Genomic DNA, 40,929 nt, shown 5'->3' with positions numbered 1-40,929 from the left:
GATGCGGCGGGAAGACCGAACCGGACCACAGCAGCAAGGCACGCCGCCGATGTCCTGGGATGGCCCCCTTCCCCGAGCGAGGCCCCCGCTGGAAGCGCCGCCGGAGGCGCTTTTGACCTTGACCGTCCCGGTGGATCCATCACCACCTCACGAGACCAGCAACCCCCGAGACAAGCAACCCCCGAGACCAGCCACCCCCGAGGCGGGGCTACCCATCTCACCGACCGGTAGCCGAAGAAGCCCCAGCCGAGCCGGGATCGTGAACACCACAACCGTCAGCCGACGACCACAGCCCGCCCGACCAACCCCGCACCATCAACACCATGCCCGAAGGTCGTAACAAGGCTCTTGATCTTCAACCCACAACCAAACCGCAGCAACCCGCCCCGCGAACCCACCCACAGACCCGGCTGGCTGCGGGCGAGAGCTCGCGGTGGGGGGGAAGGCGCCAGCCGGGCCGGGAAGGCGACAGCGCCGGAACAGCGTCCGACGCGGTGCCCGGAGAGTCTCGTCAGTACCAGCTGTGGTTCTGCCAGAACGTCCACGCGGCGCACGGGGAACCGTAGCGGCCGGTCATGTAGGCCAGGGCCCACTTGATCTGGATGGTCGCGCTGTTGCGCCAGTCGGATCCGTACGGCGCCATCTTGTCGCCGGGCAGCGCCTGGCCGAGGCCGTAGGCGCCGGAGGACGGGTTCGTCGCGTGGACGTTCCAGCTGGACTCGCGGCTGATGATGTTCGCGAAGCAGGCGTACTGGCCGGACGGGACCAGCTGCTTGGCGATCGCCTGGGCCTGCGCCGGGGTGGCGTTGATGCCCATGCCGACCGAGGAGGAGGACGACGAGGACGACGAGGTCGCCGGCGCGGAGGGCGTCGTCGTGGTCTTGGTCGGCGTGACCGTGGGCTTGCTGGTGGTGCTCGGCGCCGTGGTGCTCGTGGAGGTCGGCGCCGAGCTCGACGGTGCCTGGGAGCTGGAGGAGTCCGACGTGGGGGTCGGAGTTCCCGGCTGCGCCGTCGAGGTGGGGCTGCCGGGCGTCGTCACGCCGGGGGTGGCCCCGCCTGCCGCGTTCAGATCCGCCCGCTGCAGGTCCCGGTCCGCCGCGGAGGTGTGACCGGAGCGGGCTGCCAGCGCCGCCCCGGCGGCCGCGGCCGCGTCAGCCTGGTTCGAGTCCTGCGCCGCCGCCTCGGTGCTGTTCCGCAGCCCGTCCTGGTGCAGGTGGAAGGCTGTGGCGACCCCGCCGCTGACCGCCAGCACACTGGTGACCGCGGCAGCAGTCTTGACCTTGCCCTTGGCATTCGTCATCTTGCCGGGCTTGGCGTGGCTGGCGACGTGTCTGCCGGAGCCGGATATGCCGGACAAAAGAGGCCTTCCGCCGTGCTTCGCCCCCTAGGCGCGGGATGTGGGGTGTTCGCATTCGAACGCCCGCGCGAGGCCTGTCGGGAATGAACCCTGCCGGAGCGCGGCCCGCAGACTCAAGAAGAACGAGTCGAAGATGACCCGGACTTTGCCGAGTTTTGGCACTACCCTCCGCACCCGTTTCGCGACCGGGGCGTTACTAAAGCGATACCAACCAGCGACGACGCATGGGGAGTCTGCACGTGCAGAGTGCTCATGCAGCGGCATGAGTGGAGGCGCTAGAGCCCGGCGGGCGGCACGCCGTCATGGAGGTACAGCGCCGTACCGGACACCAGGGCACGACGACAGGCTTCGAGGCGGCGGGCCAGAAGTGGCATGAGTAAAGACCTCCGCACGTCGGCGTCCGCCAGTCGCCACTCGGCGATCTCCTCGGACTGCACCACGACGTGGGCCGCGAGCCAGTCCTCGGTCACGGAGCCGCCGTCGAAGAGGAAGTTCGCCAGCGCCGGCCGACCGTCGGGCAGCGGCGGCACCCAGTCGACCACCAGCAGACGGCCTGGCCGGCGGTCGATCCCGAGCTCCTCGGCGATCTCGCGCCGCGCGGTCTCCCAGGGGTGCTCACCGGGATCCATGGCCCCGCCGGGGATCTCCCAGGTGTCCGTACGGTAGAGCGGCCGTACCAGGAGGAAGCGGCCGGCGTCGTCATGGAAGACGACGCCGGCCCCGGCGATGTGCTTCGGCAAGCGGGCGTAGTGCTCGGCCGGAGGCAGCGGCGGGGTCTTCATCTCAGTACCCTAAGTCCCCGCCCGCCGCCGTCTTCTCACACCAGCGACTCCCGCCACGCCTGGTGCAGCCCCGCGAACCGGCCGTCGCCCGCGGCCAGCAGCGCCGACGGCTCACCGTCCTCGACCACGCGGCCGTGCTCCATCACCAGAACCCGGTCGGCGATCTCGACCGTGGACAGCCGGTGCGCGATGATCAGGGCCGTGCGGTCGGCCAGGATCGTGCGCAGGGCCCGCTGGACCATGCGCTCGCTGGGGACGTCCAGGGACGAGGTGGCCTCGTCCAGGACCAGGACCGCCGGATCGGCGATGAAGGCGCGCGCGAAGGCGACCAGCTGGCGCTGGCCCGCGGACAGGCGGCCGCCGCGCTTCTTCACGTCGGTGTCGTAGCCGTCGGGCAGGGCGGTGATGAAGTCGTGGGCGCCGATCGCCCGGGCGGCGGCCACCACCTCGTCGCGGGTGGCGTCCGGCTTGCCGAAGGCGATGTTGTCCGCGACCGAGCCGGTGAACAGGAAGTTCTCCTGGGTCACCATCACCACCGCGCGCCGGAGGTCGGCGTCGGACAGGTCGCGGACGTCGACGCCGTCCACGCGCACCGCGCCGTCCTGCGGGTCGTAGAACCGGCACAGCAGGCGGGCGAGCGTGGACTTGCCCGCGCCGGTCGCCCCGACCAGGGCCACGGTCTGGCCCGCTGGGACGTCCAGGTCGAGCAAGGGCAGGATCACCTTGCCGCCGGTGCCGACGTCCTCAGCCTCGACGCCGCTCGCCGAGGCGGCGTCCGACTCCCGCTTCGGGTAGGCGAACCGCACGCCCTCGAACGTCACCGCGCCGAGCACCGGCGACGGCAGCGGCTTCGGCTCGGACGGTTCCGGCAGCTCGTTGGCCTCCTCCAGGATCCCGGACAGCTTCTCCAGCGCCGCGGTCCCGCTCTGGAACGAGTTGTAGAACATCGCGATGTCCTCCAGCGGGTGGAAGAACCGCCGCAGGTACAGCACGAAGCCGACGAGCACGCCGACCTGCATGTCCCCGTCCATCACCCGCAGGCCGCCGTAGACCACGACCGAGGCCGTGGTGACCGCCGCGATGGTCTTCATCCCCGGGATGAAGACCGCCAGCAGGTTCATGGCCCGGGCGTTGGCCGCGCGGTAGTCGTCGTTCAGCTGCCCGAAGATCTCCTCGTTGCGCGGCTCGCGGCGGAACGCCTTCACCGCGCGGATCCCGTTGCAGGTCTCGACGAAGTGCACGATCAGCGCCGCGATGGTCTCGCGGGTCCGGCGGTAGGCGACCGCGGAGTGGCGGGAGAACCAGCGCATCAGCAACAGCATCAGCGGGAACGCCAGCGCCACGACCAGGGTCAGGTGCAGGTCCAGGACCGACATCATGATCCCGATCGCGGACACTGTGAGCAGCGCGTCCAGCAGCCCGTCCAGACCGTTGTCGATCAGGTCGTTCAGCGCGTCCGGGTCCGAGGTGAGCCGGCTGATGACGCGGCCCGAGGTGTAGTTCTCGTGGAACGCCAGCGGCAGCGCCTGGAACTTGGAGAACACCATGCGCCGCAGGTTCAGCAGCATCGTCTGGCCGATCCGCCCGACCTTGTTCAGGAAGACCGCGCGCAGCCCGGCGGCCATCACCGCCGAGACGACCATGCCGACGAACACCGCGGTGATCGGGCCCCAGTCCCCGCGCCGCAGCGCCGGGATGCCGCGGTCGATGCCGACGGCGACCAGGTAGGGCCCGGCCATGTTGAACGCGGTCTGCACCAGGACCATGCCGGTGCAGAAGACCAGTTCTCGGCGATGCGGGCGGACCAGTTCGCCGAGCAGCTTGCGACTGCGCGCCCGCAGCCGGATCCCGGCCTTGCCGGGGAGTTCGTCCTTCTTCTCGGCGGCCTGACCCCGCCAGTCGGCGGCGGTGGTGGTCGTCGTCATCGGGTCACCTCCACCAGCTCGCCCTCGGCCGCTTCCGCTTCCGCTTCGTCGGCCGCGTCCACGAGATCAGAGGTCTGCGACAGGATGTCCCGGTACGCCGGGCAGGTCCGCAACAGCTCCTGATGCGTCCCGACGGCCGCGATCGTCGCGCCGTCCGGACCGGCCGGCGACAGCAGCACCACGCGGTCGGCGAGCAGCACCGTGGACGGCCGGTGCGCGACCACCAGGCCGGTGGTCCCGCGCAGCACGCTGTGCAGCGCCTGCTCGACCTTTCCCTCGGTGTGGATGTCCAGCGCCGACAGCGGGTCGTCCAGCACCAGGATCGACGGCCGGCCCAGCACCGCGCGGGCCAGCGCCACCCGCTGCCGCTGCCCGCCGGACAGCGTCAGCCCCTGCTCCCCCACCCGGGTGTCCAGGCCCCAGGGCAGATCGTGCACGAACTCGGCCTGGGCCACCGCCAGCGCCTCGTCGATCTGCTCGCCGGTGGCGTCCGGGACGCCCATCGTGAGGTTCTCGCGCACCGACGCGGAGAACAGCGTCGGGTCCTCGAAGGCGCACGCCACCTTGCGGCGCAGCTCGGTCAGCGGCAGCTCGCGGATGTCGACGCCGTCGACCAGCACCCGGCCCTCGGTCGGGTCGTAGAGCCGGGGCACCAGCGCGGTGAGCGTCGTCTTCCCACAACCAGTGGGCCCGACCAGCGCGACGGTCTCTCCGGGGGCGACGCGCAGGTCGAAGCCGCTGACGATGGGCTTGGCCGAGTTGGGATAGCGGAAACCGACGTTCTCGAAGACGAGCTCGCCGCGCCGGTCGTCGCCGGCGTTCCGGGTGTCCTCGGGGTCCGCGATGGCCGGGACGGTGTCGAGCACCTCCCAGATCCGCTCGGCGGCCGAGTTCGCCTCCTGGCTCTGCGCCATCAGCCACGCCATCGACTCGATCGGCCACAGCAGCGTCAGGTAAAGCGAGATGAAGGCGACGAGGGTGCCCAGCGAGAGGGCGCCGGAGGAGACCGCGTAGGCGCCGATCAGCACGCACAGCGAGAGCACGGTCTGCGGCTGGAGCGCGAACACCGCCCACAGCTCCGACAGGGTCCTGATCTTGCGCAGCTCCAGCGTCCGCAGCTGCCTGGCCCGGTCGTCGAACCGCCCGAACACCAGCCCCTGCCGGCCGAACGCCTTGATCGCGCGGATGCCCAGCGCGGACTCCTCGACCAGGGTGGCGACGTCGCCGGCCTGGTCCTGCGCGGCCCGGGACTGCCGGTGGTAGCGGCGGTCGACGACCCGGCCGTAGACGATCAGCGGGACCGACGCGGCGTAGATGATGAGCCCCATCACCGGGTGGATGACCACCAGCGCGCCGCCGACGAGCAGGAAGGTGGCGCTGTTCACCACCAGGAAGATCAGCGCGAAGCCGAAGAACCGGCGGATGCTGCTGATGTCGCCGGAGACCCGCGAGACCAGCTGACCGGACTGCCAGGAGTCGTGGAACGCCACCGGCAGTTTCTGCAGGTGGCGGTAGAAGGCGTTCCGGATGTCGGTCTCGATGCCGAGGGCGGCGCGCTGCAGGAACCAGCGTCGCAGCCAGAACAACGTCGCCTCGACGATGCCGAACAGCAGCACCAGGCCGCCCAGCGGCCACAGCGCGGCCTTGTCGTGGTGGGCGATGGGCCCGTCGATCAGGTTCTTGGTGAGGAGCGGTACGGCGACGCCCACGAGTGTGGCCCCGAGCGCGGCCAGCGTCATCAGGACCATCTGCCCGCGGTAGGGGCGGATGAAGGGCGTCAAGCGGCGCAGCGAGATGAACGCGCCGCGCCCGGGATCATCGGGGATCTTGGGTTTACTGGGGACCGGAACAGCTGGCGTCGACTCCATGGCTTGGATGGTAGAGAATGCCTATAGCACTTCTCACCTGGTTTTTAGGCGGGAATGTCAGTGGTGGAAAATCGCTTGCCTATTACCGGGGGAGCCTGGGATCCTGAGACTAGGGGACAAGTGTGGTGAGGGCGGTTGAGTAGGGTCACGGCACGGCGGCGCGTGGTGCGGCTGGACGGCACCGGCGACGGTGCGGTGGCCCGGCGTGGCGGCGAGGAACACCTGGCCGCCGAGGAACCCCTGGAGCTCCGCATCGGCGGACGTCCCTTCACCGTGACCATGCGGACCCCGGGCGACGACTTCGACCTCGTGGCCGGCCATCTGGTCTCCGAGGGCGTGCTGGGATCGCCGGCGGACGTCGTCCGCATGAAGTTCTGCTCGGCCGACAACGGCTGCACCTCGACCGCGTACACCGACGGCGAGCTGTCGCTGGCGTTCGCGGACGGCGACCCGCTGAACATCGTGGACGTGACGCTCGCGCCGGGCGTGGAACTCCCCGAGGAGCGGCTGCGCCGGTCGTCCTATGTGAGCAGCGCCTGCGGAGTCTGCGGGAAGACGTCGATCGACGCGGTGCAGGCCACGGCGCGCTGGGCGGTCGCCGACGACGACGTGAAAGTCTCCGCGGAGACCCTGTTCACGCTGCCGGACCGGATGCGCGAGGCGCAGAAGGTGTTCGCGAAGACCGGGGGCCTGCACGCCGCCGCGCTGTTCACCGCCGAGGGCGAGCTGGTGTGCCTGCGCGAGGACGTCGGCCGGCACAACGCGGTCGACAAGGTGCTGGGCTGGGCGCTGCGCGCCGACCGGCTGCCGTTGCGGGGTCATGTCCTGGCGGTGAGCGGACGGGCTTCCTTCGAGCTGGTGCAGAAGGCGATCGCCGGCGGGATCCCGGTGCTGGCCGCGGTGTCGGCGCCGTCGTCGCTGGCCGTGACGCTGGCCGCGGATTCCGGGCTCACGGTGGTCGGGTTCCTCCGCGGCCGGACCGCGAACGTCTACAGCGGGGCCGAGCGGGTCATCGCTTAGCGTCTGTCACGCCGGATCCGTCTAGCGTCCGTTACGCCGGATCCGTCGCCGATCCCGCGACGAAGCGGACGGCCCGTGGACGGACGCCGCCTCCACCCGCGCCAGATGCCGCGGCCCCGCCACCACCGGTTCCTGGAGGCCCTCGTGCTTCGCCTCGTACTGCGCGGCGTCGGCGAGGCGGAAGAGCAGGTCGCGGTCGGCGACCGGGCCGGCCGGACCGTCGGTGCAGGCGTAGCCGACCGCGGCGCCGTCGATGCCGTCCATCTTGGCGGCGCGGGCCGCGAGCTCCTCGGCGAGGCGGGTCACGGTGCCGGCCGGCTGGCCCACGACCAGGACGCTGAACTCGTCGCCGCCTATGCGGGCGGCCAGCGCGCCGTTGACCGAGCCGGCCGCCGCCGACAGGTGACCGGCCAGCTGCTCCAGGACCGCGTCGCCGGTGTCGTGGCCGGAGGTGTCGTTGACCTGTTTGAGGCCGTTGACGTCGCAGACGATCAGGCCGACCGGCAGGCCGGTGAGGCGGTGCAGCTCCATCGCCTCGTCCAGGCCCACCTCGATGGCGCGGCGGTTGGCCAGGCCGGTGAGCTCGTCGGTGTAGGCCAGCCGCTCCAGGTACTCCTGCCGGTCGGCCTGCGCCAGCCCGGCGCTGACCAGGGCGGCCAGCGTGCCAGCGAAGTCGAGGTCGTCGTCGGTGTAGGGCTCCTGGTCGGCGGTGCGGGCCGCGTACAGCTCGCCCCAGACCTGGCCGGCGAAGAAGATCGGGGCTATCAGGGCGCTGTGGCGCTGACGCAGCTGCAGCGAGGCGGTACGGCGCGGGTCGGCGTCGACGTCGTCGCTGCGCAGCGTCCAGGGCCGCGGGTACTCCTCGGAGACGACGCGGGGGAAGTCGGAGGGCGCGTACCACTCCTCGTCCGGATACCGCTCCTCGAACGGCAACAGGTCGCCGTGGTTGATCAGCACGCGCAGCTGCCCGGTGGCGCGCACATACTCCGAGAGCGACACCACCCGGGCGTCCAGCGCCTTGCGCGACTCCTCGGCCACGACCGTGATGACCTCGGAGAACCCGTGCACCCGCGCCAAGGCCCGGGCCAGGTCGGTGAGCGCGCGGAGGCGGATCGACGCTTGATCAGCCATTTCCGCCTTTCCCGTCGCGACCACGGGACCACGCTAGGTGATCTCCCCCGGCCGTGCCACTTCACCCGTCCGGGCGACGGTCCCCCGGTTCCACGGCCGGTGTCGGTACCGTGGCCCGACGTGACCGGAGCCCCGAACCCCTCGTCCCCGGCCGGCGACGGCCTGGCCGCCGTCCGCGCCCGGGCCGCCGAGGCCGGGGTGTCCGTGTCCGAGTACGTACGCGAGGCGCTGTGGCGCGCTCGCGGCGAGGAGGCGTGGGAGCGCGCCTTGGCACAGGCGAGGGAGGAACGGGTGGAGGAGCCGGAGGGCGAGATCGGCTAGGGCTGCCTGAGCCAGATCCTGCCTGACCTCGGGTTGCTCGGGTTGCTCGGGTTGCTCGGGTTGCTCGGCCTGCGGGGCGAGCGGCCCGGCTCGCTCAGCCGCCCGGTCGGCTACGCCTGCGCCAGCCGCGTCCGCGGTCCGGCCCGCAGCACCTGCGACGGCAGCGTCCGGCCGACGGCGCGCTCGGCGTACGCCGCCGTCTCCAGCAGCGCCTCCAGGTCGACGCCGGTGTCGATGCCCATGTCCTCGACCATGTGCACCAGTTCCTCGGTGGCGATGTTTCCGGAGGCACCGGGCGCGTAGGGGCACCCGCCGAGGCCGCCGACCGAGGCGTCGAAGTCGGTGACGCCGAGTTCCAGCGCGGCCAGGACGTTGGCCAGGCCGGTGCCGCGGGTGTTGTGGAAGTGCAGGTTGAGCGGGAGTTCGGCGTGCGCCGAGCGGGTCTCGCCGATCAGGCGGGTGACGCGCGTCGGGGTGGCCATACCGGTGGTGTCGCCGTAGGACAGGGAGTCCGCGCCGTGCGCGACGGCGGTGCCGGCCACCCAGAGCACGCGCTCGGTGGGGACCTCGCCCTCGTAGGGGCAGCCCCAGGCGGTGGACACGATCACCTGCACGGTGGCGCCGCGGCCGTGGGCCAGGTCGATGATGGCGGCGATGTCGTCGAGCGACTCGGCGGTGCTGCGGTTCAGGTTCTTCTTGTTGTGCGTGTCCGAGGCGGAGACCACGACCTCGATCTCGTTGAACCCGGCGTCCAGGGCCCGTTCGGCGCCCTTCAGGTTCGGGACCAGCGCCGAGTAGCGGACGCCGGAGGCGCGGGTCATCTGCGCGGCGACCTCGGCGGCGTCGGCCATCTGCGGGATCGCGCGCGGGTGCACGAACGACACCGCCTCGATCCGCGACACGCCGGTCCCGGACAGGCGGTCGATCAGTTCGATCTTGGCCTCCGTGGAGACCGGGTCCTCGTTCTGGAGGCCGTCGCGGGGTCCGACTTCTCGAAGCGACAGCGTTGTCGGCAGATCGGTCATGTCTATGACGCTAACAGTGTTGTCTCAAAGCGTGGAATGTGAGCGCTGTCACGGGGCTTGAGCTGGGGTTACGGTCACTCCGCCGCGGTGAGGACCGAGATCTCGATCTCGCCGAGTCCGCGCACCATCCGCCCGCCGACCGGCTCGACGGCGAACGCGGCGTCGTCGGCGAGCGCGTCGGCCAGCTCCGGGTCGATGACGATCTGGTCCGGCTCGGCCATCGCGGTCAGGCGCGCGGCCAGGTTCACGGTGGTGCCGTAGATGTCGCCGTTGCGCTGCACCACGTGGCCGTACGCCACGCCGATGCGCAGCTCGGGGACCGCCTCGGTGCGGCGCATGGCGGCCAGCAGGTCCAGGGCGATGCGGGCGGCGCGGGCCGGGGAGTCGGCGGCGAACATGATCTCGTCGCCGAGGGTCTTGATCAGGCGGCCGCCGCCGTAGGCCACGGTGTCGGCGGCGTTGGCCTCGAACACCGAGACCAGGCCGGCCAGCTCCTCCTCGGACAGCTGGCGGGACAGCCGGGTGAAGGAGACGAGGTCGGCGAAGCCGACGGCCTGCAGGCCCTCGGCGTGCTCCTGCAGCTGCTGGCGGACCCGGCCGGCGGCCGCGGCGAGCTGGCGGCGCCAGACGTAGACCAGCAGCTCCTCCAGCTCGGGCATCACCCGGCGGCCGATGCGGTAGCCGAACTCGGCCATCTGGTCCGGGCCGACGCCGGCCGTGTCGAACGCGTCGAACAGGGCGTCGACCTGCCATTCGGCCAGACGGGCGGTGGTCTGGCCCATGGAGCGGGCGACCTGGGTGGCGAACTCCTCGGTGAACATGCCGCTGCGGGACATGGCGCCGAGGCGGAGCAGGGCGTCGACGTCGGCGTCGGTGAAGGCGCGGGCCTGGCCGACGTCGGCGAAGCCCATGGCGCGCCAGTAGCGGCGGGCTTCGTCGTAGGGGATGCCCGCGGCCTTGCAGACCTCATAGGCGGTGTGGCGGGGGACGCCGCCGAGGAGGAGGGACTCCAGGTCGTCGCCGCCGGGCTTGCGCTTGATGGTGGAGCCGTTCCCAGGTGCGGAGCCGTTCCCGGGGGTGGAGCCGTTCCCGGGGGTGGAGCCGTTCCGGGGAGTGGAGCCGTCTCCCGGCACGGAGCCGTTCTCCGGCGCGGGTGCGGACACGTCGGCGGGCGGCGTGGCGGGGACGGTCGTGGGGACCGTCCCGTCCGTCGCTTCCTTCGCCTCGCCGCCGTTGCCCGGCACCCTGCGCGCCATCCTGTTCCGTGCTCCAGCCCTGGTCGCCGTCGTCGTGGGGGCCACTACTTGCGGCGGCGGTCCCCGGCGTCGGCCTCGTCGTCGTCGGCCGTGCCGTTGGCACCGACGCTGCTGATCAGGTTGGTCAGCTCGCGCTGCGTGGCCTCCACGTGCGGGATGTCCTGCAGCTGCTCCTGGCCGTGCTCGCCGGCCGACTCCACCACCAGGGTGCCACAGCCCAGGATCCGGTCCAGCAGACCGTTGTGCTGGAACGACACGTCGTTGATCTTGATGAGCGGCATGTCGCGGCCGTGCCGCTGGATGAAGCCCTCGCGGATGATCAGGCGCTTGTTGGTGACGATGTAGTTCTTGTTCAGCCAGATGATCCACGGCCGGAGCGTGAGGATCACGATGTCGATCACCGCCAGCGCGCCGACGCCGATCGCCGCGTACTTGCGAGTGTCACCGCTGGTGAACCCGACCGCGGCGCCGAACGCGGCGACCGCGACGATCAGGTTCAGCACCGGAAGGATGAGCGCCTTCCAGTGCGGACGCATGGCGAGATCGATCTGCTCGCCGGGCGCCAGCAAGTGCTTGGGATAACCCATTTCGTCACAACTCCCTCAGCTCCGCGCCTCCCCCCTGTGAGGAAGCGAAGGTCTCTGTCGCCACGCATATTGGCAGACATCGGTGACGGTGTGCAGTGACAGGGTCTTGTCATCTGAGATGGACTACATCGCCCGCCCCGAACGCCCGTTCCCCGTCCGGGGTCCGCACCACCAGCCGCCCGTCCCCATCCAACCCCACCGCCTCCCCCTCCACGGCCGCACCGCCGGGCACCTCCACCCGCACCCGCCGTCCGAGCGTCGCGCAGGAGGCGGCATAAGCGCTGGCCAGACCGGAGGCCAGGGGGTCGCCGGAGACCGCGGTCCAGTCCGTGTACCAGCGGCCCAGCTCCCGCAGCACGGCGCGCAGGACGGTGTCCCGGTCCGCGGCCTCGGCGTGCTCGAGCACGAGCGACGTCGCGTGCGCGGCGGGCAGCTCGTCGACCCGCAATGAGACGTTGAGCCCGACGCCCACCACCGCCGCCGCCCCGTCCGGCGTCTCGACCCGCTCGACGAGGATCCCGCCGAGCTTGCGGGCGGCACCGTAGGACCCGGTCTCGCGCCCCTCCCCCATGGTGTCGTCCGGTACCTCGTCATCCACCACGATCAGATCGTTGGGCCACTTCAGCCGCACCGGCACCCCGGTCACGGCATCCACCGCGGTCCGCACAGCGGTTCCCGCCAACAACGGCAGCCATCCCCACCGCGCCGGCGCGACATCACCCGGCCGGAGCAGTACAGAGAGGAACAACCCCGACCGAGGCGGCGCGGTCCACGCCCGCCCGAGCCGTCCCCGCCCGGCGCTCTGCGCCTCGGCGACCAGCACCAGTCCCTCGGCCGCCCCGCCCCGCGCCGCCTCGACGAGATCCGCGTTGGTCGACCCGGTTTCGGGGACGATGTCGATCCGGCGCCAGAGGCCGCCGGGGCGGACGACTGCCTTGTTGATGGCGAGCTCGCGCAGCGGCGGGCGTTCCAGATCGGTGTAAGGCGAGTCACTGGTCATCCCCCGAGGCTAATCCCCTCCTACGCATTACAGTGACCACGTGACTGACGCCGCAGCCCCCGATATCCACACGACGGCGGGCAAACTCGCCGAACTCCGCAGCCGAGTGGACGAAGCGATCCACGCCGGCAACGAGCGTGCCGTGGAGAAGCAGCACGCCAAGGGGAAGATGACCGCGCGTGAGCGGATCGAGTACCTGTTGGACGACGGCTCCTTCATGGAGCTGGACGAGCTGGCGCGGCATCGGTCGGCGCGGTTCGGGATGGAGCGCAACCGGCCTTACACCGATGGTGTGGTCACCGGGTTCGGGACCGTGGACGGCCGGCAGGTGTGCGTGTTCTCGCAGGACGTCACCATCTTCGGGGGCGCCCTCGGGGAGGTGTACGGGGAGAAGATCGTCAAGGTGCTCGATCTCGCCCTGAAGCTCGGGTGCCCGATCGTGGGCATCAACGAGGGAGGTGGGGCGCGCATCCAGGAAGGTGTCGTCTCGCTCGGCCTCTACGGTGAGATCTTCCGGCGGAACGTGCTCGCCTCGGGGGTCATCCCCCAGATCTCGCTCATCATGGGCGCGGCGGCCGGCGGGCACGTCTACTCCCCCGCGCTGACCGACTTCGTGGTGATGGTCGACCAGACCTCGCAGATGTTCATCACCGGGCCGGATGTCATCAAGACGGTCACCGGCGAGGACGTCTCCATGGAGGACCTCGGCGGCGCGCGGACGCACAACACCAAGTCCGGGAACGCCCATTACATGGGTGCGGACGAGAAGGACGCGATCGACTACGTCAAGACGCTGCTGTCCTTCCTGCCGAGCAACAACCTCGACGAGGTGCCGGTTTACGACACCGAGGCGGAGTCAGAGATCACCGCCGAGGACCGGGAGCTCGACACGCTGGTGCCGGACTCGGCGAACCAGCCCTATGACATCCACACGGTCATCGAGCACGTGCTGGACGACGCCGACTTCCTCGAGGTGCAGGCGCTGTTCGCGCCGAACATCGTGGTCGGCTTCGGGCGGGTGGAGGGCCGCACCGTCGGCATCGTCGCCAACCAGCCGATGCAGCTGGCCGGCTGTCTGGACATCGACGCGTCGGAGAAGGCCGCGCGCTTCGTGCGCACCTGCGACGCCTTCAACGTCCCGGTCCTGACCTTCGTCGACGTCCCCGGCTTCCTGCCGGGCACCGACCAGGAGTGGAACGGCATCATCCGGCGCGGCGCCAAGCTCATCTACGCCTACGCCGAGGCCACCGTGCCGCTGCTGACCATCATCACCCGCAAGGCCTTCGGCGGCGCCTACGACGTCATGGGCTCCAAGCACCTGGGCGCCGACCTGAACGTCGCCTGGCCCACCGCGCAGATCGCGGTGATGGGCGCCCAGGGCGCGGTGAACATCCTGTACCGCAAGGAGCTGGCGGCCGCGGAGGACCCGGCGGCCGAGCGCGCGCGGCTCATCCAGGAGTACGAGGACGAGCTCCTGAACCCCTACCAGGCCAGCGAGCGCGGCTACGTCGACTCCGTGATCCAGCCGTCGCAGACCCGGACGTACGTCGTCAAGGCTCTGCGGGCGCTGCGCTCCAAGCGCGAGACGCTGCCGCCCAAGAAGCATGGGAACATCCCGCTGTGAGCGCCGGGGAAGCGGCCGAGATCCGCGTCGTCCAGGGGAATCCGACCCCTGAGGAGCTCGCCGCCGTGGTCACCGTGCTCGCCGCGGCATCAGTTGCCGCCGCACAGTCACGATCGGATAACGATCGGCGACAGGCTGTGAGCCTCGGCGGCTGGTCCGCGCCCGAGCGGGGGGTGCGCCCGGCGCTCCGTTCCGGCCCTGGCGGCTGGCGTGCTTCGGCTTTGCCGCAAGGCCGTTGAGGGTTCGTAAGCCGTAAGGACTACCCGGCCAAGATCGCGTCATCTGTAGGGGGATTCATAGATTCCCCCCAAAGTCGCATCCGGCGCGACAGTGCGTCCGGGTACAGTTGACACAGTTCGAGGAATAGTCAAAGGCTCCGCTTCAGGGGGGTTCCCAGCAATGCCCGTACAGACGACATCCATACCCGGTAAGCGCCCGGTCCGAGCTCTGACGATGACGATCGCCGTCGGCGCCGTCTCCGGACTCGCGCTGACCGCGTGCTCGTCCTCCGGCTCGACCGGCAGCGGCAGCAGCGGCGGGGGGACCATCAAGACCGACGGCAAGAACCCGACCGAGGCCCTCGCGGCCGCGGTCCACAACATCTCCAGCGGCAAGGCCGAGTCCTTCCAGCTCTCGCTGAAGCCGGACGACGCCATGATCGCGGCGATGAACAAGGACTCCAGCAAGCAGGACGCGGCGATCGCCAAGGCCCTGCTGGGCAACGGCGGCATCGTCGTGAAGTTCACCGTCAGCTCCGACAAGGCGCTGAAGGACCTCAAGGCGGGCGAGACCCCGAACGTCGAGATCGACGTCACCGCGGGCGGCACCGACTTCGTCGACGTGCGCAGCGTGGCCGGCGCCCTGTACCTGAAGGCGAACGTCCCGCAGATCGCCCAGCTGTCCGGCAAGTCGACCAGCGACCTGACCGCCGCCATGGGCCAGGTCCCGCCGGCGTTCCAGGCCCCGGTGCAGGCGCTGATGGGCGGCAAGTGGGTCGGCGTCAGCGCCCAGGACCTCAAGGGCCTGGAGCAGATGGCGAAGAGCATGGGCGGCGGCGACCTCGGCTCGGCCCCCACCGCCTCGCCGAACGCCCAGATGCTCGCGGGCATGGAGGCCTCGCTGCTGAAGGCCCTGACCCAGGACGCCACCGTCACCGACAAGGGCAGCGGCAAGCTCGAGATCTCCGGCAAGGTCAAGGTCATCGGCCAGGACATCCTGCAGGCCCTCAGCCCGGCGCTGACCTCGGTCCCCGGCAAGTCCAAGGCCGACCTGGACAAGCTGAAGGAGAGCCTGAACAGCGTCCCGGACAGCGAGACCGTCACCTTCGACGTGTGGCTGAAGAACAACCAGATCAGCGAGCTGCAGCTGGACCTGGCGCAGTTCGCGCCGAAGGACCAGACCGGCGGCGGCCACCTGCCGCTGGACGCCAAGTTCAGCCAGGACGCGGCCAAGGTGAGCGCGCCCGACGGCGTGACGAACATCGACGTCCAGAAGCTGCTGGGGTCGCTGGGCGGCGCGTGAGCGCGACCGGGTGACCGTGCTCTGACGGAGCACGGAGCGCCCGGCCCGTGACATACGAGGAGCGGGAGTCCGGAAGGACTCCCGCTCCTCGGCTTTCCGGCTATTCCGCGGCGCCGTTCCAGTACGCCGTGTAGTTCACGCCCAGCTCGCCCATCAGCTTGCGCAGCAACGGCTTCGACAGGCCGACCACGTTGGAGTGGTCGCCCTCCAGACCCGCCACGAAGGCCCCGCCGAGCCCGTCGATCGTGAAGGCCCCGGCCACCCGCAGCGGCTCCCCGCTGGCCACGTACGCCAGCACCTCCTCGTCGCTCGGCTCGCCGAAGTGCACCACGGTCGTGGCGACCGACCCGATCTCGTTGCCGGTGGTGCGGTCGACGAGCCAGTGTCCGGTGAGCAGGCGGCCGGACTTGCCGCGCATGGCGTACCAGCGCGCCACCGCCTCCTGCGCGCTGTCGGGCTTGCCCAGGGCCCGGCCCTCGAACTCGAGGAGCGAGTCACAGCCCACGACCAGCGCGCCGTCGGTCTCCGGCAGCGCGGCCACCGCCTGGGCCTTGGCCCGCGCCAGTTCCAGGGCGACGTCCGCCGGCACGGCTCCGGGACCGAGCGCTGCTTCGATGGCGTCCTCGTCGACGCCGCTGACCAGGACACGGGGGTGGAAACCGGCGGAGCGCAGCAGCGCCAGCCGGGCAGGGGACGCGGAGGCCAGAACGAGGGGAGGCAGAGTCGGGGACATGCCCCGACTCTAGGTCACGCCGTCTTCGGCGACCCGTTCGCACCGCCACCGGGCGGCGCCGCCTCCACCGGCCCCGGCTCCGGCCTGGGCGCGGCCGGCGTCACCATCGCCACCGCCAGCGCGCCGGACAGCAGCAGGAACACGCCGCCGAGCAGGAGCAGCTGGGTCCAGCCGGTGAGGCCGGTGACCACGATGGTCACGAACAGCTGCAGGGCCGCGAGCGCCATCATCACGCCCTGCATGAAGTTGTTCAGGACGACGCCGACGGCCGCCAGGACCAGGATCAGCGCGCCGACGGCGAGCGCCAGGGCCATGCTCAGGCACAGGACCGACACGCCGACCTGGAGGACGCCGGGGGAGGCCGGGCCGAACTTGACGCCGTTGCCGAAGGCCAGGAAGCCGTAGAAGGCGGCCGCCACGAGCAGCATGCCCAGGGCCTCGGCGGCCAGGGCCAGTGCACCGGCGAGGATCAGTATCTTGCGTCCCACGGCAGCTCCCGATGGCGTCATTGGACGGTGTGTCAAAAACCTACCGGCCGGTAGCAGCCCGCTACAAGGGTCCGCCGCCTCCCGATCGGGTGAAACGGCGATCGCACTTATGGCGGCACGCGGACCAATCACCGGAAAACGGTTGATGGCCGACCTAGGATCGTGGCCCGTGATCGCACCGGACCGACGCACCGCGCTGCGGGCGGGGTTGGCCGCGCTGGGGACGGCCGCCACGTCGGCGGTCCTCGCGGCATGCGCGGACGGCGACGAGGCGGAACACGGTACCGGCGCGGCCGGCGCCACGGCCACGGCTACAGCCACAGCCACAGCCACGGCAACGGCCACCGCCCCCTCGACGCGGTCCGGGGCGAAGCAGGGGACGGACACCCTGAACGGGCCCCAGACCGTCCCTCCGCCCCCCGAACTCGACCACGCCACCTCCGGCCGCCCGCAGGTCGCCCTCACCTTCCACGGCGACGGCGACCCCGCGCTCGCCGAAGCCCTCCTCCAGGAGGCCGAGGCGCACCAGGCCCGGCTCACCGTCCTCGCCGTCGGCCGCTGGCTCGGCGAGCACCCGGAGATGGCGCGCCGGATCCTCGACGGCGGCCACGAACTCGGCAACCACACCGAGAACCACGTCGACATCGCCCGTCTGGCCCCGGCCGCCGCCTTCGCCGAGATCGAGGCCTGCGCCGACCGCCTCAGGAAGCTGACCGGCTCGCCCGGCGTGTGGTTCCGTCCCTCGCAGACCCAGCACGCCGACGCGGGACTGGTCGAGCAGGCCCGCCGCGCCGGCTATCGCACGGTGCTGTCGTACGGGGTCGACCCGCTCGACTACCAGGACCCGCCGAGCGAGACCATCGCCGACCGGCTGCTGGCCGCGGTCCGCCCCGGCGCCGTGGTGTCGCTGCACCTGGGCCACCAGGGCACGGTGCGGGCGCTCCCCGCAGTCCTCGCCGGTTTGAAGTCCCGCGGCCTGGCCGCCGTCACCGCATCGGAGCTGTTCTCGTGACGCCCACCCCCGACGACGGGACGCCCCCGACCCCGCCGACTCCGCCGACTCCGCCGACGGCACCGGGTTCGCCGGCGCTTCCCACCTCGCACGCGGCACGCGGCCGCCGCTCGGCCCCGCGGCGCCGCGCGCGCCGGCTGGCGGGCGTGCTGATCGCCACCGGAGTACTCGGCGCCGGGGTCTGGCTGGCCGTCGATCGGGGCGTCTGGCACGACGCCACGGCGCCGGCCGCGAAGAACTCCGGCGCGAGCGGGATGGACGGCATGCCCGGCATGAGCGGCGGCGGGCGGGTCGCCGGGGCCGGCGTGCTGCCCGGCGGAGCGAACGGCGCCGCGAAGACCGCCCCCGGCACGCCGCGCGCCGCCGGTGCCCTCCAGCCGGCCGCCCTGCCGGGCATGCCCGACTACGACCCCGCGGACCTGTACTCTTTCGACCGCCCCGGCATGATCTCCCCGGTCATCGCCTCCGCCCTGCCCCGGGTCTACGTCCCGAACACCGAGAGTGACACCGTCACGGTGATCGACCCGGCGGACTACCACGTCATCGAGACGATCAACGTGGGCCGCCAGCCGCAGCACGTGGTCCCGTCCTGGGACCTGAAGACGCTGTGGGTGAACGACGACCTCGGCAACACCCTGACGCCGATCGACCCGTTCACCGGCAAGGCGGGCACCCCGGTCGCGGTGCACGACCCGTACAACCTCTACTTCACCCCGGACGGCGCCTCCGCCGTGGTGATGGCCAGCAAGGACATGCAGCTGGTCTTCCGCGACCCGCACTCGATGGCGGTGCAGAAGACGCTGCCGGTCCCGTGCGCGGGGGTGAACCACGCGGACTTCGCGCCCGACGGCTCCTACTTCATCGTGTCCTGCGAGTTCTCCGGCCAGCTGCTGAAGGTCGACACGAAGAACCGCAGCCTGCTCGGCGTGGTGGACCTGCCGCAGCGGGGCGCGATGCCGCAGGACGTGAAGATCTCCCCGGACGGCAAGGTCTTCTACGTCGCCGACATGGTGGCCAACGGCCTGTGGACGGTCGACGGCAACGCGTTCAAGGTGACGGGCCTGATCCCGACCGGCCGGGGCGCGCACGGCCTCTACGTCTCCCGGGACTCCAAGACGATGTACGTCTCGAACCGTGGTGAGGGCACCATCACGCTGTTCGACTTCGCCACCGGCAAGCCGCGCGCCAAATGGGAGCTGCCCGGCGGCGGCTCCCCGGACATGGGCGGCGTGTCGGCGGACGGAAAGGTGCTCTGGCTCTCCGGCCGCTACAACGCCGAGGTCTACGCGATCTCGACGGACGACGGCAAGCTGCTGGCACGGGTGCGCGTCGGCCGGGGCCCACACGGCCTGGCGGTGTATCCGCAGCCGGGGCGGTACTCGCTGGGCCACACGGGCGTGTTCAGGTAGAGGGCGACCCCCGTCCGCCGGGTCCGACATGCTTGACATATCAGCCCTCGACGTCAACATGGCAGGCATGGGTGTCGACATCGACCTGTCCGACCTGCGTTTCTGGACGCTGCCCTACGACCAGCGGATGGCCGCCTTCGCCGAGCTCCGGGCCCGCCCGGGCGCCCCGCTGTTCGCCGAGCCCCGGTTCCCGCTGATCAAGCCCGGAGCCGGCTACTACGCGCTGACCCGGCACGCCGACGTGGTCGAGGCCAGCCGGCACCCGGACGTCTTCAGCAGCGAACCGGCCTCCAACAGCATCCCGGACATGCCGCGCTACCTGGCCACCTACTTCGGCTCCATGATCAACATGGACGATCCCCGGCACGCCCGGCTGCGGCGGATCGTGTCCCGCGCCTTCACGCCGAAGATGGTCTCCGGGCTGATGGAAGACATCCGGGCCACCTCGACCCGGATCGTCGACACCCTGCTGGCGAACCGGTCCGGGGACTTCGTCGCCGAGGCCGCCGCCCGGCTTCCGATGCAGGTCATCTGCGACATGATGGGCATCCCCGCCGACCGTCACGCCATGGTCCTGGCGCACACCAACCGCATACTGGCCGGCGGCGACCCGGAGTACACGGGGGTGCCGGAGGACGCCGGATGGCTGCGGACCAGACTCGTCGGCCCGGTCGCCATGGCCCGCCTGGTCCAGGCCGGACGGAGCCTGCACCGCCTGGCCGCGGGCCTGGGACGCGAGCGCCGGCTGCGGCCCACCGGCGATCTGACCTCGAAGCTGGTCAACGCCGACCTGGAGGGCGAGGCGCTGACCGACCAGGAGTTCGGGTCCTTCTTCATCCTGCTGGTGGTGGCCGGCAACGAGACCACGCGCACCGCCCTGTCGCACGGGCTGAAGCTGCTCACCGACCACCCGGACCAGATGGAGCTGCTGCAGAGCGACTTCGACCGGCACATCGTCGGCGCCCTGGACGAGATCCTGCGCTACGCCACACCGGTGACGCAGTTCCGCCGGACCCTGACTCGCGACTACGACCTCAACGGCCAGCCGCTGAAGAAGGGCGACAAGGTCCTGCTGTTCTACAACGCCGCGAACCGCGATCCTGCGGTGTTCGCCGACCCGGACCGGTTCGACATCACCCGCAGCCCCAACCCGCATCTGAGCTTCGGGGGCCCGGGCCCGCACTTCTGCCTGGGGGCGCACCTGGCGCGGACGGAGATGACGGTGCTGCTCCGCGAGCTGTTCGCGCGGGCGCCACGGATCCGCAGCGTCGGCGAGCCGGACCGGCTGACGTCCAGTTTCATCAACGGGATCAAGAGGTTGCGCTACTCCCTGTGAACGAGGAAGCGATCGTCAGAGGGCGCGGCTACGTTGGGGGGATGACTACTCTCGAAAACCGCCCCCGCACCGCGGTGCTGGTCATCGACGTGCAGAACGGCGTGGTCGCGAACGGCCACCAGCGCGACGAAGTCGTCGGGAACATCGGCACGGTCGTCGGCAAGGCCCGCGCGGCGGAGGTCCCGGTGGTCTGGATCCAGCACAACGACCCGGAGAACCTGGTCGCGGGCGAGGAGCCGTGGAAGATCGTGCCGGAGCTGGATCCCCGGGACGAGGAGCCGAACGTGCAGAAGGCGTATCCGGACTCGTTCGAGGACACCGATTTGGAGAAGGTGCTGGCCGGGCTGGGCGTGGGCCGGCTGGTGGTGACCGGCGCGCAGACCGACGTCTGCGTGCGCTCCACGCTGCACGGCGCCCTGGTCCGCGGCTACGACGCGCTGCTGGTCAGCGACGCGCACACCACCGAGGACAACTCCTCCTACGGCGCGCCGACCCCGGACCTGGTCATCGCGCACACGAACCTGTACTGGCAGTACCACGAGGCGCCGGGCCGCACCGCGGGGACGGTGCAGACCGCGGACGTCAGCTTCGGCTGAACCGTCGGTATCAGCTGAACCGTCCGGCGGGTGAGGCGGCTAGGAGGCGTGTGACGCCTTCTGCCGCCGCGCCCGCCGCGCGAGGTCGCGCCGCCGCGAGTGGTAGGCGAACATCAGCGCCACCGTCGCGGCGACCAGGCCGCCGAAGGCGAAGACCAGGTTGGAATAGGACAGCGGAGGGGCCGGGGCCGGCGGCTGGATGGTTCCGGCGCCGCGGTGGATCGGCGCCTGCGCGCCGGAGGGCTCCTGGTACTCCCAGGTCAGCGAGGTGTAGCCGAGCACGACCTTCTCGAACTTGGCCTTCGGCCCGGCCGGGGTCGAGGGGGCCGGCGCCGCGGGCTTGCCGCCCTTCGCGGCGGGGGACGACGCCGGCACCGGGGTCGACGGCGCCGCGGTCGGCGTCGCGACCACGAACGGGCTGCCGTCCGCGTTGACGTCCTGCACGCTGATCACCAGCGCGTCCTTGAGCGCGTAGGACAGGTAGCCGTAGCCGCTGCCGGGGCCGCCGAAGGACTCCACGTGCAGGCAGCTGAAGGGCTCGCCGGCGGCCGCGCCCAGCCGCAGCTTCGGCGAGACGTTCGGGTCGATCGTCTCCAGCAGCTCCAGGTACTGGTACGGGTGCCGGCCGTCCCCGAGTAGCGGGGGGACCATGCCGGCCGGCCCGACCGACGTGATCGGCAGCGCTCCGGACGCGGGCTCGGATATCAGCGTGGAACCGGTGTTCTTCGGGTGGTCCCCGGCGGAGTAGGCCGGGATCATCAGGAAGCCCTTGTCGGCGGCCGGAGCGTGCGGACCGGAGGTGTCGCAGGGCCCGGTCGAGGTCGGGATCGCCTGGCTTCGGAACGCCGGCGCGGTCCACGGGATGTACGGCGTGGTGGAGTTCGCCCAGGACGGCGGGGCGCTCTTCGTGGAGCTGGTCGTACTGGTCGGCGTCGTCGACGTCGGCGACGGTCCGCCGTCCACCGTGAACGTGGCGTTGGCCGAGGCGGCGGTCCCGCCGCTGACCGTCCCACGCACCTTGTGCCCGCCGGGCGTGGCGCCCAGCGGCACCTGCATCTGGGCGGACGCCGAACAGGACCCGTCCATCGGCGCCGAACCGACCGGCTGGTTGTCGAAGGCGAAGTCCACCTGGGCGCCCACGCAGGCGCCCGGGCCGTTGTTCCCGCTCAGGTGGAAGGTCGCGGTGAAGACGGTCTGCGCGTTGCCGTGGCTGGGCGACAGGACCATCGAGCCCGATCCGCGCGCGGCCAGCGCCGGCGACGCCGCGGCCACGCCCCACGCCAGTCCGAGGGCACAGGCTCCGGCGACACCTGTGACGATCGACCGTGCTCCGCGCCGCATCCGCACCCCACCCACGCTTCCCGGGAACCTACAGCCCGAGGTCGTCCAACTCCTTCAGGAGATCAGAGCGCGGGCTGCCCGGGAGACTACCGCCCTTCTTCGATTTCCGGCCACCGTCACCAGACGTAGACGAAAGGATCGCGGTGTCCGCCAGCCCCGGCTCACCGCCGGTGACCTCGCGGCCCTCCCGGCCCTCGCCGCCGCCGACCGCGGTCAGACCGCGCTCGCGCAGCAGCCAGCCGGCCAGCACGCCGCCGACGGCGCCGCCGAGGTGGCCGAGCCAGGACACGTGCGGCACGCCGGGCAGCGCGGCCGTGAGCAGATAGGCGTAGGACAGGGCCATGACGCAGCCGATGAGGACGTCCACCAGGTGCCGGTCGAACAGGCCCTTGACCACGACGTAGGCGAAGTAGCCGTAGACCAGCCCGGAGGCGCCGACGGTGTTGGAGTTGCCCTGGGCGAACCAGACCATCAGGCCACTGCTGCAGACGATGACCAGGGTGACCATCAGGAACTTGCGGACGCCCCGGTAGGCGGCCAGGAAGCCGAAGACGAACAGCGGGCCGCTGTTGCTCTCGATGTGCTGCCAGCTGTAGTGCAGGAAGGGGGCGGAGAAGATGTCGCCGAGGTGGCCGACGCTGCGCGGGACGATCCCGAAGTGGTTGGACAGCCGGTAGTCCAGCGCGCTGTTCACCACCTGCGCCGCCCAGATGACGGCGATGAAGCCGACCATCACGTACAGCGCTTTACGCGCCTCGTACAGGACCTCCTCGGCGCTGCGGCCGTCCCAGGAGCCTTCGCCGCTCATCGAGTCCCCCAATAGGTGTCGCGTTGTATCGCGTTCGAGGGAAAGCCTAGCCTTCGCGGTTCGAGGACGCATCCACCTTGAGAGGGAGAAAAGTGACGTCGGAAGGGCGGGGGGCCGGCAGCCGGACCGCACACAAGTGGCGCGAACCACGTCCGCATCATGGGGCCGCTTCCCGCGCGCGGCCCTAAACTGCGAAACGTCACCCACTGGGAAGGGATTGCGGCTGTGCGCAAGGTTCTGATCGCCAACCGTGGCGAGATCGCCGTCCGGATCGCCCGCGCGTGCAAGGACGCCGGCATCGGTTCGGTCGCGGTCTACGCCGACCCGGACCGGGACGCCCTGCACGTCCGGGTCGCCGACGAGGCGTACGCCCTGGGCGGTTCCACGCCCGGCGACTCCTACCTGGTCATCGACAAGATCCTGAAGGCCGCCGCGGACTCCGGCGCCGACGCGGTCCACCCCGGCTACGGCTTCCTGGCCGAGAACGCGCAGTTCGCCCAGGCGGTCCTGGACGCGGGCCTGACCTGGATCGGCCCGTCCCCGGACGCCATCACCGCGCTCGGCGACAAGGTCGCGGCCCGGCACATCGCCCAGCGCGCCGGCGCCCCGCTGGTCGCCGGCACCCCGGATCCGGTCTCCGGCGCCGACGAGGTCGTCGCCTTCGCCCGCGAGAACGGCCTGCCGGTGGCCATCAAGGCGGCCTTCGGCGGCGGCGGCCGCGGCCTGAAGGTGGCCCGCACGCTGGAGGAGATCCCCGAGCTCTACGAGTCGGCGGTCCGCGAGGCGGTCACCGCCTTCGGCCGCGGCGAGTGCTTCGTCGAGCGCTACCTGGACCGCCCCCGCCACGTCGAGACCCAGTGCCTGGCCGACCAGCACGGGAACGTCGTCGTGGTCTCCACCCGCGACTGCTCCCTGCAGCGCCGGCACCAGAAGCTGGTCGAGGAGGCCCCGGCCCCGTTCCTGTCCGAGGAGCAGATGGCCGAGCTCTACCGCGCCTCCAAGGCCATCCTCAAGGAGGCCGGCTACGTCGGCGCCGGCACCTGCGAGTTCCTCGTCGGCCAGGACGGCACCATCTCCTTCCTGGAGGTGAACACCCGCCTGCAGGTCGAGCACCCGGTCACCGAGGAGGTCACCGGCATCGACCTGGTCCGCGAGATGTTCCGGATCGCCGACGGCGAGGAACTCGGCTACGGCGACCCGGAGATCCGCGGCCACTCCTTCGAGTTCCGCATCAACGGCGAGGACCCGGGCCGCAACTTCCTCCCGGCGCCCGGCGCGGTCACCACCTGGCGCCCGCCGTCCGGCCCCGGCGTCCGCCTGGACTCCGGCATCGAGCAGGGCGCCGAGATCGGCCAGAACTTCGACTCGCTGCTGGCCAAGCTGATCGTCAGCGGCCGCGACCGGCGGCAGGCCGTGGAGCGCGCCCGCCGCGCCCTGGCCGAGTTCGAGATCGACGGCATGCCGACCGCGCTGCCGTTCCACGTCGCGGTGATGAGCGACCCGGCCTTCACCCCGGAGGACCCGGCGCAGCCGTTCAAGGTCCACACCCGCTGGATCGAGACCGAGTTCGACAACCGGATCCCGCCGTACGCCGGTACGGCCGGCGAGGGCGCGGAGGCCGCGGAGCGGACGAAGGTCACGGTCGAGGTCGGCGGCAAGCGCCTGGAGGTGACGCTGCCGGCCGAGCTGGGGGTGTCGGCCGCCGGCGGCGGATCGCGCGGCGCGGCGAAGGCGGCGCCGAAGCGCGGCGGCGGGAGGAAGGCGGGAGCCGCCGCGTCGGGCGACTCGCTGACCGCTCCGATGCAGGGCACGATCGTCAAGGTCGCGGTGGAGGACGGCCAGGAGGTCGCGGCCGGGGACCTCGTCGTCGTGCTGGAGGCGATGAAGATGGAGCAGCCGATCAACGCGCACAAGGCCGGGACCGTCACGTCCATCGCGGCCGAGGTCGGAGCCACGGTCACGGCCGGGACCGTGCTCTGCGAGATCAAGGACTGATCACCGAAACGGCTTTTCGGCCCGCGTCACGAGCACTCGTGACGCGGGCCTTCGCCAGTGGTTTCGGCTAGCCTCGGGATATGGATCTAGCTGTAGCGACTCGCCGGGGAAGCAGGGCTTTCGCCGTTCTGCTTGCGAGTGTCGCTTTTCTTCTCTCCGCTGTCGCGTTCGGGGTCCGGCCCGCGCATGCCGAGACGACCGTCGACTCGGTCGCCGCGGCGCTGAAGGACAAGCCGGTCTATGTGGCTCCCGACGCTTCGCCGTCGCTGTCTGCGTCGCAGGTCGACGCGCTGGTGTCGCAGATCAAGGGCATGAAGTCCGGGGTCCCGGTGTTCGTGGCCATCTTGCCGGACACCCCGACGCTCAAGCAGCCCACACTCCTCGGGCAACTGCACAACAAGGTCGGGAAGAACGGCGTGTACGCCGCGAACATCGGCAATTACTTCCATGCTCTCGACTTCTCCGGGACGCTTCGCCCCGGCCAGGCCGACGGCCTTGCCAGGACAGCAGCGGCCGGAGGCGGTGGGGACCTGAACACCATCGTGTCGTCGTTCATCTCCTCCACCGACTCGGCGATCATCGCCGACGGCCGTGTCAAGCCGAAGGCCGACTCCAAGAACAACGGCGGCGGCGCGGGAGGCGTCCTGATCGGCGTCGCGGTCCTGGCCCTCGCCGGCGGCGGCGCGTACCTGGCCGTGAACAGCCGCAAGAAGAAGCGGGCCAAGGCCAAGCGCGACGCCGAGCTGGCCGGTCTCAAGAAGGCGGTGGACGAGGACATCACCGCCTACGGCGAGATCCTGGACGACCTCGACTTCTCCCCCAGCGACCCTGGCGCTACCGACGACATGCGCCGCGACTACAGCAAAGCCCTCGACCAGTACGAGGCGGCGAAGGCGGCCGCCTCGGCGGCGCGGAAACCCGACGACATGAAGAACGTCACCGAGGCCCTGGAGGACGGACGCTTCGCGCTGGCCACCCTCGACGCCCGCCGCAGGGGCACGCCGCTTCCCGAGCGTCGTCCCCCGTGCTTCTTCGACCCGCGCCACGGGCCCTCGGTCGGCGACGTGACCTGGGCCCCGCCCGGCGGCGCCTCCCGCTCGGTCCCCGCCTGCGCCATGGACATGACCCGGGTCGGCGAAGGCCTGCAGCCACAGGTGCGCCAGGTCGAGACCGCCTACGGCCCGCAGCCGTACTACAACGCCGGGCCGGTGTACGGGCCCTGGGCCGGCGGCTACTTCGGCGGTGACGTCCTCCCGGCCATCCTGGTCGGCACCCTGATGGGTTCGATGCTCGGCGGCTTCGGCGGCCACGACACCTACGTCGAGAACAACTACTACGGCGACGGCGGCGGTCCCGACGGCGGCGGCTGGGGCGACGGCGGCGGCGATGGCGGGAGCGGCGGCGACTCCGGCGGCTGGGGCGATTTCGGCGGCGGCTCCGACTGGGGCGGCGGGGGCGACTGGGGCGGCGGCGGCGACTCCGGCGGCTCCGACTGGGGCGGCGGCGGGGACTGGTAACCGCACACCAACGCTCACCGACACCCACCGACGCTCGCCAAGGCGTTGACAATACGACGTAGACGGTCGGCCCAGCGCCGGCCGTCTACGTCATTCCACGTGTTTTCGTACTAGTTCCCTCGCCAAAGAGCTGGTCAGGGCTTTCCAGCCAGCCGCTCTTTGGTAGCCTGCGGACAGCGCAGGAAGGGATGGTCCCGCGCGAACCAGTCATTCGATCACCCGCGATTGGGGACCATCAGTGAACGACCCTCGTCTGCGCACGGGCTTCCGGGTGGCCATGGGAGTGGCAGCCCTCGCCCTCGCCACGGCTGGCACCGCCCACGCCGCCCCGTCCCAGCCCGTCCCCGGCGACAACGGCGACGTGAAGATCCACAAGGTCGACACCCCGACGCCCGAACCGGACAACGAGCCCCACGTCTGCAAGTTCTATCTGGACGCCTTCAACTTCGACACCCTCCAGTCAGTCCACTGGTACATCGACAAGTGGGCTCCCGGCGAGGACAAGGGCGCCGAAGCGGCCTCCGGCGACATCACCCTGAAGGACGGCAACGGCGCGACCACCCCGATCACCCTCCCGAACGGCCACTACAAGCTGTTCTGGCACTTCGAGGGCGAGAACGGGAAGGACAAGCAGAAGGTCTTCTGGGTCGACTGCCCCACTCCGGGCGGCACGACGGGCGGCACGACGGGCGGCACGACGGGCGGCACGACGGGCGGCACGACGGGTGGGACCACAGGCGGCACGACCGGCGGGACCACGGGGGGCACCACCGGCGGGACGACCGGCGGCACCACCGGGGGCACCACCGGCGGCACGACCGGCGCCACCACGAGCCCGAGCACCCCTCACAGCTCTGCAAGCACCGCCCCCACCAGCACTGCGCCGACCAGCGCCGCGCCGACCAGCCCGGCGCCGACCACGAGTCCTTCGACCTCGTCGACCGGCAGCCTGGCCCACACCGGGGCGAACGGCGGCGTCCTCTTCGTCGCCCTGGGCGCCGTGACCCTGGCCGGTGGCGGCTTCGCGCTGCGCCGCTACGCCATGGCCCGTACCAAGGCCTGATCCGCACGCCACCTGTAGGGACGCCGAACGGCGGCCGGCCCCACGCCGGCCGCCCGGCCGCTACTTCCACTCGGGCAGCGTCGGCAGCACCTTCTCCGCCACCGCCCGCTCCAGGCGCGCCGAGTCGTCCTGCGTCATCGTCGTGCCGTCGGTCTTCAACACGTCGACCGAGTAGAACCCGCTGCCCGCGGCGTCGTAGCTCACCACCAGGTTGTACAGCTGCCGCCCGCCCGCGGTGCCGGTCACCAGGGTCGCGGAGTGTCCGGCGACCTTCTCCGTCTCCTTCACCGACCCCGGCCTGTGCGTCGCGACGATCACCTCGTACGGGCCCGCGGTGTACAGCACGTGGACCGACGGCTCGGCACCGTTCGCGCCCGGCTGGGCCATCGCCCCGCCGAACTCCGTCTTCGCCTTCGGGATGCCCAGGACGGTCGGCAGATCCGCCTTCCGCAGCGCCTTGCAGAGGTTCGAACCGGTGAGGTTCGCAGCCTCCTGCGTCGCGGGCTTGCACGGGTCCGGGTGGTCCGGGGAACTCCAGTACACCGCCACGCCCACCGCGGCGCCGCCGAGCACCAGCGCGGCCCCGACCTGGACCAGTGTGCTGCGATGCGAGAACTTCACGTGGCTGCCCCCAAGATACCGACCGGTAACCGTGTCCGGAACGGCCATCCTGACGTGTCGGCGGCCCGGGAAACAAGCCCCCCGGCGGGGGAACCGCTCAGTCCTCGTCCTTGACGTCCGCGTGCAGCCGCCGCGCCGCCTCGGCCACGGACCCCGACAAAGACGGATAGACCGTGAACACCGAGGCCACCTGGTCCACCGTCAAGTGCAGGTCCACCGCCATCGTGATCGGGTGGATCAGCTCGCTGGCCCGCGGAGCCACGACGACCCCGCCGACCACGGTGTCCGACCCCTTCCGCGAGAACAGCTTCACGAAGCCGTCCTTGAAGCCCAGCATCTTCGCCCGCGGGTTCGAGTCCAGCGCCAGCTTGTACTCGTTGAACCCCGGCGAGTCGTTCTGCGCCTTCACGTTCGTCTGGCCGACCGTGGCCACCTCGGGGCTGGTGAAGATGTTCGACGACACCCGCTTCAGGTTGATGGGCCACACCGCCTCCCCCAGCGCGTGGTACATCGCGATCCGGCCCTGCATCGCCGCCACCGAGGCCAGCAGCAGCACGCCCGTGACGTCGCCGGCCGCGTACACCCCCGGCGCCGAGGTCCGCGACACCCGGTCGACCTCGATGTGCCCGCTCCTGGTCAGCTCGACGCCGGCCTCCTCCAGGCCCAGGCCCTCCGTGTTCGGCAGGGAACCGACCGCCATCAGCACGTGCGAGCCCTCGACCGTCCGCCCGTCCTCCAGCGTCACGACCACCCGGTCGCCCTTGCGCACCGCCGACGCCGCCCGCGAGCGCGACAGCACGCGCATCCCGCGCCGCCGGAACACGCTCTCCAGCACCTCCGCGGCGTCCGCGTCCTCGCCCGGCAGCACGCGGTCGCGCGAGGACACCAGCGTCACCGCCGACCCCAGCGCCTGGTACGCCCCGGCGAACTCGGCGCCGGTCACGCCGGACCCGACCACGATCAGCTCCGGCGGAAGCTCCTTGAGGTTGTAGACCTGCTTCCAGTTCAGGATCCGCTCACCGTCCGGCATGGCCTCCGGCACCTCGCGCGGCCGCACGCCGGTCGCCAGCAGGATCACGTCCGCGTGGTACAGCGTCACGGTCCCGTCCGGGAGGTCCACCTCGACCTGCCGGTCCGGCGTCAGCCGCCCGCGGCCCCTGATGATCTGCACGCCGGCCTTGCTCAGCGACTCCCCGATGTCCACCGACTGCGCCGAGGCCAGGTCCTTCACCCGGCGGTTCACCTTGTCCAGGTTCACACCGGTCACACAGCTGCCGCCGACGGACACCCCGCCGATGCGGATCCCCAGTTCGTCGGCCGACTCGAACGACGACATCACGTCCGCGGTCGCGATCAGCGTCTTGGACGGCACGCAGTCCGTCAGGACCGACGCCCCGCCCACCCCTTCAGCCTCGACGAGCACGACGTCCGCGCCGAGCCGGGAGGCCACCAGAGCCGCCTCGTAGCCGCCAGGTCCACCGCCGATGATCACGATCCGAGTCACGATGTCCATTGTCCCCCATCGAAAACAGTGCCGCGAAGCAGCTCCACAACGGGCGGCGGAGGGAGGCGGGTGGCGGAGAAAACGTGTTGGCGGCACCGGATAGCCTGGTCCGGCCGCGACTAGATGGAAATCAGGTAGATAACCGTGAGCAACACCGCCCAGGACACCGTGGCGGCCGCGCCCTCACAGGAGCACGAGCACACGCACGAGACGGCTCCGTCGCCGACGTCACCGACGTCACCGACGTTGAAGGAGACGTTCGGCGAGTCCCTCACCGTTCTCCGCATCCGCCAGTTCCGCCTGATACTCCTGGAACGGCTCCTCTCGACCTCCGCGACCGGCATCTCCTCCGTCGCGCTCTCCTTCGCCGTCCTGGCGGTGACGAAGTCCGCCGCCCACCCCGACGGCGACGCCGCCGCGGTCGCCTTCGTGCTGGCCGCGCAGCTGGCCCCGATGCTGGTCTTCACCCTGGTCGGCGGCGTCCTCGCGGACCGCTTCCGTCCGCAGCGCGTCATGATGGCCGCCAACTTCGCCGCGGCCGCCGGCGAGGGCCTGGCCGGACTGCTGGTGCTCACCCATGCGGCGCACACGTGGAACCTGCTGCTCGCCGCGGTCCTGATGGGCACCGGCGGCGCGCTGTTCTACCCCGCGTCCAACTCGCTGACGCCGCGCCTGGTCCCCGCCGAGCGGATGCAGGCCGCCTCGTCCCTGTCCCGGCTGGCGCAGTCCTCGATGCTGATGCTCGGGTCGGCCATGGGCGGCGTGCTGGTGACCGCCTTCGGACCGGGGTGGGCGATGTCCCTGGACGCGGTCCTGCTGCTGCTCGGCACCCTGCCGATGCTGCGGATCACGGTCGCCGCCCTGGAGCGCGCCGCGGAGAAGGCCCCCGGCATGCTGCACGAGCTGCGCGAGGGCTGGGTCGAGGTGCGCGAACGGACCTGGCTGTGGGCCGTCATCCTGTGCTACGCCGTCGTGCTCGCCGGCTGGTTCGGCGGTTTCATGGTCATCGGCCCCGAGGTGGCCAAGGCCCGTCTCGGCGGAGCCGCGGCGTGGGCGACGATCATCTCCTGCGACGGGCTGGGCGTGCTGCTCGGCGGGGTCGCCGGGCTGGTGTACCAGGTGAGGCGGCCGATGTTCGTCGGCACGATCCTCACCTTCACCTTCGCACTCCCGCCGATCGTGATGGGGCTGGGCGGCCCGGTGTGGGCGATCGCGGCCTCGACGGTGCTGGCCGGGTTCTCCGGCGAGTACTTCATGATCCTCTGGATGGTCGCGCTGAACCGGCACATCCCGCGGGACAAGCTGGCCCGGGTGTACTCCTACGACGCCCTCGGCTCGCTGAGCGCGTCGCCGCTGGGCTCGCTGGTCGCCGGTCCCACCGCGAACGCGGTGGGGACGCGGCCCGTGCAGATCGGGTCCGGGGTGCTGATGATCGGCGCGACGGCGCTGACGTTCATGTCGCGGCAGGTCCGGACGCTGCGCGCGGACGACGTGCCGACGGAGCCGGTCAGGACCGGCACGGCGGCGGCCGACGCCCCCGGCGCCCGGGTCACCGAGCAGGTCCCGGCCGTGGCCGCGGTCTGCGGCGAGGCCTGACACGGGGCCCGGAACCGCCCCGCGCTGTACGCTCACCGGGTGACGAACACCGTTGAGGACCCCTACCAGCTCGCCGAGACCGCCGCCGCGCGGCTCACCGAACTCGCCGGACGGCACGACGTCGCCGTGGTCATGGGCTCCGGGTGGGCCGAGGCCGCGGACGCGCTCGGCGCCGCCGACTGGGAGTCCCCGGTCGACGCCCTGCCCGGCTTCGCGGCCGCGACCGTGGTCGGGCACGCGGGCAAGGTGCGGTCGATCACCGTCGGCGGCAACAAGGTCCTGGCGTTCCTGGGCCGGACGCACCTGTACGAAGGCCGGGGCGTGGCCACGGTGGCGCACGGCGTGCGGACCGCGGTGGCCAACGGCGTGAAGACCGTCGTGCTCACCAACGGCTGCGGCGGCCTGCGGGCCGACATGCACGCCGGGCAGCCGGTGCTGATCAGCGACCACCTGAACATGCAGCTGGAGTCGCCGATCGTGGGCGCCCGTTTCGTGGACCTCACCGACCTGTACTCGGAGCGGCTGCGCGCGCTGGCCCGCACCGTCGACCCGGGTCTGGCCGAGGGCGTCTACCTGGCGCTGCGCGGCCCGCATTTCGAGACCCCGGCCGAGATCCGGATGTTCCGCTCCTGGGGCGCGGACCTGGTCGGCATGTCCACCGCGCTGGAGGCCATCGCCGCCCGCGAGGCGGGGGCCGAGGTGATGGGTATCTCCCTGGTGACGAACCTCGCCGCCGGCATGACCGGCGAGCCGCTGTCGCACACCGAGGTCATGGAGACCGGCGCGGCGTCGGCGGCGTCCCTGGGGACGCTCCTCCGGGGCATCGTCGAGAAGATCTGACGCCCGGAAGGGGACGCGATGACACAGGGCATTGATCAGGGCGCCGGCACCGGGATGGCGACCGGCACCGGCTCGGCGACCGGGACCGCCACCACGGCCGCCGGCTCGGCGACCGGGACCGCCGCCATCGGCGAGGCGCTGTTCGCCGCCGCCCGCGCCTGGCTGGCCGAGGACCCGGACCCGGCCACCCGCGCGGAGCTCACCGACCTCCTGGAGGCCGCCGAGTCCGGCGACCCCGTCGCTCACGGCTACCTGGAGGACCGTTTCGACGGCCGCCTCCAGTTCGGCACCGCGGGCCTGCGCGGCGAGCTCGGCGCCGGTCCCAACCGGATGAACCGGGTGACGGTGCTGCGCGCCGCCGCGGGGCTGGCGGCGTTCGTCACCGAACAGCACGGCACCGGCCAGGTCGTGGCGATCGGCTACGACGCCCGGCACAACTCCCGGCGGTTCGCCGAGGACACCGCCGAGGTGATGCTCGGCGCCGGGCACCGGCCGTACCTGATGCCGCGCGAGCTGCCCACCCCGATGCTGGCGTTCAGCGTGCTGCGTCTGGGCGCGAAGGCCGGCGTGATGGTGACCGCGAGTCACAACCCGGCGCGGGACAACGGCTACAAGGTCTACCTCGGCGACGGTTCGCAGATCACCACGCCGAACGACGCGCTGATCGCCGCCGAGATCGACGCGGTCGGGGCGCTGGCGGACGTGCCGCGCGGGGCGGTGGAGGACGTCGAAGCGGTGCCGGAGGACGTGATCGACGCGTACGTGGCGCGGTCGGCCGAGCTGGTCGCCGAGTCCACGCACCGGGACCTGCGCTTCGTCTACACGGCGATGCACGGCGTCGGCTTCGAGCTGTTCCGCCGGGTCCTGACGAACGCGGGCTTCCCGGAGCCGATCAGCGTGCCGGAGCAGCAGGACCCGGACCCGGACTTCCCGACCGTCGCCTTCCCCAACCCGGAGGAGCCCGGCGCGCTGGACCTGGCGTTCGCCCTGGCGGCGGAGCACGACGCGGACGTGATCATCGCCAACGACCCGGACGCCGACCGGATGGCGCTGGCCGTCCCGGACGCGGCGGCCCCGGGCGGCTGGCGCCGGCTGTCCGGCGACGACGTCGGCATGCTGCTCGGCCACTACCTGGCGACCGCGGGCCGCCGCGGGACGTTCGCGACCTCGATCGTGTCCTCCGAGGGCCTGGCCGCGATCGCCGCCGACGCGAAGGTCGGCTACGCGCGGACGCTGACCGGCTTCAAGTGGATCTCGAAGGTCCCGGACCTGGCCTTCGGCTACGAGGAGGCGATCGGGTACTGCGTCGACCCCCGGCACGTCAACGACAAGGACGGGGTCTCCGCGGCGCTGGTCACCGCCGAGTTCGCGGCCGCGCTGAAGGCCGGGGGCCGGACGCTGCTGGACGCCGTCGCGGACCTGGACCGGGTGACCGGGAACCTGGTCACGACCCAGCTGTCGATCCGGAGCGACGACCCGGAGCAGATCCAGACCATGATGCGGACGCTGCGGCGGACGCCCCCGGCGGCGCTGGGCGGGGTGGCGGTCACCGAGGTCGGCGACCTGTCCGCCGGCGGGGTGGCGCTGCCCCCGGAGCAGGGGCTGCGGCTGGCGCTGGCGGGCGGGTGGATCGCGGTGCGGCCGTCGGGGACGGAGCCGAAGCTCAAGTGCTACATCGAGCTCGGGGACCGCGAGGCGGCGGACCGTGGGCCGGTGGTGAAGCGCATCGCGGCCGTGCGGGCTGAGCTGGAGGAGTGGTTCGGGCAGTTCGCGTAGCCGGGACCCGGAGCGGAAAGCGGAGGGCGGCCGATCGCCACGATCGGCCGCCCTCCGCTTTCCGGAGCTCTTTCCCGGATGTTCAGAACGCCCCGGCGATCGCCGCCACCACCAGCGCCACCGCCACCCCGAACGGCGCCAGCGTGTACCAGGTCCACGTCGCCTTCGTCGCCGCCGCCTTCTCGACCGAGGTGGAGCAGATGCGCTTCCGGTCCCGCATCTCGGCCACCGCCTGGTCGGCGAAAGCCAGGTTGTCCACCGGGTCCTCGCGGAACCCGCGCGGGCGGCCGTAGCCCGCGGAGCCCAGCGCGCCGCCCGCGACGTCGCCGGCGCCCGAGGCGCGCTTGGCGGCCTCGGACTTGGCCTGGCGGAGCTTGCGGTTCGCGGCGCGGTCCGCCTTGCGGCGCTCGTGCATCGACACCGGGATGGCCCAGATCGTGAACTTGTGGGGCTTGCCGTCCTCCGGCACGGTCTCGACCACGGTCGACAGCCGGGCCGTGACCGAGTCCACCCGCGGCCAGGCGATCTCGATGCGGCGGAACGGGTTGCGGATCAGGAGGTGCTCGCCGTAGCTGAAGGCCGCCGGGTAGATGCCGCCGACGACGCCGGCGACCATCATGAGCAGGCCGATCATGGCACCGACCGGGTGCTTCTCGGAGCCCAGCCCGAACGCGAGCAAGAAGATCGCGCCGAAGACCACCAGCAGGGCGCCGGTCGCCAGGGAGCCGACGGTGCGGTAGGAGGTGGGCTTCTCGGTGGGCGACGCGGTGGCGTCGTCCGCCGAGGTCGGGGATTTGAGTCGCATAGTGCCGATTCTGCCACCCCTCGTCCCAGCGACTGAGATCGGAAGCCAATCGTGACGAACTAGTGATCGCCCACCCGTCTCCCGCCACCACCCCAACAGCGGAGCTCCGCCCTGTTCAACCTTGCCATTTCTCCTGGCAGGAAGCCCCGGCTACCGTGTGTCTGGTGACCGCACAACTCGCCCTCGACGACGCGGGCCTGCGCCGCCTCCTCCACGGTCTCCCACCCGTGGACCAGGTCGGCGCCGACGCCCGGGCCGCCAAGCTGGGAACCCGATCGATCAAGACCACCGCGAAGGCCGAGGCCCTGGACCTGGCCGTGCGGATGGTCGACCTGACCACGCTCGAGGGCGCCGACACACCGGGCAAGGTCCGGGCGCTGTGCGCCAAGGGCATCCGCCCGGAGCCCGACCAGCCGGAGTGCCCCAGCGTCGCCGCGATCTGCGTCTACGGCGACATGGTGGGCACCGCCAAGGAGGCGCTGGCCGGTTCCGGCGTCAAGGTGGCGGCCGTGGCCACCGCCTTCCCCAGCGGCCGCGCGCCGCTGGCGGTGAAGCTGGCCGACACGGTCGCCGCGGTCGAGGCCGGCGCGGACGAGATCGACATGGTCATCGACCGCGGCGCGTTCCTGGCCGGCCGCTACGCCGCGGTCGCCGAGGAGATCGCGGCGGTGAAGGCGGCGTGCCGGACCAACGGCCACGACGCGCACCTGAAGGTGATTCTGGAGACCGGCGAGCTGGCCACCTACGACAACGTCAAGCGGGCCTCCTGGCTGGCGATGCTGTCCGGCGCGGACTTCATCAAGACGTCGACCGGCAAGGTCAGCCCGGCGGCCACGCTGCCGGTGACGCTGCTGATGCTGGAGGCGGTGCGCGACTTCCGGGCGCAGACCGGGCGGCAGGTCGGCGTGAAGCCGGCCGGCGGCATCCGGACCGCGAAGGACGCGATCAAGTACCTGGTGACGGTGAACGAGACGGCCGGGCCGGACTGGCTGGACCCGGACTGGTTCCGGTTCGGCGCGTCGTCGCTCCTGAACGACCTGCTGCTGCAGCGCCGCAAGCTCGCCACCGGCGTGTACTCCGGCCCCGACTACGTGACGGTGGACTGATCATGGCCAACACAGGCATCTTCGAATACGCCCCGGCGCCCGAGTCGAGGTCGGTCGTCGACCTCAAGCCCTCGTACGGCCTGTTCGTCGGCGGCGAGTTCGTCGACGGCTCGGCCGGCAGCTTCAAGTCGGTGAACCCGGCGACCGAGGAGGTGCTCGCCGAGGTCGCGATGGGCGACGAGGCGGACGTCGACCGCGCCGTGGCCGCCGCCCGCCGGGCCTACGACGAGGTGTGGTCGCGCCTGCCCGGCCGCGAGCGCGCCAAGTACATCTTCCGGATCGCGCGCATCATCCAGGAGCGGGCGCGCGAACTGGCGGTGCTGGAGTCGCTGGACAACGGCAAGCCGATCCGGGAATCACGGGACGTCGACGTCCCGCTGGCCGCCGCGCACTTCTTCTACTACGCGGGCTGGGCCGACAAGCTGGCCCACGCGAACCTCGGCCCGGACCCGAAGCCGCTGGGCGTCGCCGGCCAGGTGATCCCGTGGAACTTCCCGCTGTTGATGCTGGCGTGGAAGGTGGCGCCGGCCCTGGCCGCCGGCAACACGGTGGTGCTCAAGCCCGCCGAGACCACCCCCCTGACCGCGTTGCTGTTCGCCGAGATCTGCCAGCAGGCCGACCTGCCGCCGGGAGTGGTGAACATCGTCACCGGCGCCGGCGCGACCGGCGCGGCGGTCGTCGCGCACCCCGGGGTCGACAAGGTGGCGTTCACCGGCTCCACCGAGGTCGGGCGGCTGATCGCGAAGCAGGTCGCGGGGACCGCGAAGAAGGTCACGCTGGAGCTCGGCGGCAAGGCGGCGAACCTGGTCTTCGAGGACGCGCCCCTGGAGCAGGCGGTCGAGGGCATCGTCGACGGGATCTTCTTCAACCAGGGGCACGTGTGCTGTGCCGGGTCGCGCCTGCTGGTGCAGGAGTCCGTGGCCGAGGAGGTCGTGGAGCGGCTGCGGGAGCGGATGAAGACCCTGCGCGTCGGCGACCCCCTGGACAAGAACACCGACATCGGCGCCATCAACTCCGCCGAGCAGCTGGCGAAGATCCGGACGCTGTCCGAGGCCGGCGAGGCCGAGGGCGCCACCCGCTGGTCGCCGCCGTGCGAGCTGCCCGACCGCGGGTACTTCTTCGCGCCGACCATCTTCACCGGCGTCTCCCAGGCACACCGCATCGCCCGGGAGGAGATCTTCGGACCGGTGCTCAGCGTCCTGACGTTCCGGACCCCGGCCGAGGCCGTGGAGAAGGCCAACAACACCGCGTACGGCCTGTCCGCCGGTGTGTGGACCGACAAGGGCTCGCGGATCCTGTGGCTGGCGCAGCGGATGCGCGCCGGCGTGGTGTGGGCCAACACGTTCAACCGCTTCGACCCCACCTCGCCGTTCGGCGGCTACAAGGAGTCCGGGTACGGCCGCGAGGGCGGGCGCCACGGTCTGGAGGCTTACCTCGATGTCTGAGACGACCCGTTCCTCGGTCCGCAAGACCTACAAGCTCTACATCGGTGGGGCGTTCCCACGTTCGGAGAGTGGACGGAGCTACACGGTGACCGCTCCCGGCGGCGAGTTCATCGCCAACGCGGCCCAGGCCTCGCGCAAGGACGCCCGGGACGCGGTGCGCGCGGCACGGTCCGCCCAGCCGGGCTGGGCAAAGGCGACGGCGTACAACCGCGGCCAGGTCCTGTACCGGATCGCCGAGATGCTGGAGGAACGGCGGGACCAGTTCGCGCAGCAGATCGCCACCGTCGAGGGCGTGGACCTGACCGCGGCCCACACCCAGGTCGACGCGTCCGTGGACCGATGGGTCTGGTACGCGGGCTGGTCGGACAAGCTCTCGCAGGTACTCGGCGCCGCGAACTCGGTGGCGGGTCCGTACTGGAACATCTCCTCTCCGGAGCCGACCGGCGTGGTGGCCGTACTGGCCCCGGCGACGCCGACACTGCTCGGCCTGACCTCGGTGATCGCTCCGGCGATCGTCGGCGGCAACACGGTGGTCGCCGTGGCGCCGGACGCGTGCGCGGTACCGGCGGTGACGCTCGGCGAAGTGATGGCGACGTCCGACGTCCCGGACGGCGTGGTGAACCTGCTCACCGGCTCCACGGCGGAGCTGGCACCGTGGCTCGCCTCCCACCTGGACGTGAACGCCTTGGACCTGGCCGGCGTCGAGCCCGGGTCGGAGATGGCGCGGGACCTGGAGGTCGCGGCCGCGGAGAACCTGAAGCGCGTGGTCCGGCCGAGCGCCGGATACGACTGGAACGCCGACCCGGGGCTGAAGCGGATGAAGCCGTTCCTGGAGACCAAGACCGTGTGGCATCCCATCGGGATCTGACTCGGGATCCGGCCTGCGCCGCTCGGGTGCTCCGCCGTAACGGCGGGGCACCCGTCGTCGTTGTGCGGACATGATCGAGAATCATCGCGGCGTGGTTCGCCGTGTCGCGAGTGCGGCGGTGCTGACCGGCCTCGGGTTGGCCGCGGCTCCGGGCTGTGCGGGCGCGGCCCAGGCTTCTGACGACGCCGGCCTGCGCAGCCTCGGCGCGGTACCGCTCTACCCGCTGGCCGGTGGACCGCTGGACCTGCTTTCGAACAATGTCGTGATTCCTCTGGGGGGAACACAGCTGTCGACGGTTCCGGTCACGGCACCGTTCCAGGACGGGCTGTTGCTGCGGGATGTGCCGGTGGCGGGGTCGTTGCTGTCGTAGCGGCACAACGAAAAGGGCCGACCCGAAGGCCGGCCCCACTGCTCTGCGTGCGCTGGACGCTTACTCCGCCGTCCAGTTTCCGATCGGCAGACCACCCTCGCCCTGCTGCTGCGGCTGCTGCTGCGCCGGAGGCACCGTCGGGATGGCCTGGGTCATCATCGAGTCGGCGTCCTGCGACTGCTGCTGCGGCTGGCCCCACTGCGGCTGCGGCGCCGGCGGCTGCTGCTGCGCCGGGGGCGGGCCCCACTGGCCCTGCTGCGGCGGCTGCTGCTGCTGGGGCGGCGGACCCCACTGGCCCTGCTGCGGCGGCTGCTGCTGCGGCGGCTGCTGCTGCGGCTGGCCCCACTGGTTCTGCGGGGGCTGGCCGAAGCCGGGCGCCGGACGGGCCGGGGCGTGCTGCTGGAAGTAGCCGTAGATCAGCCACGAAGCGACGGCCGCGACGGCGAGCTGGGCGACGGTGATGAAGAAGCTCTGGGTCTTGTCCCAGCCGCTCGGGCCGTCGGCGCCGAAGCCGGAGAACAGGGCGACCACGCCGAACAGGTCCGCGATGCCGATGGCGCCGAGGGCCAGCAGGGAGATCACCTTGGCGTTCTTCAGCTGCGAGCCCAGGTGGGCGAGCCACACCGCGCCGAGGAGCGCGACCACGACCTCGATGCTCACCAGCGTGCCGGCGTTGAGGTAGGCGCGGTCCGAGAAGGACGGCCCACCGCCGAACCCGTTGTTGTTCTGGCCCGGGCCGAACAGGAACGTGATGGTGTGGAACAGCGTGCTGATCGCGCCGAACGCGAGCAGCACAAAGGCCGCCGGTTCGCGCAGGCGCTGAGCTATCGGAGGCATGACCTCTAGCCCCTAACTGTGAGTCGGTCAGTCTTCGGCTGACAGCCTTCCACATAACCAGGGGCGCTGGAACTAAAAGTCGTCAGGTCATTGCGGAATCAGGCGGTTGACGGCGATTTGGCTTTGCCAAGGCATTGCCGAATCGGGGTGGTGCCGTAACCGATGACCGGTTTATGGACAGCTCAGGCGGCGACGAGGTCGGCGTGCAGAGTGCGGACGGCACCGTTCTCCCGCAGTTTCCGCAACGCGCGCCACAGTGTGGACTTCACCGTGCCCACCGACATCCCGAGGCGCTCGGCGATCTCGGAGTCGGTGTAGGAGCCGTAATAGCGCAGCGCCAGGACCTGGCGATCGCGGTGCGGAAGGGCGGCGAGCGCGCTGTGCAGGACGGTGCGCAGCTCGACACGCTCCGTCTCCGGGTCCCACACCGGGGAGTCGGGGAGTTCGTCGGAAGCGGGGTACTCCTCGACCCGGTGGCGGCGCCACTGGGAGATCTGGTGGTTCGACATCGTGCGCCGCACATAGGCGTGCGCCACCCGCTTGTCGGCGATCCGGTTCCACGCCCCGTACACCTTCACCAGGCCCTCCTGGAGGAGGTCCTCGGCGTCGGCGGGGTTGGGCGTCAGCTGGCTGGCCGCGCGCAGCAGCGTCGTCCGGCGGGCGGCGACATACTCCGAGAAGTCGTCGCGGGCGCCGGTGGCGTCGGGGGCATAAGCGGTCATGGGTAAGAGATTCGTAGCCGCCCTTCGTGGCTTCGTCCCCGGCGTGTCACAGCCGTGCAACAGCCCCTTCCTGAGGACTTCCTGAGAGCCTCCCAGGTCAAGGCACAATGTGACCATGCCGTCCCTGCTCCTGGTCGAAGACGACGCCGCCATCCGCACGGCGCTCCAGCTCGCCCTGACCCGTCAGGGCCACCAGGTCGCGACCGCCGCGAGCGGGGAGGAGGCGCTGGCGAACTACAAGAGCGTGCGCCCCGATCTGATCGTGCTCGACGTGATGCTGCCCGGGGTGGACGGCTTCGAGGTGTGCCGGCAGATCCGGCGGACCGAGCAGCTGCCGATCATCCTGCTCACCGCGCGCAGCGACGACATCGACGTCGTGGTGGGCCTGGAGTCCGGGGCCGACGACTACGTCGTGAAGCCGGTCCAGCCGCGGGTCCTGGACGCCCGGATCCGCGCCGTGCTGCGCCGCGGCGAACGGGACACGTCGGACGTGGCCGTCTACGGCGACCTGACCGTCGACCGGTCGGCGATGACGGTGAGCAAGCGCGGGGTGCCGATACCGTTGACGCCGACCGAGCTGAAGCTGGTGATGGAGCTGTCCCGGCACGCCGGGCAGGCCCTGTCCCGCCAGCAGTTGCTGCGGCTGGTCTGGGAGCACGACTACCTCGGCGACTCGCGGCTCGTGGACGCGTGCGTCCAGCGGCTGCGGGCCAAGGTCGAGGAC

The 40,929-nt window shown here is 71.3% G+C and carries 38 protein-coding genes (1 of these 38 running past the window's edge); 20 read left to right on the top strand and 18 right to left on the bottom strand.

Annotation, left to right across the window (positions count from 1 at the left end):
• Positions 1–511: 511 nt before the first annotated feature.
• The 4 genes from ABD466_RS17810 to ABD466_RS17795 form a co-directional block, all read right to left on the bottom strand.
• Positions 512–1,357 (bottom strand): aggregation-promoting factor C-terminal-like domain-containing protein, encoded by an 846-nt coding sequence (locus ABD466_RS17810; protein ID WP_344658190.1) that lies wholly within the window; start codon positions 1,355–1,357, stop codon positions 512–514.
• 275 nt (positions 1,358–1,632) lie between these two features.
• Positions 1,633–2,139 (bottom strand): NUDIX domain-containing protein, encoded by a 507-nt coding sequence (locus ABD466_RS17805; protein ID WP_344658189.1) that lies wholly within the window; start codon positions 2,137–2,139, stop codon positions 1,633–1,635.
• 35 nt (positions 2,140–2,174) lie between these two features.
• Complete coding sequence (locus tag ABD466_RS17800) at positions 2,175–4,064, bottom strand: ABC transporter ATP-binding protein (RefSeq protein WP_344658188.1); 1,890 nt, start codon at positions 4,062–4,064, stop codon at positions 2,175–2,177.
• On the bottom strand, positions 4,061–5,932 hold the full coding sequence (locus ABD466_RS17795) for an ABC transporter ATP-binding protein (protein ID WP_344658187.1): 1,872 nt from the start codon (positions 5,930–5,932) through the stop codon (positions 4,061–4,063). The genes ABD466_RS17800 and ABD466_RS17795 overlap by 4 nt, the downstream gene beginning before the upstream one ends.
• A 135-nt stretch (positions 5,933–6,067) precedes the next feature.
• Between ABD466_RS17795 and fdhD the strand changes: the two genes are divergently transcribed.
• Entirely contained in the window at positions 6,068–6,952 is an 885-nt protein-coding gene (gene fdhD, locus ABD466_RS17790; RefSeq protein WP_344658186.1) for a formate dehydrogenase accessory sulfurtransferase FdhD, read from the top strand.
• Positions 6,953–6,973: 21 nt separating this feature from the next.
• Here fdhD and ABD466_RS17785 read toward each other — a convergent pair whose 3' ends face one another.
• A complete protein-coding gene (locus ABD466_RS17785; RefSeq protein ID WP_344658185.1) occupies positions 6,974–8,083 on the bottom strand; it encodes a GGDEF domain-containing protein in 1,110 nt (369 codons plus the stop codon).
• Positions 8,084–8,203: 120 nt separating this feature from the next.
• Here ABD466_RS17785 and ABD466_RS17780 point away from each other — a divergent pair, with 120 nt between their 5' ends.
• Positions 8,204–8,404 carry a hypothetical protein gene (locus tag ABD466_RS17780; RefSeq protein ID WP_344658184.1) on the top strand — a complete coding sequence of 67 codons (201 nt, stop codon included), beginning with the start codon at positions 8,204–8,206 and terminating at the stop codon, positions 8,402–8,404.
• Between the two features lie 110 nt (positions 8,405–8,514).
• Here ABD466_RS17780 and ABD466_RS17775 read toward each other — a convergent pair whose 3' ends face one another.
• The 4 genes from ABD466_RS17775 to ABD466_RS17760 all read right to left on the bottom strand — a co-directional run bounded on the left by ABD466_RS17775 (position 8,515) and on the right by ABD466_RS17760 (position 12,272).
• Positions 8,515–9,429: a hydroxymethylglutaryl-CoA lyase gene (locus ABD466_RS17775; RefSeq protein ID WP_344658183.1), complete on the bottom strand. Its 915-nt coding sequence runs from the start codon at positions 9,427–9,429 to the stop codon at positions 8,515–8,517.
• 74 nt (positions 9,430–9,503) lie between these two features.
• Positions 9,504–10,685 (bottom strand): adenylate/guanylate cyclase domain-containing protein, encoded by a 1,182-nt coding sequence (locus tag ABD466_RS17770; RefSeq protein WP_344658182.1) that lies wholly within the window; start codon positions 10,683–10,685, stop codon positions 9,504–9,506.
• Positions 10,686–10,729: 44 nt separating this feature from the next.
• On the bottom strand, positions 10,730–11,272 hold the full coding sequence (locus ABD466_RS17765; protein WP_344658181.1) for a PH domain-containing protein: 543 nt from the start codon (positions 11,270–11,272) through the stop codon (positions 10,730–10,732).
• A 109-nt stretch (positions 11,273–11,381) separates the two neighbouring features.
• Positions 11,382–12,272, bottom strand: coding sequence for a biotin--[acetyl-CoA-carboxylase] ligase (locus ABD466_RS17760; RefSeq protein ID WP_344658180.1), 891 nt, complete (start codon positions 12,270–12,272; stop codon positions 11,382–11,384).
• A 40-nt stretch (positions 12,273–12,312) separates the two neighbouring features.
• Between ABD466_RS17760 and ABD466_RS17755 the strand changes: the two genes are divergently transcribed.
• The 3 genes from ABD466_RS17755 to ABD466_RS17745 all read left to right on the top strand — a co-directional run bounded on the left by ABD466_RS17755 (position 12,313) and on the right by ABD466_RS17745 (position 15,417).
• Positions 12,313–13,896, top strand: coding sequence for an acyl-CoA carboxylase subunit beta (locus ABD466_RS17755; RefSeq protein ID WP_344658179.1), 1,584 nt, complete (start codon positions 12,313–12,315; stop codon positions 13,894–13,896).
• Entirely contained in the window at positions 13,893–14,135 is a 243-nt protein-coding gene (locus ABD466_RS17750; RefSeq protein WP_344658178.1) for an acyl-CoA carboxylase epsilon subunit, read from the top strand. The genes ABD466_RS17755 and ABD466_RS17750 overlap by 4 nt, the downstream gene beginning before the upstream one ends.
• Before the next feature lie 214 nt (positions 14,136–14,349).
• Positions 14,350–15,417, top strand: a complete 1,068-nt coding sequence (locus ABD466_RS17745) for a hypothetical protein (protein ID WP_344658177.1) — start codon at positions 14,350–14,352, stop codon at positions 15,415–15,417.
• Between the two features lie 100 nt (positions 15,418–15,517).
• On the opposite strand, the gene ABD466_RS17740 is transcribed toward ABD466_RS17745, so the two are convergent.
• Together ABD466_RS17740 and ABD466_RS17735 are read right to left on the bottom strand one after the other, a co-directional pair.
• The gene (locus ABD466_RS17740) at positions 15,518–16,150 is read right to left on the bottom strand and encodes a Maf family protein (protein WP_344658176.1); all 633 of its coding nucleotides are present in this window, start codon (positions 16,148–16,150) and stop codon (positions 15,518–15,520) included.
• Positions 16,151–16,164: 14 nt separating this feature from the next.
• Positions 16,165–16,638, bottom strand: coding sequence for a hypothetical protein (locus ABD466_RS17735; protein ID WP_344658175.1), 474 nt, complete (start codon positions 16,636–16,638; stop codon positions 16,165–16,167).
• 169 nt (positions 16,639–16,807) lie between these two features.
• Here ABD466_RS17735 and ABD466_RS17730 point away from each other — a divergent pair, with 169 nt between their 5' ends.
• From ABD466_RS17730 to ABD466_RS17715, 4 genes are all read left to right on the top strand, one after another.
• Positions 16,808–17,650, top strand: coding sequence for a polysaccharide deacetylase family protein (locus tag ABD466_RS17730; RefSeq protein ID WP_344658174.1), 843 nt, complete (start codon positions 16,808–16,810; stop codon positions 17,648–17,650).
• Between the two features lie 272 nt (positions 17,651–17,922).
• Positions 17,923–19,059, top strand: coding sequence for a YncE family protein (locus tag ABD466_RS17725; protein ID WP_425558674.1), 1,137 nt, complete (start codon positions 17,923–17,925; stop codon positions 19,057–19,059).
• A gap of 28 nt (positions 19,060–19,087) precedes the next feature.
• Positions 19,088–20,395 (top strand): cytochrome P450, encoded by a 1,308-nt coding sequence (locus tag ABD466_RS17720; protein WP_344658172.1) that lies wholly within the window; start codon positions 19,088–19,090, stop codon positions 20,393–20,395.
• Between the two features lie 41 nt (positions 20,396–20,436).
• Complete coding sequence (locus ABD466_RS17715; protein WP_344658171.1) at positions 20,437–20,991, top strand: isochorismatase family protein; 555 nt, start codon at positions 20,437–20,439, stop codon at positions 20,989–20,991.
• Positions 20,992–21,030: 39 nt separating this feature from the next.
• Here ABD466_RS17715 and ABD466_RS17710 read toward each other — a convergent pair whose 3' ends face one another.
• Positions 21,031–22,332 carry a hypothetical protein gene (locus tag ABD466_RS17710; protein WP_344658170.1) on the bottom strand — a complete coding sequence of 434 codons (1,302 nt, stop codon included), beginning with the start codon at positions 22,330–22,332 and terminating at the stop codon, positions 21,031–21,033.
• Between the two features lie 28 nt (positions 22,333–22,360).
• Entirely contained in the window at positions 22,361–23,140 is a 780-nt protein-coding gene (locus ABD466_RS17705; RefSeq protein ID WP_344658169.1) for a rhomboid family intramembrane serine protease, read from the bottom strand.
• A 225-nt stretch (positions 23,141–23,365) separates the two neighbouring features.
• Between ABD466_RS17705 and ABD466_RS17700 the strand changes: the two genes are divergently transcribed.
• The 3 genes from ABD466_RS17700 (at position 23,366) to ABD466_RS17690 (ending at position 27,715) form a co-directional block, all read left to right on the top strand.
• Positions 23,366–25,135, top strand: coding sequence for an acetyl/propionyl/methylcrotonyl-CoA carboxylase subunit alpha (locus tag ABD466_RS17700; RefSeq protein WP_344658168.1), 1,770 nt, complete (start codon positions 23,366–23,368; stop codon positions 25,133–25,135).
• An 80-nt stretch (positions 25,136–25,215) separates the two neighbouring features.
• Positions 25,216–26,652, top strand: a complete 1,437-nt coding sequence (locus ABD466_RS17695) for a hypothetical protein (RefSeq protein ID WP_344658167.1) — start codon at positions 25,216–25,218, stop codon at positions 26,650–26,652.
• Between the two features lie 238 nt (positions 26,653–26,890).
• Positions 26,891–27,715 (top strand): LPXTG cell wall anchor domain-containing protein, encoded by an 825-nt coding sequence (locus ABD466_RS17690; protein WP_344658166.1) that lies wholly within the window; start codon positions 26,891–26,893, stop codon positions 27,713–27,715.
• A gap of 60 nt (positions 27,716–27,775) precedes the next feature.
• On the opposite strand, the gene ABD466_RS17685 is transcribed toward ABD466_RS17690, so the two are convergent.
• The gene (locus ABD466_RS17685) at positions 27,776–28,336 is read right to left on the bottom strand and encodes a DUF6215 domain-containing protein (RefSeq protein ID WP_344658165.1); all 561 of its coding nucleotides are present in this window, start codon (positions 28,334–28,336) and stop codon (positions 27,776–27,778) included.
• Positions 28,337–28,433: 97 nt separating this feature from the next.
• Positions 28,434–29,849 carry an NAD(P)H-quinone dehydrogenase gene (locus ABD466_RS17680; protein WP_344658164.1) on the bottom strand — a complete coding sequence of 472 codons (1,416 nt, stop codon included), beginning with the start codon at positions 29,847–29,849 and terminating at the stop codon, positions 28,434–28,436.
• 135 nt (positions 29,850–29,984) lie between these two features.
• Between ABD466_RS17680 and ABD466_RS17675 the strand changes: the two genes are divergently transcribed.
• From ABD466_RS17675 to ABD466_RS17665, 3 genes are read left to right on the top strand one after another with little or no spacing between them, the layout of a single operon-like run.
• A complete protein-coding gene (locus tag ABD466_RS17675; protein ID WP_344658163.1) occupies positions 29,985–31,436 on the top strand; it encodes an MFS transporter in 1,452 nt (483 codons plus the stop codon).
• A 39-nt stretch (positions 31,437–31,475) separates the two neighbouring features.
• On the top strand, positions 31,476–32,276 hold the full coding sequence (locus tag ABD466_RS17670; protein ID WP_425558673.1) for a purine-nucleoside phosphorylase: 801 nt from the start codon (positions 31,476–31,478) through the stop codon (positions 32,274–32,276).
• A gap of 18 nt (positions 32,277–32,294) precedes the next feature.
• On the top strand, positions 32,295–34,052 hold the full coding sequence (locus tag ABD466_RS17665; RefSeq protein ID WP_344658162.1) for a phospho-sugar mutase: 1,758 nt from the start codon (positions 32,295–32,297) through the stop codon (positions 34,050–34,052).
• Between the two features lie 82 nt (positions 34,053–34,134).
• On the opposite strand, the gene ABD466_RS17660 is transcribed toward ABD466_RS17665, so the two are convergent.
• Positions 34,135–34,857, bottom strand: a complete 723-nt coding sequence (locus ABD466_RS17660; protein ID WP_344658161.1) for a hypothetical protein — start codon at positions 34,855–34,857, stop codon at positions 34,135–34,137.
• 164 nt (positions 34,858–35,021) lie between these two features.
• Between ABD466_RS17660 and deoC the strand changes: the two genes are divergently transcribed.
• The 4 genes from deoC (at position 35,022) to ABD466_RS17640 (ending at position 38,646) form a co-directional block, all read left to right on the top strand.
• Positions 35,022–35,963 (top strand): deoxyribose-phosphate aldolase, encoded by a 942-nt coding sequence (gene deoC / locus ABD466_RS17655; RefSeq protein WP_344658160.1) that lies wholly within the window; start codon positions 35,022–35,024, stop codon positions 35,961–35,963.
• Positions 35,964–35,980: 17 nt separating this feature from the next.
• A complete protein-coding gene (locus ABD466_RS17650) occupies positions 35,981–37,408 on the top strand; it encodes an aldehyde dehydrogenase family protein (protein WP_344658195.1) in 1,428 nt (475 codons plus the stop codon).
• The gene (locus tag ABD466_RS17645; protein WP_344658159.1) at positions 37,401–38,276 is read left to right on the top strand and encodes an aldehyde dehydrogenase family protein; all 876 of its coding nucleotides are present in this window, start codon (positions 37,401–37,403) and stop codon (positions 38,274–38,276) included. Before ABD466_RS17650 ends, ABD466_RS17645 begins: the two co-directional genes overlap by 8 nt.
• 91 nt (positions 38,277–38,367) lie before the next feature.
• A complete protein-coding gene (locus ABD466_RS17640) occupies positions 38,368–38,646 on the top strand; it encodes a hypothetical protein (protein WP_344658158.1) in 279 nt (92 codons plus the stop codon).
• Positions 38,647–38,706: 60 nt separating this feature from the next.
• Here the strand turns inward: ABD466_RS17640 and ABD466_RS17635 are convergent, their stop codons facing one another.
• On the bottom strand, positions 38,707–39,483 hold the full coding sequence (locus ABD466_RS17635) for a hypothetical protein (protein WP_344658157.1): 777 nt from the start codon (positions 39,481–39,483) through the stop codon (positions 38,707–38,709).
• Positions 39,484–39,665: 182 nt separating this feature from the next.
• Positions 39,666–40,205, bottom strand: a complete 540-nt coding sequence (locus ABD466_RS17630) for a SigE family RNA polymerase sigma factor (RefSeq protein ID WP_344658156.1) — start codon at positions 40,203–40,205, stop codon at positions 39,666–39,668.
• Between the two features lie 115 nt (positions 40,206–40,320).
• Between ABD466_RS17630 and ABD466_RS17625 the strand changes: the two genes are divergently transcribed.
• Positions 40,321–40,929, top strand: the 5' portion of a protein-coding gene (locus ABD466_RS17625; protein ID WP_344658155.1) for a response regulator. It continues 72 nt past the right edge of the window; the window shows 609 of its 681 coding nt (coding positions 1–609); its start codon is at positions 40,321–40,323; the stop codon falls past the right edge of the window.

The sequence above is a fragment of the Catenulispora subtropica genome, assembly GCF_039531675.1.
GTDB lineage: Bacteria > Actinomycetota > Actinomycetes > Streptomycetales > Catenulisporaceae > Catenulispora > Catenulispora subtropica.
This window is presented reverse-complemented; position numbering and strand designations above follow the sequence as displayed.

Excerpts from the sequence above, each read along its gene's own strand:
- ABD466_RS17805 (WP_344658189.1), bottom strand. The coding sequence starts at position 2,139 with ATGAAGACCCCGCCGCTGCCTCCGGCCGAGCACTACGCCCGCTTGCCG.
- ABD466_RS17800 (WP_344658188.1), bottom strand. The coding sequence starts at position 4,064 with ATGACGACGACCACCACCGCCGCCGACTGGCGGGGTCAGGCCGCCGAG.
- ABD466_RS17795 (WP_344658187.1), bottom strand. The coding sequence starts at position 5,932 with ATGGAGTCGACGCCAGCTGTTCCGGTCCCCAGTAAACCCAAGATCCCC.
- ABD466_RS17785 (WP_344658185.1), bottom strand. The coding sequence starts at position 8,083 with ATGGCTGATCAAGCGTCGATCCGCCTCCGCGCGCTCACCGACCTGGCC.
- ABD466_RS17775 (WP_344658183.1), bottom strand. The coding sequence starts at position 9,429 with ATGACCGATCTGCCGACAACGCTGTCGCTTCGAGAAGTCGGACCCCGC.
- ABD466_RS17770 (WP_344658182.1), bottom strand. The coding sequence starts at position 10,685 with ATGGCGCGCAGGGTGCCGGGCAACGGCGGCGAGGCGAAGGAAGCGACG.
- ABD466_RS17765 (WP_344658181.1), bottom strand. The coding sequence starts at position 11,272 with ATGGGTTATCCCAAGCACTTGCTGGCGCCCGGCGAGCAGATCGATCTC.
- ABD466_RS17760 (WP_344658180.1), bottom strand. The coding sequence starts at position 12,272 with ATGACCAGTGACTCGCCTTACACCGATCTGGAACGCCCGCCGCTGCGC.
- ABD466_RS17745 (WP_344658177.1), top strand. The coding sequence starts at position 14,350 with ATGACGATCGCCGTCGGCGCCGTCTCCGGACTCGCGCTGACCGCGTGC.
- ABD466_RS17740 (WP_344658176.1), bottom strand. The coding sequence starts at position 16,150 with ATGTCCCCGACTCTGCCTCCCCTCGTTCTGGCCTCCGCGTCCCCTGCC.
- ABD466_RS17725 (WP_425558674.1), top strand. The coding sequence starts at position 17,923 with ATGAGCGGCGGCGGGCGGGTCGCCGGGGCCGGCGTGCTGCCCGGCGGA.
- ABD466_RS17720 (WP_344658172.1), top strand. The coding sequence starts at position 19,088 with ATGCTTGACATATCAGCCCTCGACGTCAACATGGCAGGCATGGGTGTC.
- ABD466_RS17715 (WP_344658171.1), top strand. The coding sequence starts at position 20,437 with ATGACTACTCTCGAAAACCGCCCCCGCACCGCGGTGCTGGTCATCGAC.
- ABD466_RS17710 (WP_344658170.1), bottom strand. The coding sequence starts at position 22,332 with ATGCGGCGCGGAGCACGGTCGATCGTCACAGGTGTCGCCGGAGCCTGT.
- ABD466_RS17705 (WP_344658169.1), bottom strand. The coding sequence starts at position 23,140 with ATGAGCGGCGAAGGCTCCTGGGACGGCCGCAGCGCCGAGGAGGTCCTG.
- ABD466_RS17695 (WP_344658167.1), top strand. The coding sequence starts at position 25,216 with ATGGATCTAGCTGTAGCGACTCGCCGGGGAAGCAGGGCTTTCGCCGTT.
- ABD466_RS17680 (WP_344658164.1), bottom strand. The coding sequence starts at position 29,849 with ATGGACATCGTGACTCGGATCGTGATCATCGGCGGTGGACCTGGCGGC.
- ABD466_RS17665 (WP_344658162.1), top strand. The coding sequence starts at position 32,295 with ATGACACAGGGCATTGATCAGGGCGCCGGCACCGGGATGGCGACCGGC.
- ABD466_RS17660 (WP_344658161.1), bottom strand. The coding sequence starts at position 34,857 with ATGCGACTCAAATCCCCGACCTCGGCGGACGACGCCACCGCGTCGCCC.
- ABD466_RS17645 (WP_344658159.1), top strand. The coding sequence starts at position 37,401 with ATGTCTGAGACGACCCGTTCCTCGGTCCGCAAGACCTACAAGCTCTAC.
- ABD466_RS17635 (WP_344658157.1), bottom strand. The coding sequence starts at position 39,483 with ATGCCTCCGATAGCTCAGCGCCTGCGCGAACCGGCGGCCTTTGTGCTG.
- ABD466_RS17630 (WP_344658156.1), bottom strand. The coding sequence starts at position 40,205 with ATGACCGCTTATGCCCCCGACGCCACCGGCGCCCGCGACGACTTCTCG.